57 protein-coding genes, 1 tRNA gene and 1 pseudogene (2 of these 59 cut by a window edge) are annotated in these 55,190 nt (G+C 69.2%); 23 read left to right on the top strand and 36 right to left on the bottom strand.

Translation table 11 applies throughout. The features are described 5' to 3' along the window. The 4 genes in view from F9C11_RS09330 to F9C11_RS09315 are tightly spaced (at most 38 nt apart) and all read right to left on the bottom strand, a layout consistent with a single transcriptional unit that may run on beyond the window. Positions 1-27, bottom strand: partial view of a hypothetical protein gene (locus F9C11_RS09330; protein ID WP_409184473.1) — the 5' end (the start) only. It extends 1,158 nt beyond the left edge of the window; only the first 27 of its 1,185 coding nucleotides appear in the window; its start codon is at positions 25-27; its stop codon lies off the left edge, out of view. 38 nt (positions 28-65) lie between these two features. After that, complete coding sequence (locus tag F9C11_RS09325) at positions 66-695, bottom strand: hypothetical protein (RefSeq protein WP_409184472.1); 630 nt, start codon at positions 693-695, stop codon at positions 66-68. After that, positions 695-1,150, bottom strand: coding sequence for a RidA family protein (locus F9C11_RS09320; protein WP_409184471.1), 456 nt, complete (start codon positions 1,148-1,150; stop codon positions 695-697). The genes F9C11_RS09325 and F9C11_RS09320 overlap by 1 nt, the downstream gene beginning before the upstream one ends. A gap of 10 nt (positions 1,151-1,160) precedes the next feature. Then, positions 1,161-1,322 carry a DUF4177 domain-containing protein gene (locus F9C11_RS09315; protein WP_020664158.1) on the bottom strand — a complete coding sequence of 54 codons (162 nt, stop codon included), beginning with the start codon at positions 1,320-1,322 and terminating at the stop codon, positions 1,161-1,163. A gap of 189 nt (positions 1,323-1,511) precedes the next feature. On the opposite strand from F9C11_RS09315, the gene F9C11_RS09310 reads away from it, so the two are divergent. From F9C11_RS09310 to F9C11_RS09300, 3 genes are read left to right on the top strand one after another with little or no spacing between them, the layout of a single operon-like run. Beyond that, entirely contained in the window at positions 1,512-1,760 is a 249-nt protein-coding gene (locus tag F9C11_RS09310; protein ID WP_409184470.1) for a hypothetical protein, read from the top strand. 22 nt (positions 1,761-1,782) lie between these two features. Beyond that, positions 1,783-2,787, top strand: a complete 1,005-nt coding sequence (locus F9C11_RS09305; RefSeq protein ID WP_409184469.1) for an ArsA-related P-loop ATPase — start codon at positions 1,783-1,785, stop codon at positions 2,785-2,787. Continuing rightward, complete coding sequence (locus tag F9C11_RS09300; protein ID WP_409184468.1) at positions 2,787-3,905, top strand: ArsA family ATPase; 1,119 nt, start codon at positions 2,787-2,789, stop codon at positions 3,903-3,905. The genes F9C11_RS09305 and F9C11_RS09300 overlap by 1 nt, the downstream gene beginning before the upstream one ends. A gap of 44 nt (positions 3,906-3,949) precedes the next feature. Here the strand turns inward: F9C11_RS09300 and F9C11_RS09295 are convergent, their stop codons facing one another. After that, on the bottom strand, positions 3,950-4,243 hold the full coding sequence (locus F9C11_RS09295; protein WP_020664154.1) for a WhiB family transcriptional regulator: 294 nt from the start codon (positions 4,241-4,243) through the stop codon (positions 3,950-3,952). 337 nt (positions 4,244-4,580) lie between these two features. On the opposite strand from F9C11_RS09295, the gene F9C11_RS09290 reads away from it, so the two are divergent. The 3 genes from F9C11_RS09290 (at position 4,581) to F9C11_RS09280 (ending at position 8,062) form a co-directional block, all read left to right on the top strand. After that, positions 4,581-6,731 (top strand): transglycosylase domain-containing protein, encoded by a 2,151-nt coding sequence (locus F9C11_RS09290; RefSeq protein WP_409184467.1) that lies wholly within the window; start codon positions 4,581-4,583, stop codon positions 6,729-6,731. Positions 6,732-6,978: 247 nt separating this feature from the next. Continuing rightward, positions 6,979-7,959 carry a metallophosphoesterase gene (locus F9C11_RS09285; protein ID WP_409184466.1) on the top strand — a complete coding sequence of 327 codons (981 nt, stop codon included), beginning with the start codon at positions 6,979-6,981 and terminating at the stop codon, positions 7,957-7,959. Positions 7,960-7,988: 29 nt separating this feature from the next. Further along, a tRNA-Pro gene (locus F9C11_RS09280) sits at positions 7,989-8,062 on the top strand. 233 nt (positions 8,063-8,295) lie between these two features. Here the strand turns inward: F9C11_RS09280 and F9C11_RS09275 are convergent. Then, on the bottom strand, positions 8,296-9,039 hold the full coding sequence (locus tag F9C11_RS09275; protein ID WP_409184465.1) for a methyltransferase domain-containing protein: 744 nt from the start codon (positions 9,037-9,039) through the stop codon (positions 8,296-8,298). A gap of 39 nt (positions 9,040-9,078) precedes the next feature. Between F9C11_RS09275 and F9C11_RS09270 the strand changes: the two genes are divergently transcribed. Then, positions 9,079-10,926: a prolyl oligopeptidase family serine peptidase gene (locus F9C11_RS09270; RefSeq protein WP_409184464.1), complete on the top strand. Its 1,848-nt coding sequence runs from the start codon at positions 9,079-9,081 to the stop codon at positions 10,924-10,926. 366 nt (positions 10,927-11,292) lie between these two features. On the opposite strand, the gene F9C11_RS09265 is transcribed toward F9C11_RS09270, so the two are convergent. The 5 genes from F9C11_RS09265 to F9C11_RS09245 form a co-directional block, all read right to left on the bottom strand. Next, positions 11,293-11,919 carry a TIGR03085 family metal-binding protein gene (locus tag F9C11_RS09265; RefSeq protein WP_409184463.1) on the bottom strand — a complete coding sequence of 209 codons (627 nt, stop codon included), beginning with the start codon at positions 11,917-11,919 and terminating at the stop codon, positions 11,293-11,295. A 64-nt stretch (positions 11,920-11,983) separates the two neighbouring features. Then, positions 11,984-13,375, bottom strand: coding sequence for a glutamate decarboxylase (locus tag F9C11_RS09260; protein ID WP_409184462.1), 1,392 nt, complete (start codon positions 13,373-13,375; stop codon positions 11,984-11,986). Between the two features lie 95 nt (positions 13,376-13,470). Next, entirely contained in the window at positions 13,471-13,947 is a 477-nt protein-coding gene (locus tag F9C11_RS09255; protein ID WP_009084503.1) for a Dps family protein, read from the bottom strand. Between the two features lie 26 nt (positions 13,948-13,973). Further along, positions 13,974-14,396 (bottom strand): organic hydroperoxide resistance protein, encoded by a 423-nt coding sequence (locus F9C11_RS09250; RefSeq protein WP_009084505.1) that lies wholly within the window; start codon positions 14,394-14,396, stop codon positions 13,974-13,976. Between the two features lie 131 nt (positions 14,397-14,527). Beyond that, the gene (locus tag F9C11_RS09245; protein ID WP_409184461.1) at positions 14,528-15,100 is read right to left on the bottom strand and encodes an NADPH-dependent FMN reductase; all 573 of its coding nucleotides are present in this window, start codon (positions 15,098-15,100) and stop codon (positions 14,528-14,530) included. 185 nt (positions 15,101-15,285) lie between these two features. Here F9C11_RS09245 and F9C11_RS09240 point away from each other — a divergent pair, with 185 nt between their 5' ends. Next, positions 15,286-16,338 carry an alpha/beta hydrolase gene (locus tag F9C11_RS09240; RefSeq protein ID WP_409184460.1) on the top strand — a complete coding sequence of 351 codons (1,053 nt, stop codon included), beginning with the start codon at positions 15,286-15,288 and terminating at the stop codon, positions 16,336-16,338. Positions 16,339-16,450: 112 nt separating this feature from the next. Here F9C11_RS09240 and F9C11_RS09235 read toward each other — a convergent pair whose 3' ends face one another. Continuing rightward, positions 16,451-16,972, bottom strand: coding sequence for a hypothetical protein (locus F9C11_RS09235; protein WP_409184459.1), 522 nt, complete (start codon positions 16,970-16,972; stop codon positions 16,451-16,453). 659 nt (positions 16,973-17,631) lie between these two features. Here F9C11_RS09235 and F9C11_RS09230 point away from each other — a divergent pair. Both F9C11_RS09230 and F9C11_RS09225 read left to right on the top strand, forming a co-directional pair. Then, on the top strand, positions 17,632-18,780 hold the full coding sequence (locus F9C11_RS09230) for an MFS transporter (RefSeq protein ID WP_409186855.1): 1,149 nt from the start codon (positions 17,632-17,634) through the stop codon (positions 18,778-18,780). Positions 18,781-18,985: 205 nt separating this feature from the next. Further along, positions 18,986-19,240, top strand: a pseudogene (locus F9C11_RS09225) (transposase); the annotation flags it as partial. A gap of 82 nt (positions 19,241-19,322) precedes the next feature. On the opposite strand, the gene F9C11_RS09220 reads toward F9C11_RS09225, so the two are convergent. Together F9C11_RS09220 and F9C11_RS09215 are read right to left on the bottom strand one after the other, a co-directional pair. After that, positions 19,323-19,700, bottom strand: a complete 378-nt coding sequence (locus F9C11_RS09220; protein ID WP_409184458.1) for a hypothetical protein — start codon at positions 19,698-19,700, stop codon at positions 19,323-19,325. A gap of 55 nt (positions 19,701-19,755) precedes the next feature. After that, complete coding sequence (locus F9C11_RS09215) at positions 19,756-20,946, bottom strand: RtcB family protein (protein ID WP_409184457.1); 1,191 nt, start codon at positions 20,944-20,946, stop codon at positions 19,756-19,758. A 176-nt stretch (positions 20,947-21,122) separates the two neighbouring features. Between F9C11_RS09215 and F9C11_RS09210 the strand changes: the two genes are divergently transcribed. The 3 genes from F9C11_RS09210 to F9C11_RS09200 are packed head-to-tail and all read left to right on the top strand — an operon-like array spanning position 21,123 to position 24,226. Further along, positions 21,123-22,586 carry a M48 family metallopeptidase gene (locus F9C11_RS09210; protein WP_409184456.1) on the top strand — a complete coding sequence of 488 codons (1,464 nt, stop codon included), beginning with the start codon at positions 21,123-21,125 and terminating at the stop codon, positions 22,584-22,586. After that, on the top strand, positions 22,574-23,674 hold the full coding sequence (locus tag F9C11_RS09205) for a DUF4034 domain-containing protein (RefSeq protein ID WP_409184455.1): 1,101 nt from the start codon (positions 22,574-22,576) through the stop codon (positions 23,672-23,674). Before F9C11_RS09210 ends, F9C11_RS09205 begins: the two co-directional genes overlap by 13 nt. A 57-nt stretch (positions 23,675-23,731) precedes the next feature. Further along, a complete protein-coding gene (locus F9C11_RS09200) occupies positions 23,732-24,226 on the top strand; it encodes a hypothetical protein (RefSeq protein WP_409184454.1) in 495 nt (164 codons plus the stop codon). Positions 24,227-24,272: 46 nt separating this feature from the next. Here the strand turns inward: F9C11_RS09200 and F9C11_RS09195 are convergent, their stop codons facing one another. Both F9C11_RS09195 and F9C11_RS09190 read right to left on the bottom strand, forming a co-directional pair. Further along, positions 24,273-25,313, bottom strand: a complete 1,041-nt coding sequence (locus tag F9C11_RS09195; RefSeq protein WP_409184453.1) for an aspartate-semialdehyde dehydrogenase — start codon at positions 25,311-25,313, stop codon at positions 24,273-24,275. Then, the gene (locus F9C11_RS09190) at positions 25,313-26,578 is read right to left on the bottom strand and encodes an aspartate kinase (protein WP_009084527.1); all 1,266 of its coding nucleotides are present in this window, start codon (positions 26,576-26,578) and stop codon (positions 25,313-25,315) included. Before F9C11_RS09190 ends, F9C11_RS09195 begins: the two co-directional genes overlap by 1 nt. A gap of 236 nt (positions 26,579-26,814) precedes the next feature. On the opposite strand from F9C11_RS09190, the gene F9C11_RS09185 reads away from it, so the two are divergent. Further along, a complete protein-coding gene (locus F9C11_RS09185) occupies positions 26,815-27,405 on the top strand; it encodes a nitroreductase family protein (RefSeq protein ID WP_409184452.1) in 591 nt (196 codons plus the stop codon). Between the two features lie 107 nt (positions 27,406-27,512). Beyond that, a complete protein-coding gene (locus F9C11_RS09180; RefSeq protein ID WP_409184451.1) occupies positions 27,513-28,172 on the top strand; it encodes a hypothetical protein in 660 nt (219 codons plus the stop codon). Between the two features lie 87 nt (positions 28,173-28,259). On the opposite strand, the gene F9C11_RS09175 is transcribed toward F9C11_RS09180, so the two are convergent. After that, positions 28,260-28,637, bottom strand: a complete 378-nt coding sequence (locus tag F9C11_RS09175; RefSeq protein ID WP_409184450.1) for a hypothetical protein — start codon at positions 28,635-28,637, stop codon at positions 28,260-28,262. A 245-nt stretch (positions 28,638-28,882) separates the two neighbouring features. Between F9C11_RS09175 and leuA the strand changes: the two genes are divergently transcribed. Then, positions 28,883-30,667 (top strand): 2-isopropylmalate synthase, encoded by a 1,785-nt coding sequence (leuA, locus tag F9C11_RS09170; protein WP_409184449.1) that lies wholly within the window; start codon positions 28,883-28,885, stop codon positions 30,665-30,667. 20 nt (positions 30,668-30,687) lie between these two features. After that, on the top strand, positions 30,688-31,659 hold the full coding sequence (locus F9C11_RS09165) for a helix-turn-helix transcriptional regulator (RefSeq protein ID WP_409184448.1): 972 nt from the start codon (positions 30,688-30,690) through the stop codon (positions 31,657-31,659). Here F9C11_RS09165 and F9C11_RS09160 read toward each other — a convergent pair. Together F9C11_RS09160 and F9C11_RS09155 are read right to left on the bottom strand one after the other, a co-directional pair. Next, positions 31,650-32,567, bottom strand: a complete 918-nt coding sequence (locus F9C11_RS09160) for an SDR family oxidoreductase (RefSeq protein ID WP_409184447.1) — start codon at positions 32,565-32,567, stop codon at positions 31,650-31,652. The genes F9C11_RS09165 and F9C11_RS09160 overlap by 10 nt on opposite strands. Before the next feature lie 94 nt (positions 32,568-32,661). After that, entirely contained in the window at positions 32,662-33,774 is a 1,113-nt protein-coding gene (locus F9C11_RS09155) for a serine hydrolase domain-containing protein (RefSeq protein WP_409184446.1), read from the bottom strand. A gap of 64 nt (positions 33,775-33,838) precedes the next feature. Here F9C11_RS09155 and F9C11_RS09150 point away from each other — a divergent pair, with 64 nt between their 5' ends. Then, positions 33,839-34,393: a TetR/AcrR family transcriptional regulator gene (locus F9C11_RS09150; protein WP_409184445.1), complete on the top strand. Its 555-nt coding sequence runs from the start codon at positions 33,839-33,841 to the stop codon at positions 34,391-34,393. Here F9C11_RS09150 and F9C11_RS09145 read toward each other — a convergent pair. Beyond that, the gene (locus tag F9C11_RS09145) at positions 34,390-35,295 is read right to left on the bottom strand and encodes a LysR family transcriptional regulator (protein WP_409184444.1); all 906 of its coding nucleotides are present in this window, start codon (positions 35,293-35,295) and stop codon (positions 34,390-34,392) included. The genes F9C11_RS09150 and F9C11_RS09145 overlap by 4 nt on opposite strands. 86 nt (positions 35,296-35,381) lie before the next feature. Between F9C11_RS09145 and F9C11_RS09140 the strand changes: the two genes are divergently transcribed. Further along, positions 35,382-36,281 (top strand): EamA family transporter, encoded by a 900-nt coding sequence (locus tag F9C11_RS09140; protein WP_409184443.1) that lies wholly within the window; start codon positions 35,382-35,384, stop codon positions 36,279-36,281. Between the two features lie 150 nt (positions 36,282-36,431). On the opposite strand, the gene F9C11_RS09135 is transcribed toward F9C11_RS09140, so the two are convergent. The 3 genes from F9C11_RS09135 to F9C11_RS09125 form a co-directional block, all read right to left on the bottom strand. Beyond that, complete coding sequence (locus F9C11_RS09135; RefSeq protein ID WP_409184442.1) at positions 36,432-37,085, bottom strand: DedA family protein; 654 nt, start codon at positions 37,083-37,085, stop codon at positions 36,432-36,434. Positions 37,086-37,194: 109 nt separating this feature from the next. Continuing rightward, positions 37,195-38,388 (bottom strand): RNA polymerase sigma factor, encoded by a 1,194-nt coding sequence (locus tag F9C11_RS09130; RefSeq protein WP_409184441.1) that lies wholly within the window; start codon positions 38,386-38,388, stop codon positions 37,195-37,197. Then, a complete protein-coding gene (locus F9C11_RS09125; RefSeq protein WP_409184440.1) occupies positions 38,385-38,765 on the bottom strand; it encodes a YciI family protein in 381 nt (126 codons plus the stop codon). Before F9C11_RS09125 ends, F9C11_RS09130 begins: the two co-directional genes overlap by 4 nt. A gap of 101 nt (positions 38,766-38,866) precedes the next feature. Here F9C11_RS09125 and F9C11_RS09120 point away from each other — a divergent pair, with 101 nt between their 5' ends. Beyond that, positions 38,867-39,289 carry a YybH family protein gene (locus F9C11_RS09120; RefSeq protein WP_409184439.1) on the top strand — a complete coding sequence of 141 codons (423 nt, stop codon included), beginning with the start codon at positions 38,867-38,869 and terminating at the stop codon, positions 39,287-39,289. 76 nt (positions 39,290-39,365) lie between these two features. Here F9C11_RS09120 and F9C11_RS09115 read toward each other — a convergent pair whose 3' ends face one another. The 11 genes from F9C11_RS09115 to F9C11_RS09065 all read right to left on the bottom strand — a co-directional run bounded on the left by F9C11_RS09115 (position 39,366) and on the right by F9C11_RS09065 (position 51,684). Further along, entirely contained in the window at positions 39,366-40,478 is a 1,113-nt protein-coding gene (locus F9C11_RS09115) for an ABC transporter ATP-binding protein (protein ID WP_409184438.1), read from the bottom strand. Then, complete coding sequence (locus F9C11_RS09110; RefSeq protein ID WP_409184437.1) at positions 40,475-41,470, bottom strand: ABC transporter ATP-binding protein; 996 nt, start codon at positions 41,468-41,470, stop codon at positions 40,475-40,477. Before F9C11_RS09110 ends, F9C11_RS09115 begins: the two co-directional genes overlap by 4 nt. A gap of 4 nt (positions 41,471-41,474) precedes the next feature. Beyond that, positions 41,475-42,410 carry an ABC transporter permease gene (locus F9C11_RS09105; protein ID WP_409184436.1) on the bottom strand — a complete coding sequence of 312 codons (936 nt, stop codon included), beginning with the start codon at positions 42,408-42,410 and terminating at the stop codon, positions 41,475-41,477. Beyond that, entirely contained in the window at positions 42,407-43,408 is a 1,002-nt protein-coding gene (locus tag F9C11_RS09100; protein WP_409184435.1) for an ABC transporter permease, read from the bottom strand. Before F9C11_RS09100 ends, F9C11_RS09105 begins: the two co-directional genes overlap by 4 nt. Positions 43,409-43,495: 87 nt before the next feature. Beyond that, entirely contained in the window at positions 43,496-45,172 is a 1,677-nt protein-coding gene (locus F9C11_RS09095) for an ABC transporter substrate-binding protein (protein ID WP_409184434.1), read from the bottom strand. Between the two features lie 427 nt (positions 45,173-45,599). Beyond that, positions 45,600-46,076 (bottom strand): uridine kinase, encoded by a 477-nt coding sequence (locus tag F9C11_RS09090; RefSeq protein WP_409184433.1) that lies wholly within the window; start codon positions 46,074-46,076, stop codon positions 45,600-45,602. Between the two features lie 44 nt (positions 46,077-46,120). Beyond that, positions 46,121-46,558 (bottom strand): DUF2304 domain-containing protein, encoded by a 438-nt coding sequence (locus F9C11_RS09085; RefSeq protein WP_409184432.1) that lies wholly within the window; start codon positions 46,556-46,558, stop codon positions 46,121-46,123. Between the two features lie 9 nt (positions 46,559-46,567). Beyond that, entirely contained in the window at positions 46,568-47,326 is a 759-nt protein-coding gene (locus F9C11_RS09080) for a glycosyltransferase family 2 protein (protein WP_409184431.1), read from the bottom strand. A 6-nt stretch (positions 47,327-47,332) separates the two neighbouring features. Beyond that, complete coding sequence (locus F9C11_RS09075; RefSeq protein ID WP_409184430.1) at positions 47,333-49,279, bottom strand: DUF6541 family protein; 1,947 nt, start codon at positions 49,277-49,279, stop codon at positions 47,333-47,335. Positions 49,280-49,363: 84 nt separating this feature from the next. Beyond that, positions 49,364-50,668 (bottom strand): hypothetical protein, encoded by a 1,305-nt coding sequence (locus F9C11_RS09070; RefSeq protein WP_409184429.1) that lies wholly within the window; start codon positions 50,666-50,668, stop codon positions 49,364-49,366. Beyond that, positions 50,665-51,684, bottom strand: a complete 1,020-nt coding sequence (locus tag F9C11_RS09065; protein WP_409184428.1) for a glycosyltransferase family 2 protein — start codon at positions 51,682-51,684, stop codon at positions 50,665-50,667. Before F9C11_RS09065 ends, F9C11_RS09070 begins: the two co-directional genes overlap by 4 nt. A 111-nt stretch (positions 51,685-51,795) precedes the next feature. Between F9C11_RS09065 and F9C11_RS09060 the strand changes: the two genes are divergently transcribed. After that, positions 51,796-52,893 carry a UDP-N-acetylglucosamine 2-epimerase gene (locus F9C11_RS09060; protein ID WP_409184427.1) on the top strand — a complete coding sequence of 366 codons (1,098 nt, stop codon included), beginning with the start codon at positions 51,796-51,798 and terminating at the stop codon, positions 52,891-52,893. 207 nt (positions 52,894-53,100) lie between these two features. Here F9C11_RS09060 and recR read toward each other — a convergent pair whose 3' ends face one another. Together recR and F9C11_RS09050 are read right to left on the bottom strand one after the other, a co-directional pair. After that, positions 53,101-53,697: a recombination mediator RecR gene (gene recR, locus F9C11_RS09055; protein ID WP_009084581.1), complete on the bottom strand. Its 597-nt coding sequence runs from the start codon at positions 53,695-53,697 to the stop codon at positions 53,101-53,103. A gap of 3 nt (positions 53,698-53,700) precedes the next feature. Then, complete coding sequence (locus F9C11_RS09050; RefSeq protein WP_009084583.1) at positions 53,701-54,057, bottom strand: YbaB/EbfC family nucleoid-associated protein; 357 nt, start codon at positions 54,055-54,057, stop codon at positions 53,701-53,703. A 103-nt stretch (positions 54,058-54,160) separates the two neighbouring features. Here F9C11_RS09050 and F9C11_RS09045 point away from each other — a divergent pair, with 103 nt between their 5' ends. Continuing rightward, positions 54,161-55,027, top strand: a complete 867-nt coding sequence (locus F9C11_RS09045; RefSeq protein ID WP_409184426.1) for an N-acetylmuramoyl-L-alanine amidase — start codon at positions 54,161-54,163, stop codon at positions 55,025-55,027. Between the two features lie 105 nt (positions 55,028-55,132). Then, positions 55,133-55,190 carry the start of a TIM-barrel domain-containing protein gene (locus tag F9C11_RS09040; protein ID WP_409184425.1) on the top strand. It continues 3,053 nt past the right edge of the window, so 58 of the gene's 3,111 nt are visible here — the first part of the coding sequence; it begins with the start codon at positions 55,133-55,135; its stop codon lies off the right edge, out of view.

The following is a 55,190-nucleotide window of genomic DNA, read 5'->3' as shown; positions in this document are numbered from 1 at the left end:
CATCGGGCCGTCGTGAACCTCCACCATGGCTCTGCTCCTCCCAGCTCGCCTGGCGGCAACGAGCGTTAAGCGGCGACAAGTCGATGACCGGCGCCCGCGGCGCCTACGCAGACCAGCTCGGACTCGGCGAGCGCGGCCCGGTGGTACCCGGGAAGGTCGAAGCGCGGCGGGATGACCTCGACGCTGGGTTCCTCGTCCCCCATGACCCGCAGCACCCGCTGCAGTTCACCGGTGAGCCGGGGCTGTCCCGCGGTCGCCGTCACCAGCAGGACTCGCTTCGCCCCGCTCTCACTGGCCGCACCGAGGCGCCGCCAGCTCTGCCGTACTTCCCCCACATCCGCGCGTCCACGCAACGTCGCGTGGAGCAAGACGGACACAGAGTCGACGGAGTTCACCCATTCGGGCGCACTCTGCGTGAATGTGTACCGGGTCTCGGTGACGTCGTCTACCCCCAGGGTGGAACTCACCTGGTGCCAGTCGGCGCCGTGCGGGATCAGACCGGCCACGAGCAGGCGGTACTCCGCCTGGTCCAAATCGATCCTGTGCTTGAGCAAAGACCTCGGCAGCGTCCGCGCGAGCGTCCCCATCGCGCCCTCGCCGAGCCAGTCGCGGAACCGCCACAGCAGCTGGTCGGGCAGGCGGCCGGCGAGCCGCAGCAGCAGTTCGTGCAGGGATTGCTCGATGTCGGGGTCCATCACTTCACCTCCACGATCAGTTCGACCTCCACCGGCGACGCGATCGGCAGCTCCGCGACGCCGACGGCCGACCTGGCGTGCACCCCGGCGTCGCCGAAGATCTCGCCGAGCAGCTCGGAGGCCCCGTTCACGACCGCGGGCTGGCCGGTGAAGCCCTCCGCGGAGGCGACGAAACCGACCACCTTGACAATCCGGACAACAGAGTCGATACCGACGAGGGCGTGCACCGCGGCCAGCGCGTTCAGCGTCGCGGTGCGGGCGTGGCCCTTGGCTTCCTCCGGGCTGACCTCGCCGCCGACCTTGCCGGTCGCGGCGAGCGTGCCGTCGACGAAGGGCAGCTGGCCGGAGGTGTAGACGTGCGAGCCGGTGCGCACGGCCGGCACGTACGCGGCCAGCGGTGCGGCGACTCCGGGCAGTTCGATGCCGAGCTCGGCGAGCCGGTCGCTCCAGGTCAACGCCGCCCCCTCAGCTCTTCGGCCGCTTCAGGTACGCGACGTGCTGTTCGCCGCTCGGGTTGGGCAGCACGGTCACCAGTTCCCAGCCGTCCTCGCCCCACTGGTCGAGAATCTGCTTCGTCGCGTGGATCAGCAGCGGGACGGTGGCGTACTCCCATTTGGTCGCACTCATGACTCGGGAGCGTAACCAAGCGGGCAAGGCCCCTCCGGACCGCCGCCGCCGAAAGCCCGTCACCCGTCCAGGGGACAGGCTCGCTGAGCCGGGTGAGTGTGGGTCAGGTCACATCCGATCGTAGGTCTCGTGCGCGGCGATCACGGTAAGAACCGCGTTCGCCACTCACGAGATCGCTAGCGTGGGCACGTGGAGACCTGGCGGATCGTCGCGACCGTGCTGCTCGCCGTGGCCGGGGTGCCGCTCGTGCTGGCCGTGATGGCCAAGACGCGGGACCGGGTGAACGATTCGGGCCAGGTGGCGATCTCCGGTGCGGTCACCCTCACCGCGCTGATCGTGGTGGCAGTGCTCACGCTGACCGTGCTGCCGCCCCTGGTGACCTGGATCGTCGTCGCGGCGGTCGCCGCTGCGGTCAGCGTCATGATGCTGGCCAGCTGAGCACCGGTTTAGTGTGGATGACGTGACCACACCCTCCGCCGGCTGGACCGACGAGCTCGCCAGGGCCCGGCTGCATTTCGTCACCGGCAAGGGCGGAACCGGCAAGACCACGCTCGCCGCGGCGCTGGGTCTCGCGCTCGCCGCGGGCGGCCGCCGGGTGCTCTTGATCGAGGTCGAGGGCCGCCAGGGCATCGCACAGCTCTTCGACACCGAACCGCTGCCGTACGCGGAACAGCGGATCGCGTCGGTCCCCGGCGGCGGCGAACTGCGCGCGCTGCACATCGACGTCGAAGCGGCGCTGCTCGAATACTTCGAGATGTTCTACAACCTCGGGTTCGCCGGGCGGACGCTGCGCCGGATGGGGGCGATCGAGTTCGCCACCACGCTCGCGCCGGGCCTTCGCGACGTCCTGCTCACCGGGAAGATCAAGGAATGCGTCGGGCGCACGGAATCCGACGGCCGGCACACCTACGACGCGGTCGTGGTCGACGCTCCGCCGACCGGGCGCGTGGTGAAGTTCCTCGACGTCACCAAGGCCCTCACCGACCTCGCCAAGACCGGCCCGATCCGCGGCCAGGCCGACGGCGTCGTCCGGCTGCTGCATTCCGGCGAGACCGCCGTGCACCTCACCACGCTGCTGGAGGAGATGCCGGTGCGCGAGACGGTCGAGGCGGTCGCCGAGCTGGACGGAGCCGATCTGCGTCCGGGCGCGGTGCTGGTGAACCGGGTCCGCCCGCCGCGGCTGCCCGCGCGTTCGGTGACCGCGGCCGCCGACGGCCGGGTGGACGCCGACCGGGTGCGCTCCGGTCTCGCTTCGGCCGGGCTGAACCTGCCGGAGGCGACGCTGGACGCGCTGGTGGAGGAAACCGTGGAGCACGCCGTCCGCGTCGCCGCCGAACAGCGGGCCCGCGAACAGCTCGCCGAGGCCGATCTGCCGACGCTGGAGCTGCCGGACCTCACCGATGGCGTCGACGTCGCCGCGCTCTACGAACTCGCCGAAACGCTGCAGGAACAGGGGGTGCGCTGATGCCCGCCGACTCGAAGCTCGACGTGGACGCCCTCCTCGACGACCCGGCCAGCCGCGTGATTGTGTGCTGCGGTTCCGGCGGCGTCGGCAAGACCACCACCGCCGCGGCGCTCGCGCTGCGCGCCGCCGAACGCGGCAGGCAGACCGTGGTGCTCACGATCGACCCGGCGCGCCGGCTCGCGCAGGCGCTCGGGCTGCGCGAACTGGGCAACCACCCGAAGCAGGTGCGGGTCGAGGGCTTCGAGCCCAAGGGCGAACTCTGGGCGATGATGCTCGACATGCGCCGCACGTTCGACGACATGGTGCGCGTGCACGCCGGCCCCGAGCGGGCCGAGCAGCTGCTGCAGAACCCCTTCTACCAGACCATTTCCACGTCGTTCTCCGGCACGCAGGAGTACATGGCGATGGAGAAGCTGGGCCAGCTCGCGGCGACCGACGAATGGGACCTGATCATCGTCGACACGCCGCCGAGCCGGTCCGCGCTCGACTTCCTGGACGCGCCGACCCGGCTGTCCACCGCGCTCGACGGCCGGATGATCCGGCTGCTCACCGGCCCGGCCAAAGCGGGCGGCTGGGGCCTGCGCAAGGTGGTCAGCGCCGGGTTCTCGATGTTCGCGAAGGCCGTCTCGACGATCATCGGCGGCCAGCTGCTCGCCGACGCGTCCGCGTTCATGCAGGCCTTCGACAGCATGTTCGGCGGCTTCCGCGAACGCGCGCGCAAGACCGCCGAGCTGCTGCGGTCGTCCGGCACGTCGTTCCTGGTGGTGGCCGCGCCGGAGCCGGACGCGCTGCGCGAGGCGTCCTACTTCGTGGAGCGGCTGGCCGGAGAGTCGATGCCGCTGGCCGGTTTGGTCGCCAACCGCACGCACCCGGTGCTCGCACCGCTGTCCGCGACCGAAGCGCTGACCGCCGCCGAGTCGGTACAGAACGCACCGCTCGCCGAGGCCGTGCTGCGGCTGCACGCGGACCGCGTCGCGCTCGCCGAACGAGAAAACCGCCTGCTGGCGCGCTTCACCCGCGCGCATCCGGAAGTGCCGCTGACCCGGGTGCCCGCGCTCGCCGGCGACGTGCACGACCTCGAAGGCCTGCGCGACATCGGAGCGAAGCTGACGTCGTGAGCGGCGATGCCGGTTCTCACCGGCATCGCCGCTCACGAGAAGACTCAGCCCGCCGCGGCGGCCAGCGCGTCCCGCTTGGCCGCTTCGAGCAGGTCAGTCCAGCTGGTCACGTCCGGACGACGGCGCAGCAGGGCGCGCCGCTCCCGTTCCGTCATCCCGCCCCAGACCCCGAAATTGATCCGGCCGTCGAGTGCCTCGGCGAGGCATTCGGTGCGGACCGGACACCCCATGCACACGGCTTTCGCCCGGTTCTGTTCGGCGCCTCGCACGAACAACCCGTCGGGATCAGCGTCCCGGCACGAGGCATCGACTCGCCAGCCAACCTGATTGGTTTGCATACCCCCAGCTCCCTCATCTGGTGTATGGCACCAGCGAAGGCGAAGCTCCCGCTCCCACCCCCGCGAGCGTTTCCCACTGCGCCGCACGTCGGTGACGGCACCTCCCCGGTGCCGCTGCCGCTGTCCGGACCAGCCAGGCTCCCACCCGGGCTGCTCCGTCTGTCGGCATCTACGTGAGACGTTGACGGACTGTAGGGTCCCTCGGTTCCCTCCGTCGAGACCTAGCATGCATTCCGTTACCTGAGGTCACGTCACGGGGTCCCGTTAATGATCGCTTTCCGGGGCGCGCGGGCGTGAGGTCACGAAGGCGACACGGGCCTTCAGTACCCTGGCTTTCGTGCGCAAAACGGATGGTCTTTTCAAGCTCCTCGGCCTGTGCCTGCTGGCAGGGGTGCTGGTCGCCGGGATCCTGTTCCCGGTGGTGGGCGCCGCGGGGGTCGTGTCCAACCAGGCGAGCGAGACGGTCGACAAGACGTCTTCCGACCTCGCCGACATCCCGCCGCCGCTGGTGACGACTGTCACCGACTCCGGCGGCAAGCCGATCGCGACGCTGTACGACCAGTACCGGATCCCGGTCCGCCCGGACCAGATCAACCCGGCGCTGAAGTGGGCGCTGCTGTCGGCCGAGGACAAGGCCTTCTACGAGCACCACGGGGTGAACTGGGGCCGGACGCTGCGCGCCGCCGTCTCCAACACCGCGGGCGGGGACACGCAGGGCGCCTCGACGATCACGCAGCAGTACGTGAAGAACTACCTGATCAACGTGGTCTACCGGAAGGACAAGAACGGGCAGGCGAAGGCGCAGGAGCAGTCGCTGTCGCGCAAGCTCAAGGAAGCCCGGATCGCGATCAACCTCGAGACGAAGCTCTCGAAGGACCAGATCCTCGCCGGCTACCTCAACATCGTCGAGTTCTCCCGGCAGATCTACGGGGTCGGAGCGGCCGCGCACGCCTACTTCAACACCACCCCGGAAAACCTGACCGTGCCGCAGGCGGCGCTGCTCGCCGGCATCGTGAACAACCCGATCGTGCTCGACCCGTGGAACCACCCGGACAAGGCCACGAAGCGGCGCAACCTGGTGCTCGACCGGATGGTCAGCAACCAGAAACTGGCGAAGGCGGACGCGGACAAGTTCAAGGCCGAACCGCTCGGCGTCGTGCCGGACACCCCGCAGAAGCCCGCGTCGAACTGCACCGGCGCGGGTCCGGAGAACGGCTTCTTCTGCCAGTACGTCGAGGACTATCTGCTCAAGTCCGGGATGACGAAGGACCAGCTGTACACCGGCGGCTACACGATCAAGACCACGCTGGACGAGAAGGCCAACCACGAGGCGAAGGTCTCGGCCGAAACCCAGGTGAGCAAAACCCAGAAAAACGTAGCGAACACGCTTTCGCTGATCCGGCCGGGCAAGGACCGGCACGAAGTGGTGGCGCTCGCGGCGAACCGGGACTACGGCATCGACGCCGACCAAGGGCAAACGACCTACGCACTCCCGTCCGGCGTGTTCAACACCGGCGGCGCGGGGTCGAGCTACAAGATCTTCACCACCGCGGCGGTGCTGAACCAGCACATCGCCGGGATCTACAGCAACATCCCGGTCGGCAGCAGCTACGTCTCGCACGTCTTCACCGGCAGCCAGCCGCACTGCCCGCCGACCGGCGCGCCGAACACTCGCTGGTACTGCGTGGGCAACGCCGGCAACAACTATCCCGAGTCCTCGACGCTGCAGACCGCGCTGGCGACCTCGCCGAACACCGCGTTCGTGGCGCTGGAGGACAAGCTCGGCAGCACCGCGCCGGCCATCGACATGGCGTCGAAGCTGGGCATGCGCGAGACGATGGCGAGCAACCCCGGTGGCGGAAAGGTCGACCCGAAGTCGACCGACCCGAACAAGAACCAGACCCAGGCGCAGGCCTACGGCCCCAAGGGCAACTACCCGGGCACGGGTGCGTTCACCCTCGGCTTCAGCCCGACGAGCGGACTGGAACTGGCGAACGTCGCCGCGACCATCCTGAGCGGCGGCAAATGGTGCCCGCCGACCCCGCTGGCGGCGGTGACCGACCGCGACGGCAAACCGGTGCCGATCAAGGAAGCCGCGTGCGAACAGGTCGTGCCGGAAGGCCTCGCGAACACCATGGCGGTCGGCATGAGCAAGGACGACCAGCCCGGCGGCACGTCCGCCGCCGCGGCCGGAGCGGTCGGCTGGAACCGTCCGCTGGTCGGCAAGACGGGTACGACGCAGAACAACGGCTCGGCGACGTTCGTCGCAGGCACACCGCAGATGGCCGGTGCGGCGATGGTGTTCCGTCCGGAGGGCGGCAGCGGCGGTCTTTGCTACAACGGCGTCGGCAACGTGACGACGTGCGGCACGGGCAACATGTTCGGCGGCAAGACACCCGCCCAGACCTGGTTCGGTGCGATGAAGAACATCATGGAGGGCCAGCCGGTCGTCCCGCTGCCGCCGGAGGATCCGGCGTACACGAGCTGAAACCGGTGAAAACGGGGCGGGAGACGCGATCTCCCGCCCCGTTTCGCTTGTCCCGTCACCCTTTGAGCGCTCAGCGCCACCAGCACAAAGAGAAATCCCATCGCCAGGCTCCGCATCCCCGTCGGACTGGTCCAATCCAATCCAACGACGCCCGGTGCGAGCTAGAGAATCCCGCTGAGACCTCCGCCCTACGCCATCCGGCACCGGCCACAGCGGGCGACCCGCTCGAACACGTATCCTCGAACACGTGAGCACGCTCGGTAACGCCAGTCCGTCCGGAAGCCCCGCGAAGCGGTTGGCCGCAGGGACCATCGCCCTCGGGGCCGCCACCCTCGGTTACGCCGTCGGCATCGAACGCCGCCGCTTCACCCTGCGGACCGCTGAACTGCCCGTCCTCGCGCCCGGCACCCCGCCGTTCACCATCCTGCACGTCTCCGACCTGCACATGCTCCCCGGCCACCAGGCCAAACAGCGCTGGGTCGCCGCGCTCGACGAGCTCGACCCCGACCTCGTCGTCAACACCGGCGACAACCTCTCCCACCGCACCGCGGTCCCCTCCGTGCTCCGCGCGCTCGGGCCGCTGCTCGACCGGCCCGGGCTGTTCGTCTTCGGCAGCAACGACTACTACGCGCCGAAACCCAAAAACCCCGCGCGCTACCTCATGCCCCGCGGCAAAAAGAAGCGCATCCACGGCACCCAGCTCCCCTGGCGCGACCTCCGCGCCGCCTTCGTCGAACACGGCTGGGTCGACCTCACCCACGTCCGCCGCACCATCGACGTCGGCGGCCGCGCCGTCTTCGCCGCCGGCGTCGACGACCCCCACCTCCACCGCGACCGCTACTCCGACATCGCCGGACCCGCCGACACCACCGCGGCCGTCCGCCTCGGCGTCACCCACTCCCCCGAACCACGCGTCCTCGACACCTTCGCCACCGACGGCTACGACCTCGTCCTCGCCGGCCACACCCACGGCGGGCAACTCCGCATCCCCGGCTACGGCGCCATCATCACCAACTGCGAACTCGACCGCAGCCGCGCCCGCGGCGCCTCCCGCTGGGGAGCCCGCATGTGGCTCCACGTCTCCGCCGGACTCGGCACCTCCCCCTACGCCCCCGCCCGCTTCGCCTGCCCGCCGGAAGCCAGCCTGTTAACGCTGGTCCCGCGCGGATCCGGGCCCGCGAACCCCCGCAAACCAGCCCCGCGCAAAGCCGCGAAACCCGTCCGCTAGACTTACTCCCGACCCGCTAAGCAGTACCTCGGGGTGTGGCGCAGCTTGGTAGCGTGCCTCGTTCGGGTCGAGGAGGTCGTGGGTTCAAATCCCGCCACCCCGACTGGTGAGTGAGGGCTCTTCGTCTGCAAAAAGCGCAGACGGGGGGCCCTCACTTCGTTGTTTCCTCTGGGGGTCGGACCCCCAGGCCCCCGCCAGGGGGCGTTGCCCCCTGGACCCCCGAAGGTGCATCGGCTGCGGTTGGTGGGTGGGTCTAGGGGCCGAAGGTGCATCGGCTGCGGTTGGTGGGTGGGTTCTAGAGGCCGAAGGTGCATCGGCTGCGGTTGGGTAGCTCGGTTAGTGGGTTGCGGTTAGTTCTTGCCAGCATTGGTGGAAGTCGCCTATTGCTGCGGACTTTGTCCAGGACCAGGCTGAGCGGGCTGCTGAGGTTAGTTGGTCTTGGTCTTTGGTTTGGGGGTTCGCCAGGGCTGCGGCCAGGCGGGACTCTACGTAGAGCGCCAGGGCTCGGTACGAGAGGTCTTCTCGGTAGCGGGTGCGTTCTGTGATGTTCGTGAAGCCCGCGGCGGCCAGTTTTGTGGCGATGGTGCGGCCCGAGAAAGGGTCGCCGCCGTGGTGGCGGCGTAGCAGGTAGTGGCCGCGCAGGGCGGCGTCTACGTTTGCGGTTCTTGGGCGGATTTTCGCTCTGCTCCAGTCCGAGGTGGAGATTGCCAGGTGGCCGCCTGGGCGGAGGACTCTGCGGATTTCCGCCAGAGCTGCCGCGGGGTTTGTCAGGTGTTCGAAGAGGGCGTGGGAGAAGACGACGTCTATTGAGGCTGTTTTTAGGGGGAGGGCGTATGCGGTTGCGTTGATGTAGTCCACTGTGGACGGCATGGGGAGCAGGGCGTGGTGGATGTCTATGCCGATGACGTGGCAGGACGGGGCCAGGGTGGCGGTGATGGAGCCTTGGCCGCAGCCTAGATCCAGGACTTTCGCGCCTGGCGTGAAGAGCGGTTGGGCGAACGCGGCGCGGTCACTCGCTGTGCGCGTGTTCATCATTGACAGCGCGTCTTCGGCATAGCCCGGCGCGTAACCCTCCAGCACCCCGCACAGAGTACGGGTGAGAGGTGGCAGGATCGAGGGGTGAGCACGCAGTCAGGCAACCAAAATCCGCCCGCGGTGGTCCCGGACCGCCTGTTCGACGACCCCGAAGCCGAAAAGCGCTGGCTGGCGCGGTTCCACGCGCCGCGCATCTCGGTGCCCGAATGGGCCCGCGACGCGCCTGACGCCAACGTGTACGTCTCCAACGCCAGCGGCGTCTGGGAGGTTTACGCGTGGGACCGGGCCACCGACAGTCACCGGCGCGTCACCAACCGGCCCAACGGCACCCTGCAGGCCACGCTCTCGCCCGACGGAACAGCCATCTGGTGGTTCGACGACACCGACGGCGACGAGTTCGGGTCCTGGCGCAGCCAGCCGTTCGACGGAGACAGCTCGGCCGCCCGCAAAGCACTGCCCGACATCCACGACGGATACCCGGCCGGACTGGAAATCGGCCATCGGGTCATCGCGGCCGGCGTTTCGACCGACGACGGCAGCGAACTGTTCGCGAAAATCGACGGCGAAACCTCGCGGTTTTATCAGCACGCGGACGACGCGGGCATCGCGTCCATGTCGCGCGACGAAAGCCTGCTCGCCATTTCCCATTCCGAGCACGGCGATTCCCGGCACCCGGCGTTGCGCGTGCTGTCCACCGACGGGTTCGGCACCGTCGCGGAGAAGTGGGACGGCGAAGGAAAAGGCTTGCAGGCGCTGGAGTTCTCGCCGCTGCCGGGCGACCAGCGCCTGCTGGTCCTGCACGAACGCCGCGGCCGCGAGGAACTGCTGATCTGGGACGTGCAGGCGGACACCGAAACCGAACTGCGGATCGATCTGCCCGGCGAGGTCGCCGCGGACTGGTACCCGGACGCGCGCGCCTTGCTCGTCGTGCACTTCCACCAGGCCCGCAGTTCGTTGTACCGCTACGACCTCGACACCGGCGAACTGTCCGCTGTGGACACTCCGGCCGGCCGGATCGGCGGCGCGGGCGTGCGTCCGGACGGGACCATCGAGTACTCGTGGTCCAGCGCCGCGGAACCCGCCGCGGTCCGCGCCCGCACGACGGACGGCACGGATTCGGTGCTGCTTACGCCGCCGGGCGAGCGCGCGCCGGGTTCGGCTCCGGTCACCGACGCGTTCGTGGAGGGGGTCGGCGGCCGGATCCACGCACTGGTTTCCCGGCCCGAGAACGCCCCCGAAGGCCCGCTGCCCACGGTGTTCTCGCTGCACGGCGGCCCGCACGCGGCCGACGAGGACCGGTTCTCCGCCTACCGCGCGACCTGGCTGGACGCCGGATTCGCCGTGGTCGAGGTGAACTACCGCGGCTCCACCGGCTACGGCTCGGCGTGGCGGGACGCCATCGAGGGCCGCCCGGGTCTCACCGAACTGGAAGACGTCGCGGCGGTCCACGACTGGGCTGTCGAAAGTGGACTGTCCGATAAGGACAAGTGCGTCGTGAACGGCGCTTCCTGGGGCGGCTACCTGACCCTGCTGGCACTGGGCACCCAGCCAACGCGCTGGGCGGCCGGGATCGCGGGCGTGCCGGTGGCCGACTACGTGGCCGCGTACGAGGACGAGATGGAACAGCTGCGCTCGTTCGACCGCGCCCTGTTCGGCGGTTCCCCGGAGGACGTGCCCGCGGTGTATCGCGAGTGCTCGCCGCTGACGTACGTGGACGCGGTAGCCGCTCCGGTGCTGATCCTGGCCGGCGACAACGATCCCCGCTGCCCGATCCGGCAGATCGAGAACTACCTGGAGCGCCTCGCCAAACGCGACGCGCCCCACGAGTTCTACCGCTACGACGCGGGGCACGGCTCGCTGGTGATCGCGGAGACGATCAAGCAGACGTCGATCGAGGTGTACTTCGCCTTGCGGGCGCTGGGAATGCGTTGAGGGTTCGGGCCGTCCAGGTCTTCCTGGACGGCCCGGCCTTTCGGAACCACCACAGCGGGACCGTTGAGCCGCTCGGGTGCCGCCGGTTCTCTCGCGCTTGACGACGTGTATCTCACTGACGCATGTTCGATGCAGGTGAAACTGACGCAAGTGCTGCAAATCAACACGCTGGCCGCTCAACTCCATCGCAACTCTACGAAACTGCGCCGACGTCCGACCGCATCCAGTACCTCGAGGGCAGAGAAGGTCGCGGTGACTGTTCGGCCGTGTTCTGCTCGCGACCTCTGAGGGCCTCCGCTCACCCCGATGGAGCGACATCAGCGGACGACTTAGCTAGTAGCCATGCCCGCGCCGCGCAGACCTGGTCTACAGCCCGCGCTTAGCACCCTTCAACCGCGCCACCGCGGCCTCCTCACCCTCAAAAGACACCTGCACCGCGTCCCGGCCGAACACGAACAGCAGCAGTTCCACCGGCGCGCCCACCACGGTCACCACCGGGGCCCCGGACTTCACCGACGCCGACTGGCCATCCGGAGTCCGCAGCACCACCCCGACCGGCGACTTGCGCAGGTTCAGCTTCGCCGTCCGCGTCGCCAGCCGCCACGCTGCTCCGTCTCGGGAAGGGTCTGCCGGGCGCGGGGTCCAATCCGGTTGTGCCCGGCGGACGTCCTCGTGGTGCACCAGGAACTCAGCGCTGTTCGTCGCCTCGTCCACCGGGCCGAAGGACGTCGGCCAAAAGCGGGACGGGCCGCGGCGCACCTGGGCGACCAGGTCGTCCCATGGGCGCGCCGCCACCCCGTCCTGCACCTTCTGCGTGTGCCCGGCGAGCGCGGGCACCACGATTCCGGGCATCGCGTCCGGCCGGTGCTCCCGCACGACCAAATGCGCGGCCAGATCCCGCGTCTGCCAGCCCTCGCACAGCGTCGGGGCGTCCGGGCCGAGCTGCTCGAAGAGGTCGCTCAGCGCTTGGCGTTCATCCTTGGCAAGGCCCATGCACAGAGACAGTACTGCGCTCCGTTGAGGGCGGCGGAGGGGAGGAAGGCGGAGTACTCGTCGGTTAGTGGTGGAAGCCGGTCGAGGTGGCGGGGTCGTGCTGCGGGGACGGCTGGCGGTTCAGTTCCGGCAGTATCCGCTTCAGGTCGGCGAGCAGCAGGTCGGCGAGGTCGTGGGTGAAGCCGTTGCGGACGACGACGCGCAGCACCGCCAGGTCCGTTCGGTTGTCCGGGAACGTGTACGCGGGCACCAGCCAGCCGCGTTCGCGGAGGCGGCGGGAAACGTCGAAGACGTCGAACGCGGTGACGTCCGAACGGGTGGTGAAGGCGAACACCGGCAACTGGTCGCCGCGGGTGAGCAGTTCGAACGGCTCCAGCTTCGAGATTTCTTCGGCCAGGTACATCGCGACATCGCGCGAAGCTTGTTGCACCGCACGGAAACCTTCGCGACCCAGCCGGACGAACGTGTAGTACTGCGCGGCGACTTCCGAGCCGGGGCGGGAGAAGTTCAGCGCGAAGGTCGGCATATCGCCGCCGAGGTAGTTGACGTTGAACACCAGTTCCTCGGGCAGCGCCGCCTTGTCGCGCCAGACCACCCAGCCGACGCCGGGGTACACCAGGCCGTATTTGTGCCCGGAAGTGTTGATCGACGCGACGCGCGGCAGCCGGAAATCCCACTCCAGGTCCTCGTCGAGGAACGGGGCGATCATCGCTCCGGACGCGCCGTCGACGTGCACCGGGATGTCCCAGCCGGTCCGCTCCTGCAGCGCGTCGAGGGCGGCGGCGACCTCCGCGACCGGCTCGTAGCTGCCGTCGAACGTCGACCCGAGGATCGCGACGACGCCGATGGTGTTCTCGTCGCAGAGCTTCACCGCTTCTTCGGCGGACAGGTGGTACCGGTCGCCCTCCATCGGCACCAGGCGCGGTTCGACTTCCCAGTATTCGCAGAATTTTTCCCAGCACACCTGGACGTTGATGCCCATCACCAGGTTCGGCTTCCCGGTGCGGCCGAGCTTCGCCCAGCGCCGCTTCAACGCCATTCCGGCCAGCATGCAGGCCTCGGACGACCCGGTCGTCGAACAGCCCATGATGTTCGCGGGGTCCGGCGCGTGCCACAGATCGGCGAGGATGTTGACGCAGCGCCGCTCGAGTTCCGCGGTCTGCGGGTACTCGTCCTTGTCGATCATGTTCTTGTCGACGCATTCGGCCATCAGCTCGCGTGCCTGCGGCTCCATCCACGTCGTGACGAACGTGGCGAGGTTGAGCCGCGCGTTGCCGTCGAGCATCAGCTCGTCGCGCACCAGCTGCAGCGCGGTGTCCGGCGGCAGCGAATCGTCCCGCAGCCGATCGCGCGGCATCGTGAAGCCCGCGGCGAGCGCCGGATTGCTCCCGGCGTACAACGGATTCGTGCCCGTCTTCCGGTCTGCCCGATCTTGTTTCCCCTGATGCAGCACCATGTCAGCGAACCTACTGCCGGGCGCACCCGGCGACCACCGGATGACAAGAAAGCCGCCCGCGCGAAGGCGGGCGGCTTTTCTTCCGGCGAGCTCGGTCAGGCCTGCTGCGCCTGCCACATCCAGTGCGCCTCTTCCAGCGCGCGGGTGATCTCTATGAGCAGATCCTGCGTCACGAGGTCGCTCTTGTCGGTCTCGTCGATGCGCTTGCGGAGCCGCTCGATCAGGGCCGCGAGGGTGTCCACGATCGCGGCGATGGTCGATTCGACGGACTGCCAGTTGTCCGGGTACTCCGGCGCGCCGGAAGTCGCCACGACGGTCTTCGCCTTGCCGTTGGGCGAAATCCCGATCGCGGCGGCGCGCTCGGCCACCTCGTCGACGTACTGCCGCGCGGTCGACACCAGCTCGTCCAGCTGCAGGTGCGCGCTGCGGAAGTTCTGGCCCACCACGTTCCAGTGCGCCTGCTTCGCGATCAGCGACAGGTCGATCAGGTCGGCCAGCGTCGCCTGCAGCGCGTTGCCGGTGATTTCCTTGTCCGCGTCGGAAAGCGGGCTCTTGATGGGGGAAGTGGTCATCTCGGGTGTCCCTCCTCGGTCTTGGCTCAGACGGTGGTGGTCAGCTCCACCTCGATGTTGCCGCGGGTCGCGTTGGAGTACGGGCAGACCTGGTGCGCCTGCTCGACCAGCTGGTCGGCGTCGGCCTTCGCCAAACCGGGCAGCGAAACGTCGAGCCGCACGCCGAGCTGGAATCCGACGTCCTTCTTGAAGACGCTGACCGAACCGGTCACCGTCGCGGCCGGCAGCGCGACCTTCGCCTGCCGGGCCACCGCTTGCAGCGCGCTCAGGAAGCACGCGGAGTACCCCGCGGCGAACAACTGCTCCGGGTTGGTTTTGTCGCCGCCGGGACCGCCCATCTCCTTGGGGATCGCCAGCGACTCGTCCAGCACGCCGTCCGAAGACGTCACGTCGCCGTTGCGGCCTTCTCCTCGAGCGGTCGCGACGGCGGTGTAGATCGGCTCGGCCATGCGTGTTACCTCCTCATCGGACGCCTCCGGAGTCAGCGTCTCAATGAGTTCAACGCTCCGCATCCGCGGAACAGTGCCCCGGCATGGCAGTCATCACCCCGGGAATAACCGGGATTCGAGGAGGCGAAACCTCAGTGTGCGCGAAGCAACGCGTGCTCCGCGACCTGCTCCCCGATGAGCCGCAGCGTGCGGACGCTCTTCTCGTCGGAAGCGCCGCCCGCCTCGTCGAATTTCGTCTCGGCGGAGTTGATCGAACCACCCAACGGGGTGGACCAGCCGCGCAGCGCGTGCGTGATCGTGCGGAGCTGTTCGAGCGTGGTGACCGCGGCCTGCCAGCCGTACGCGACGGCGGCGAGCCCCACCGCGCGGCCGTCGAGGTAGGGGCGGGTGTCCTCGCGGAGGTCTTCGACGTAGTCCAGTGCATTCTTGACCAGCCCGGACAGCCCGCCGTGGTAGCCGGGCGAGACGACGATGAGCCCGTCGGCCTGGCGGATGCCCTCGATGAGCTTCCGCGCGCGTTCGTCCCGCTCCGGAATGGCGGTGTCGTAGAACGGCAGGACCAGCTCGGGGCCAGGGATCAGCTCGGTCACGACGCCGCGCTCTTCGGCGGCGGCGAGCGCGATGCGCAGCGCGCGCTCGGATTGCGAGCCCTCTCGCAGCGAGCCGCCGATACCCAGCACCTTGACCGTTTTCGCTGAAGTCACGTCCGACCTTCCTCCCCACCACCACCCTCAACGGAGTGGCTGTGCCACGCTGGCTCGTTTCGAGGCTAACCCCTCTACTTAACTGGAGGACCAGGATCTGAGACGGAGGCCTGGGTCACACACCGGCTGGACCAACGTACCTACTGGCAAGTAACCTCGGCTCATCCGGCGTTCGAGGAGGAACGATGGCCATTCCGCCGCAGATCCGTGCCCAGGCTGCCGCCGCGCAGTTGTTGTTCTGGCTGCCCCGGCCAGTGCGCAGGCTGATCGCCGGCGCGCCGCTGCGGCTGGACGGCCAGGAGCTCGCCCTCGACGCCCAGTTGCTGCTGAAGCTGCAGAAGCTCTCCGGGGCTTCGCTGGTCAACGGGTCGGTCGAGCGGTCCCGCGCGCTGCTGGAAGCGAGCCAGCACCTGGTCAACGGCAAGCGGATCAACCCGGTCGCGACCCGCGACGTCGCCATCCCCTCCGGCGACGCGTCCCTCGACGCCACCCTCTACACCCCGGCCGGACTGCCGGAACCGTCGCCGCTCCTGGTGTTCTTCCACGGCGGCGGCTGGGTCATCGGCAGCCGGGCGACCCACGACAACGCCGCGCGCTACCTCGCGAAGCACGCCGGGGTCCGGGTGCTGTCGGTGGAGTACCGGCTCGCGCCGGAAAGCCCGTTCCCCGGACCGGTGGAAGACGCGCTCGCGGCGTTCGACTACGCGTACGCCAAGGCGGCCGACCTCGGCGCGGACCCGGAACGGATCGCGGTCGGCGGCGACAGCGCGGGCGGCAACCTGTCCGCCGTCGTCGCACTGGAGGCGACCCGGCGCGGCGGCCCGGCCCCGGCGTTCCAGCTGCTGATCTACCCGGCGGTCGACTTCACCACGCGCCGCCGGTCCCGCGAACTGTTCGGCGAAGACCTCTTCCTCACCGACGAGGCGATGGTGTGGTTCGAGGGCCATTACGCGCCGGAGGGCGTCGACAAGGCCGACCCGCGGATGTCGCCGCTGCTCGCGTCTGACCACAGTGGACTCCCGCCCGCCTACATCGTCACCGCGGGCTTCGACCCGCTGCGCGACGAAGGCGAGGCGTACGCGGAAAAACTCCGTGCCGCGGGGGTTCCGGTGGCGCTCAGCCGGCAGGCCGACCTGATCCACGGGTTCCTCAACTTCGCCGGGGTCGGGACGCGGTTCCGGGAAGCGATCGCGGAAATGGCCGGCGCGCTGCGGGTGGGGCTCGCCAAGCGCTCGTGAGTGTTCATCCCGGTGAGAACCGGGATCGCCGCTCACGAGCCCGGACATGGAACGGAGCCTGGCGCGGCCGACCGCACCAGGCTCCGGGCCTTCCCCCTCCCCTCCGGACCGATCAGGAACCGGGCACCGGCACCGGCACCGGAAGCGGCGGCACCGGCACCCCGCCGAGCAGACCGCCCAGCAGGCTGGTCACCGCCGCGAGCAGGCCCTTGACCAGGTCGCTCACCGCCTTCAGCGGTCCGGGCAGGTCCGGCAGCGGCGGGATCGGCAGCGGCGGGATCTGCCGCGGCGTCGCCGTCGGGTCGGCCAGCAGCCGGTTGGACTCGTCCGCGCGGACCTTCGCCGCCGACGAGAGCTGCTGGGTTTCGGATTGGACCTGGTAGCGCTTGCCCGCCGCGATGTCGGCGAGCACCGGGCTGAGCCGCGTGAGGTCCGCCCTCGTCTTGGCGACATCGCCGGCGTACGCCACCTTGGTCAGGTCGTCGCGCATCTGCAGCACCTGCGCGGCGACGGCTTGAGTGGCCGAGGAGCCCTTGCCTCCCGCCGGGCTCGCGGCGGCCATCCCCGAAGTGCCGACGGCCAGCAGACTGGCCGCGGCGACCACAGCGACGATCCGCCCGATCTTGCCTTTCATTCTTTACCTCCCTGGCCTCTGGGACCTGCCGGGTAAATCGATACCCGCCGTGTCGGCCCAGCACCAGCCGATCACCGGATAGGGAGTTTTTCTAACCCTTACGTGCCGAATCCAAGAATCGGGAACCGGCCCGCAATTGATTAACGTGGACGGCTTGCGCGTCCCCCGACGATCACGGACCGCCGAGCTGAATCTGACTCTTCGTAGCCGAATTGCCCGAACGGCGGAATCGCTCACTCACACAGGCGTAGTTCGTGATCGATTACCTTCGTCACCCCGTCGGGACGCGTGATCTCGCTCGTCCGACCGTGGTGGGTCCCCCACGCACGCACCGCCGCCCGCATTCGGGTCCGCTCCCCTTTTCCCGGGCCCGACCGAAGAACTCCAAGGTCGGCGCGGAAATATGAAAAACTGTTCGCACCGGGGCGGCGAAATTCTTTTCCACGTCGCCGGCGAAGTTATCACCCAGGTCGCGCTCGCCTTTTCCGGGGCCGCCGAACGCCTGCGCGACACCCGGCCGGGTGCGCGGGTGCCGCTCAGCGGGTGTGACGAAAAGAAGTTGCACGCTCGTACCAACTCTTGCTCTCATGGGGTACGTGCCTTTTCAGCCTTATCGCCGTGTCCTGAGCGTCCCCGGAGTTCGCCCGTCGATGGCGCTGATGTTCTTCGCACGCGTGCCCATGACGATGACCGGCGTGACGCTGACGCTGTACGTCGTCAGCGGTCTCGGCCGGGGCTACGGCGCGGCGGGCGTCGTCGGCGCGGCCGTCACGCTGGGGATGGCACTCGGCGCGCCGGTGATCGGGCGCACCATCGACCGGTACGGCCTGCGCCCGGTGGTCGCGGTGTGCGGGGTGTCGTCCACCGCGTTCTGGTTCGCGGCCCCGCATCTTTCCTACGCGGCGCTGGTGGTGTGCGCGCTGCCGGCCGGCGTGCTGTCGGTGCCCGCGGGCTCGCTGGCACGGCAGATCCTGGCCGCGCTCGTGCCCGCCGAACAGCGCCGCGCGGCGTATTCGCTGGACACGATCCTGGTCGAGGCGTCGTTCATGATCGGCCCGGCGGCCGGGATCGCGGCGATCTCCTCGCTGTCGGCGACGCTGACGCTGAGCGGCATCGGCGCCATCTTCGGCGTCACCGCGCTGCTGATCTTCCTGCTCAACCCGCCGATCCGGAACGAGGACGAACTGGCCCCGGCCGGCACCGCGCGGCCGCCGCTGCGGACCTGGCTGACCGGACGGCTGCTGGCGACCCTGCTGATCGCCGCCGGAACGCTGTTCTGCCTGGTCGGCACCGAGGTCGCGACGCTGGCCGCGCTGCGCTCGCACGGCGACGTCGGCTGGACCGGCCTGGTCATCGCGGTGATGTGCGCGGCGTCGATGCTCGGCGGCATCGTGCACGGCGCGGTGCGGAAGTCGCTGCCGCAGGGACTGCTGATGCTGCTGCTGGCGCTGCTGGTGATCCCGGTCGGGCTCGCGACGAAGCCGTGGTGGCTGCTGATGCTCCTGCTGATCCCGACGAACCTGCTCTGCGCCCCGACGCTCGCCGCCACCACGGAATCGGTGAGCGAACTCGCGCCGCCCGCGGTCCGGGGCGAGGCGATGGGCCTGCAGGACGCGTCGACGCGGCTCGGGCTGGCCGCGGGAAGCCCGGTGGTCGGCTTCGCGATCGACCATTCGAGCCCGGCGTGGGGTTTCGCGGCGGCGGGATTCGGCGGGCTGGCGCTGGCGGCACTGGGACTGGTGTGGTCGCTGCGCCGAAGCTCGGTGCGAGTGCCTTCGCTGGCGGCCGCGGTGCGGGCTCGCCGCTGAGCTGCCCCGGTTGGGCTGGCGCGTGGTCCATGAGGGGAACCCTGAGGGGGTGTTGTGGAACCTGGTGGTCGGTTCGGTGTGTCGGCTGTGGTAGCGGTGTGTCGATGGTGATCATCCGGTCGGGTGTGTGTTTGTCCGCGTAAGCCGGACTCATCCGGGCCTGGGCGGGGGTGCACGACGTGCTGCGCGGCCGGGTCCGCGAACCGACGCGGGGAAACGGGTGCGGGGCCGCGAACGGCATGTCCTGGTCGACACGCTCGGGCTGCTGCTTGCCGTGGCCGTGGGCGCGGCGTCGGTGCAGGACCGTCCCGGAATCCACCGGATCCTGACCGGGATCCGACGGGCCTTTCCCCGGCTCCGGCCGAGGTGGGTCGACGGCGGCTACGTCAACTCCGAAGACGCCACTCTCGCCGACGAACCCATCGAACCCCACGGCATCGAAACCGAAGCAGCCCGCAGAAGACACCAACGACTAACCACCCAGGTTCCCCAACACCCTCTCGGGGTTCCCCTCACGGACGTTTGCGTCAGTCGGGTGAAGATCAGGTGCAGGCTTTGCGCAGCCCGTCGAGTTTCTCCAGGTTCCGCTTGGTCCACCGGGCAATCACCCCGGCGTCCTCGAGGTGCTCCTTCTGCACCTGGACGTACGAGTCGGCCATGCCGAGCAGGGCGTTCTTGACGTCCTCTTCCTTGACGTTGGCCGCCAGCTCGCGCAGCCGCCGTTCCTTGTCCTGCGCGCGGGCCTTGAGCTTTTCGCCGTCCACCAACGGGTTCAGATCGGCCAGCCCCAGCGCTTCGGTGCACGTGGAGACCTTGTCGACCGCGGAATTCGTCTGATTGACCGCCGAATCGACCTGGTCGCATCCGGCCAGCAGCGCTCCGGCCGCCAGCAAGGCGGCCGCCACCCCCCAGCTCTTCATGGCTTCAGGGTAGCGGTCCCGCGGGCTTCTCGGAACGATTCGCCCGCGGGAGGCCTCATCCCTTCACGCACACGACCTGCTTGAGGTGGGCGACCACCTCGACCAGGTCGGTCTGTGCCTGGATCACCGTCTCGATGTCCTTGTACGCGGCCGGGATCTCGTCCACGACCCCGGTGTCCTTCCGGCATTCCACGCCCTCGGTCTGCGCGGCGAGGTCGGCCGCGGTGAAGGTCTTGCGGGCCTTCGTCCGCGACATCCGCCGTCCGGCGCCGTGCGACGCGGATTCGAACGACGCGGTGTTGCCCAGTCCGCGCACGATGTACGAACCCGTTCCCATGCTGCCCGGAATGATCCCGAGGTCGCCGGAGCCGGCCCGGATCGCGCCCTTGCGGGTGACGAGCAGGTCGACGCCGTCGTAGGTTTCCTCGGCGACATAGTTGTGGTGGCACGAAATCGCGTCGTCGAAACTCGTTCCCGGAACGACTTCCGCGACCGCGAGTTTCACCAGCGCGATCATCGTCGCCCGGTTCCGCGCCGCGTAGTCCTGCGCCCAGAACAGGTCGCGCCGGTACGCCCGCATTTCCGGCGTGTCCGCGACGAACACCGACAGGTCGGGGTCCGGCAGATCCTTGTTGTGCGGGAGCTTCCGCGCGATCGCCATGTGCCGCTCAGCGAGTTCCTTGCCGATGTTGCGCGAACCCGAATGCAGCATCAGCCAGACCCGTCCCTCGTCGGCTCCGCCCTGTTCGAGGCAGACCTCGATGAAGTGGTTGCCGCCGCCGAGGCTGCCGATCTGCCGCGCCGCCCGGTCATGCAGGCCCTGGACGCCTTCGTGCAGGTCACCGAACGACTTCCAGAATGTGTCCCACCCACCGACACCGTGCACCTTCGCGGTGTTGACCGGCGTCTTGTGCAGCCCGAACCCGACCGGCACCGCCGCCTCGATCCGCTTGCGCAGCTTGCCGAGGTCGTCCGGGAGGTCGCTCGCGGTGAGCGAGGTCCGCACCGCGCTCATCCCGCAGCCGATGTCGACGCCGACCGCGGCCGGCGAGACCGCGTCGCGCATCGCGATGACGCTGCCGACCGTCGCGCCCTTGCCGTAGTGAACGTCGGGCATCACCGCGACGCCGTGCACCCAAGGCAGGTTGGCGACGTTGCGCAGTTGGCGCATCGCTTGGTCTTCGACCGACGCGGGATCTGCCCACATCCGGATCGGAACCCGCTCGCCGTCCACCGCCGTGTACATGACTTTCCTTTCCCAGACCGGTGTTTGCCCAGTCAGCATCCGGCACCGAGGCGCTCGCGACAACGGGTTTTCCGGATCCGCGGCAGGAGTGAAACGAAAACGGCACTGGCTTCGATATCGGGCTCGGACGACCGGTTCGCCCAGGGTGCCGGTCTTGGGGAGGATTCCGTTTTTCGATGAAGAACTCGTCGCGGGCGTTGCTCGCTGTCTTGCTGCTGGCCGGTTTCCCGGTGCTGATGCTCGTTGTCGCCGGACTGCTGATCTGGCTGGAAATCGCCGCGTTCCAGCACAGTCCGTTCTCCGCGGGGCGGCTTGGCATCTTCGTGGTTCCGGTGCTGTATGTGCTGTTCAGCGCCCTGCTGACGTTCGAGCGGACCCGCGACGACGACGTGGGCGTGCCTGTCACACCTGAGGAACAGCCCGAACTGTGGGCGACCGTCCGCGAACTCGCCAGCGAGGTGGGCACCCGGGCACCGGATGAGATTTACCTGATTCCCCAGGCCAACGCGGCGGTGTACGAGGACACGCACTGGCTGGGGTTGCGCGTGCGGCGGCGCCAGATGTTGATCGGCGCGCAGCTTCTCGCCGGGACGCGAGTCAGCCAGCTTCGCGCCATTCTCGGGCACGAACTGGGCCACTTCAGCAACCGCCACACCCGGTTCGCCAGCGCGACCTACCGCGGACGGCAGACGATCGGGCGCGTCCTGAATGGACTCCACCGGTCGGCCTGGTTGCTGCGACCGGTCTTCAGCGCGTACGCCGCGATGTACTTCCGGGTCTCGATGCGCGTGAACCGGGAACGGGAACTCGCCGCTGACATCGATTCCGCTCGGGTCGCGGGCACCGCGGCCGCGACCACCGCGTTGCGCGAGGCCGAAGTGCTCGACACGGCGTGGTGGCTCTTCCTGAACGAGTACGCGTCGATCGCCTGGGCCGCCGGCTATCTGCCAGAGCGGATGACCGAGGGCTACCAGCTGCTGCTCGCCGACGGGAAACGCACGGAGGAGTTCGCTTCCCTGCGGGAAAATCCGCCCTCGGAGCCAGAATCGAAGTACGACAGCCACCCGCCGACCTCCGAGCGGATCGCGCTGCTGGAAGCCGCTCCGGCCATCCCCGTGCCGCCCGGCGGCGAGCGGCCGGCGACGGATCTTCTCCGTAATGCAATGACGCTGCTCGACGCGGTACTGGCGACTGGCTTCACGGAAGAAGCGTCCTCGAAGAAGAAGCTCGATTGGGCCAGCCTGATCGACGTCGGAATGCGCAACTTGAATCAGGTCGAGGCACTGAGGATTCTCCGCAGCCGCGGCCTCGACGATCTGCTTGACCTGCTCGATGCCGGACGACTTGAGGACATCGCCGATCCCACCGCGCCACCGGAGGCCAAGGCGCGGGCGAAGCGCGAGCTTTACCGTCCGCAAGTCCACAGTCGACTGTCCATTGTGCTGCACGCGGAGCTCGCCAAAGCCGGTGCGGCGCACTGGGAACTGTCTTGGTCTGGACCAGCGAAGCTGGTGCTGGCCGAACCGTATGCCACCGAACTAGATCCCGCGCTCGACGCGGCGATCGACGGGGACACCGCTCCGCTCCGCGCGTTGCTCACCCCGGCCAATTCCGGAGAGGAAACCCCTTGCTGCGACTGATCAAGCTCTACACCGTTCCGCGCTACCGCCGGATGATGAAGGGCATCGCGAAAGACGCCAAGAAGCGCGGTTTGAGCACTTCCGACTACATGCGCACGCTCGGCAGCAAGGAGCTGGCCCGCTATCTCATCCCGCCGATCAAGCCGATGGACGTCGAACGGTTCGGCCTGCCGCCGGACGCCAAGCTCACCAAGAAGCCGCTGCTGCCGGAGCCGGTCCGGGCCGCCAAAATCGCGCATGCCGCCGGGGACTGGCAGCCGGGCGCTGATCTGCTCGCCGAAATCGGGCCGGACTGGGACCGGCGCAGCGCGATCGTGAGCCTTCTCGGCGAGGTCGCGGCCGACGACGACACCGCGCTGAAGTCCTGGCGCGCGGCCCGGCCCAACGACGCGGACGCCGCTGCGGTACACGCCGACGCGCTCATCAATGTGGCTTGGCAGATCCGCAGCGCGCGAGGGGCGAAGTACGTCAGCGCGGAGCAATTCGCGGGATTCCAGCGCGTGCTCGGCGAGGCCGACGAAGCGAGCCAGACCGCCGCTGAACTCGCTCCCGACGACCCGACGCCGTGGGCGATCCGGTGCATGATCGCGATGGGCCGGCAGTACGGGCACGAGGAATTCCGCGCGGTGTGGAACGGCGTGCTGGCGCGCGATCCGTTGCACGTCCACGCGCACGCGCGCGCCCTGCAGTACTGGTGCGGCAAGTGGTTCGGCAGCAACGAGCTGATGTGGGCATTCGCCGAGGAGGGCGCGGCGAAGCATCCGAAACTGGCGTTTCTGCCACTTGCCGCGGCGTTCGAGGCGTCTATCGCGGACGTCAAGAACGCGTGGCGGGACAAGCGCGTCGAAGCCGCTCTCGATCGGTTGCTGCCGTGGCTCGACGGCGAAGGCCGGGACGCGCCGGACACACCGAACAGCCGGGCCTACGCGGCCCGCGCGCTCGTGGAACTCCGGCGCGGCCCCGAGGCGGTGGAGCAATTCCGCCACCTCGGCCGGAGCGCGTCCGGTCGAGTGTGGTCGTACAGCGGCTACGGAGCCATCCACGAATTCCGGACGCACCGCAACCAGGCCTGCCGGCTCGCCCGGTAGCGGGGACCGGTCCCGAGCAGCCAGTGGTCTCCTGGCCCGGTTCCCGAGCTCGAGGTGGTGTCCGAGGTGTACCCGTCCAGCCCTGACCAGCCGATGCCCGCGTCCGGTGCGAACGCGGAGCAGGAGGTGCGGCGAGGAATCCGGTCGATGCGCTTGGCGGTCGGCGGCCAGGCCGGGCTCTGCCTGGCTCTCACGGCGTTCACCGGATTCCTGCTCGGGCTCGGCGGTACCACGAGCGCCGTGGCCTTGCCGGTGACGTTCCTGGCGATCGACTCGGCGCTGATCATCGCACTGGCGGTGTGCGCCGTGCTGCTGGGCAGGCGGCGGCGCAAGGTCGTGCTCGCGCTCATCTGGCTGGAGTGCGGGTTCGCCGCGATCCTGCTGCTCGGCTCGATCCTGTCGCTGGCCACGAGTTCCGGGTCCGGAGGCGCGCCGGTCGGGCTGGTCGCGTGGGCTTTCCTGATGCAGGCCGCGCTGCGGCCGCTGCAGAAGCCGGAGGTCCGGGCCGCGTTCGGGCTGAAACCGATCAAGCCGCGACAGAAGAAGAAGTGAAAACTGCCCGGCCCCTCGGACGAGGGACCGGGCAGTTTCGCCAGCCTCAGCGGTTCTGCGCCACCAGTTCGGCGATCTGCACGGTGTTCAGCGCCGCCCCCTTGCGGAGGTTGTCGGCGGAGACGAACAGCGCCAGTCCGCGGCCGTCCGGGACGCCCGGGTCGGTGCGGATGCGGCCGACCAGGCTCGGGTCGATGCCCGCGGCCTGCAGCGGCGTCGGCACGTCCGCCAGCTGCACGCCCGGCGCGTTCGACAGCAGCTCCGTCGCCCGTTCGACCGACAGCGGCCGCTCGAACTCGACGTTCACCGACAGCGAGTGCCCGGTGAACACCGGGACCCGGACGCACGTGCCGGACACCAGCAGGTCCGGGATGCCCAGGATCTTCCGGCTTTCGTTGCGCAGCTTCTGTTCCTCGTCGGTCTCGAACGTTCCGTCGTCCACAATGGACCCAGCCATCGGGAGGACGTTGAACGCGATCGGCGCGACGTACTTGGCCGGGGCCGGGAATTCGACCGCCGAACCGTCGTGCGTGAGCGAGGCCGCGCGCGACGCGACCGCGTTCACCTGCGCGGCCAGCTCGTCGACGCCGGCCAGGCCGCTGCCGGACACTGCCTGGTACGTGCTCGCGATGATCCGCACCAGACCGGCTTCGTCGTGCAGCGGCTTGAGCACCGGCATCGCGGCCATGGTGGTGCAGTTGGGGTTCGCGATGATCCCCTTCCGCACCTCCTTGATCGCTTCCGGGTTGACCTCGCTGACGATCAGCGGCACGTCCGGGTCGCGGCGGAACGCCGACGAGTTGTCGACCACGATCGCGCCCGCCTCGGCGAACCGCGGCGCGTGCTCGCGCGAGGTCGCGCCGCCCGCGGAGAACAGCGCGATGTCCAAACCGGACAGATCAGCGGTCGCGGTGTCCTCGACCGTGATTTCCTCGCCGCGCCACGGCAACGTGCGCCCCGCCGAACGGGCCGAAGCGAAGTACCGGATCTGCTCGACCGGGAAATTCCGCTCGTCGAGCAGCTTGCGCATCACTGCGCCGACCTGGCCGGTCGCCCCGACCACGCCGACGCGAAGACCCTGCGCCATCAGCGACCACTCCCCGCGTAGACGACGGCTTCCTCGTCGCCGCCGAGTTCGAACGCCTCGTGGATCGCGCGCACGGCCTCGTCCAGCTGTGCGTCGCGGATCAGCACCGAAATGCGGATCTCCGAGGTGTTGATGATTTCGATGTTCACGCCCGCGTTGGCCAGCGCCTCGCAGAACGTCGCGGTGACGCCCGGGTGCGAGCGCATCCCGGCGCCGACGAGCGAGACCTTGCCGACGTGGTCGTCGTACAGGACCGACTCGAAGCCGATCTCCGCCTTGATCTTCTCGAGTTCCTTGACCGCCTTGGCCCCGTTGGCCTTCGAAAGCGTGAAGGTGATGTCGGTGCGGCCAGAGGACGTGCTGGACACGTTCTGCAGCACCATGTCGATGTCGATCTCGGCGTCGGCGACGACCCGGAAGATCCGGCCCGCGGCGCCGGCGTGGTCCGGCACGCCGGTCACGGTGATCTTCGCTTCCGAGCGGTCGTGTGCCACACCGGTGATCAGCGCTTGTTCCACGGGGATCTCCTCGATCGATCCGGCCACCGTGGTGCCCGGCTTGTCGCTGTAGGAAGAACGGACTCGGATCGGCACGCCGTAGCGGCGCGCGTACTCGACCGAACGCAGGTGCAGGATCTTCGACCCGCTCGCCGCGAGCTCCAGCATCTCCTCGTACGGGATGGTGTCGAGCTTTTTGGCGTCCGGCACGATCCGCGGGTCGGCCGAATACACACCGTCCACATCGGAATAGATCTCGCAGACGTCCGCGTTCAGCGCGGCGGCGAGCGCCACCGCGGTGGTGTCGGAACCGCCGCGGCCGAGCGTCGTGATGTCCTTGGTGTCCTGTGCCACGCCTTGGAAACCGGCCACCAGCGCGACGTAACCCTGCTCGAGCGCCTCGGTGACGCGGCTCGGAGTGACGTCGATGATGCGCGCGTTGCCGTGCACCGACGTGGTGACCACGCCCGCCTGGGAACCGGTGAACGACCAGGCCTGCGCACCCTGCGCGGAAATGGCCATCGCGACCAGCGAATTCGAGATGCGCTCGCCCGCGGTGAGCAGCATGTCCATTTCCCGCTCCGGCGGCGCCGGGTTCACCTGCTGCGCCAGATCGAGCAGCTCATCAGTGGTGTCGCCCATCGCCGAGCACACGACGACCACGTCGTTGCCCGCCTTCTTGGTCGCGACGATCCGTTCTGCCACGCGCTTGATCCGGTCGGCACTTTCCAGCGACGATCCGCCGTACTTCTGGACCACGAGGGCCACGCCCGAACCTCCTTGACGGGCCGGGGCGTACTCCTTGGAGGGCACCGAGGAGCGCCCACGGCCCTTCATTTGGGGAAGAGCCTACCGGCGCGAACGGCGCTCGCCACCCCATCGAGTGGTCCGCCACGGCCGCTCCGGAGGGTTTGGAAGTAAATTTTCCTTAACGCCAGGGGAAAGCTCGAAGCCCTTCCGCCGGAGTGACGGAGAGCACTCCCCGGCCGTACTACGTTCGCCGCATGCGCAAACCAGCCGAGACGAGCGTCCCCGTCGCGCCGGCCATCGCCGAGCGCTGGAGCCCCCGGGCCTACGACGAGACCGCCGAAATCACCGCCGCCCAGCTGACCGCGTTGCTCGAAGCCGCCAGGTGGGCGCCGTCTTTCGGCAATACCCAGCCGGCGCGCTACCTCGTCGGCCGCCGAGGCGATCCGGTGTTCCCGCGCATCCTCGCCACGCTGAACTCGGGGAACCAGGCGTGGGCGTTCCGGGCGAGTGCGCTGCTGATCGGCGTGACGGTCACCACGAACGAGAAGGGCGAGGTGCCCTACACCGACTACGGGCTGGGCCTCGCGACCGAGAACCTCGTGCTGCAGGCGGTCGAGCTTGGCCTGATCGCGCACCAGATGGCCGGCTTCTCGCCGGACGCGGTCCGCGCCGAGTTCAGCTTGCCGGAGGCCGCGGTGGCCCGCGTGGCGATCGCCGTCGGATCGCCCGCCGCCCCGTCCGTGCTCGAGGATCCACGCCGGATCGAACGCGAACTGGCCCCTCGGCAACGACTGCCGCTCGCGGAGTTCGCGTTCGGCGACCGATGGGGCTCACCCGCACTGTGACCGGTTCGTAATCCTTCGAGGGAACCGGCATCTCGCCCATGAGGTCTGATGGACACCAAACCGGTCAGACCAATGAATCGGTGGGATATCCCTCAAGGAGTGACGAGATGCGTACTGGCCTGCCGGTTTTGACGGCGATTTCCGCTGCGACCTTGGCGCTTGCCCTGTCCGGGTGCTCCAGCAAGGACGACAAGCTGCCGGACCCGCCGATCGCGCCGCCGGCCACTTCCTCGGCGAGCGCGCCCTCGTCAAGCGCCGCGCCCGCTGGCGAGTCCGTCTCGGCCCCCTACACGAAGCAGGGCACGAAACTGAAGGTCGGCGAGAAGGCCGTGGTGCCGTTCAAGTCGAAGAACAACACCGGCGCGCTCGGGGTGACGGTGACCGGCATCGACAAGGGCGTCGAGGCGGATCTGGCCCCGTTGAAGCTGGGCGACCGGGCCAAGGGGATGACGCCGTACTACATCCAGGTCAAGGTCACGAACGAGACCGGCACGGACTTCGCGTACGCCTCGCTGGGCCTGATGAACGGCCTGCTCGCGGACGGCACCAAGGGCCCGCACGTGACGGTGATCGGCAAGTTCGAGAAGTGCGACAGCGAGAACGGGGGCAAGACGTTCACCACGAAGGGGGCGTCGTTCACCAGCTGCGTGCTGGCACTGGCTCCGGCGGGCGCGGAGGTGAAGGGGGCCAGCTACAGCGCTAGCACGTATCGGGACCTGGCCCCGGAGACCGACTACGGCAAGGAAGCGGTGACCTGGCAGTCCTGAGGACGGGACGCCGGTCGGCGAGCGAATTCAGGGAAGCGGCTGTTTCCTTGGATTCGCTCGCACCGCAAAGCCGCGGGCCGCGACCGGTCAGGCGCCCGCGCCGCCGACCCGGCGGATGATCTTCGCCAGGATCCCCGACACGACGAGCCAGAACACCGCCGCGATGCCGTAGTTCACCAGCACCCGCAGCTTGGCGTCGCTCGGGGTGAACAGGTCCTTGAAGCCGAGCGACAGGCCGTCGGCCCAACCGCGGACGAACGAGACGATGCCGTTGCCCTGGTTGGCCTCGCCGATGACGAAAATCACGTGCAGCACCAGTACCGCGGCGAACAGTAGCCCGGCCCAGCGCACGAGGGACGCGACGAAAGACACCGCGCGTTCCCGAACGCGCCGCCAGTCCACCGGGGTGCGCTGGGGACGCGCCTTCGCCTCGGTTTCCTGTGCTTGCTCCGCGTGCTCGCCCATGCCGGGCAGTCTGGCACGTCGTTTCGCGGGCCGCTACCCGCTAGTAACAGGGATCAGCCACCCGACGTAACAGTTCGATCGCGGCGGGCGGCTTTCCTTTCGGCGCGTCGGGTGGTTACAGTGACCCCGTGGCGCGTGAACTCCTGCTTCGCTGCCGCGACGGGGCCTGATCTGACCGGCTCCTCGTCGCGGGGCTTTGTGGTGCCGGTCGTCCGCACCGATTCCCTTCAGGAGATTTTCCCGCGATGAGCACCGACCCCCGCACCACCAACTCCCGTCTGCGCAAGCCCTCTCGTCCCGCGCCCGCCGGACAGCCCTCGTGGAACCCGCAGCGCGGCACGTCCATGCCGGTCCACCGCTACCGCCCCTGGTACGACGTCGTCGAGAACATCGACCTGCCCGACCGCACCTGGCCGGACAAGCGCATCGAGCGCGCGCCGCTGTGGTGCGCGGTAGACCTGCGCGACGGCAACCAGGCGCTGATCGACCCGATGTCGCCCGCGCGCAAGCGCAAGTTCTTCGACCTGCTGGTCCGCATGGGCTACAAGGAGATCGAGGTCGGCTTCCCGGCCGCGTCGCAGACCGACTTCGACTTCGTGCGCGAGATCATCGAAGAGGGCGCGATCCCCGACGACGTGCACATCCAGGTGCTGACCCAGTGCCGTCCCGAGCTGATCGAGCGCACCTTCCAGGCGCTCGAGGGCGCGCCGAGGGCGATCGTCCACATTTACAACTCGACCTCGATCCTGCAGCGCCGCGTGGTGTTCCGCGAGGAGCGCGAGGGCATCAAGAAGATCGCCACCTCGGCCGCGGAAATGGTCGTCGAGCTGGCGGCGAAGCAGCCGGACACCGACTTCCGCTTCCAGTACTCGCCCGAGTCCTACACCGGCACCGAGCTGTCCTACGCGCTCGAGGTGTGCAACGCGGTCACCGAGATCTGGCAGCCGACGCCGGAGAAGCCGGTCATCCTGAACCTGCCGGCGACCGTCGAGATGGCCACCCCGAACGTGTACGCCGACTCGATCGAGTGGATGTCGCGCAACCTGGAGCGCCGCGATTCGGTGATCCTGTCGCTGCACCCGCACAACGACCGCGGCACCGGCATCGCCGCCGCCGAACTGGGATACCAGGCGGGCGCGGACCGGATCGAGGGCTGCCTGTTCGGCAACGGCGAGCGCACCGGCAACGTGGACCTGGTCGCGCTGGGCATGAACCTCTACAGCCAGGGCATCGACCCGCAGATCGACTTCTCGGACATGGACGAGATCAAGCGGACCGTCGAGTACTGCAACCAGCTGCCCGTTCCGGAACGCTCCCCGTGGGGCGGCGACCTGGTGTTCACCGCCTTCTCCGGCAGCCACCAGGACGCGATCAACAAGGGTCTCGACGCGATGAAGGACGCCGCCGACAAGAAGGGCGTCCCGGTCGACGAGCACCCGTGGGAGGTCCCGTACCTGCCGATCGACCCGAAGGACGTCGGCCGCACCTACGAGGCCGTGATCCGGGTGAACTCGCAGTCCGGCAAGGGCGGCGTCGCCTACATCATGAAGGCCGAGCACCAGCTCGACCTGCCGCGCCGGCTGCAGATCGAGTTCTCGAAGGTCATCCAGGCCTACACCGACTCCGAGGGCGGCGAGGTCGACCCGGCCACCATGTGGCGCGCGTTCTCGGCGGAGTACCTGGAGTCGAAGACGCCGCTGGAGCTGATCAAGCAGCGCGTCACCGACAACGGCGGCGGCGAGTACGACCTCGAGGCCACGGTGAAGGTCGAGGGCGACGAGCACGAGATCACCGGCCGCGGCAACGGGCCGATCGCCGCGTTCTTCGACGCACTGTCCACTGTGGGCTATGACCTGCGGCTCCTGGACTACAGCGAGCACACCCTGAGCCCGGGCGACGATTCGCGCGCAGCGTCCTACATCGAATGCGCGATTTCCGACCGCGTGTTCTGGGGCATCGGCATCGACCCGTCGATCGTCACCGCTTCGCTGCGCGCGGTGGTAAGCGCGGTCAACCGGGCCAACCGCTGATCCGAGCTTGATCCAGCCTGATGCGAGCCGAGCGCTTGGTCGCGCTTCTCTTCACGCTGCACCGCAAACGCGCGGGCACGGTCGGGGAACTGGCCAGTGAATTGGGCGTGACCGAGCGGACGCTGCGGCGGGATCTCGCCGCGTTGCGCGAAGCCGGCGTGCCGCTCTGGAGCGAACCAGGGCGGCACGGCGGCATCCGGCTCGTGGACGGCTGGCGTTCGCGGCTCGACGGCCTCACCTCGCGGGAGGCCGTCGCGCTGCTGGCCCTCGACGTACCAGACGCGCTGGCCGGACTCGGCCTCGGCAACGCGGTGGCCGCGGCGCACGCGAAAGTGTCCGCGAGCATGCCCGCTCAGCTGCAGGAACAGGCCCGGACGGTCGCCGGGCGATTTCATCTCGACGCCTCGGCCTGGTTCAGCTCGCCAGACGACGCGGCCGCGCTGCCCGCGGTCGCGAAGGCGGTGTGGACCCAGCAACGGCTCGACGTGCGTTATCGGCGACGCGACAAGGTCACCCGGCGGACGCTCGATCCGCTGGGTCTCGTGCTGAAGGCCGGGGTGTGGTATCTGGTGGCGCGGGTCGACGCTGACCTGCGGACGTACCGCGTCTCCCGGTTGGAAGGGGTGGCCGAAACCGGCGAAACCTTTGCACGGCCGGAAGAATTCTCGCTCGCCGATTGGTGGCGGGCGTCGTCGGCGAAGTTCGAAAAGATGCCGTTGCCGCTGAAGGTGACCGCACGGCTGGACCGCTCCGCGACGGGCGCACTGCGGCGGGTTTTCGGGCCGGAGCACGTGAACGAGGTCTTGGTGTCCCTCGGCCCGCCCGACGACGACGGGTGGGCCGAGGCCGAGTTCGCCATGGAAGGCGAGAAAGTCGCTGTCGGACAGCTGGTTTCCCTCGGCCCCGGCGTCGAAGTGCTGACCCCGCCGGAGGTGCGGGCCGCGGTCGCGGAGTTCGGTCAGGCGCTTGCTGAGCGCAACCGTCAGCGGTAACCGGTGGCGTCGGCGGGCTTTCCGGGTTCCTGGACCTCCTCGATGTACCGCCACGCATCTGGGCGGCTGCCGTCCACGTCGTCGATTTCGTAGACCTTCGCCAGTTGCCCGCTGGAAACCGTCTGGCCGGTCCAGCGGTGCCGGTCCGGGTCGGCGGCCAGTGCGACGACCGTGCGGCCGGAGAAGGCCGGCGACTCCGAGATCACGAAATGCGGCTCGCGAACGGTCGCGTCGCGCCAGTTTTCCTCGGTCACTTCGAAGATCTCCAGCATCGCTTCCGAACGCAGCCAGCCCGGCGTGAACGCGATCGCGGTGCACTCGTGCACCTTCAGCTCCGCCGCTTCGCCGACGGCCAGGACGTTGATCGCCGCCTTGGCCAGGTAGTACGGCAGCGACGTGCCCTCGCGATACTTCCGGTTGTACTCGGCGGTGCCGTCGGTCAGCTCGATCACCAGCCCGCCCGGACGGCGGATCACCAGCGGAAACAGGTGGTGGCTGGTGATCAGGTGGGCGTCGAGGGACAGCCGCATCATCCGCAGGCTGGCCTCCAGCGAGTGCTCCCAGACCGGTTTGCCCCACTCCAGGTAGCGGTCGCCGCCCCAGATGCCGTCGACCAGGATGTCGAGCCCGCCGTGCTCGGCGTCGATCCGCTGGGCGAGCGCGGCGACCTCGTCGCTCACCAGGTGGTCGACCCGCAGCGCGGTGCCCTTGCCGCCCGCGGCTTCGATCCGTTCCAGAGTGTCCTCAATGGTCTCCGGACGGTCCACTTCGGACCGTCCGGCCCGCGTCGTGCGACCGGTGACGTACACGTACGCCCCGGCCCGGCCCAGCTCGACCGCGATCGCCCGGCTCGCCCCGCGCGTGCCGCCCGCCACGAGCGCGACCTTGCCGGCCAGTTCCCCGCTCATCTCGTTCGTCCTCTTTTCTCTCGGTGGACCACCAGCGTGCGGGCAAACCCTGACACCCTCTGTCCGGGTTCTCGAGAAATCCGCGTTCCGGCGATCACCCCCGGGCTTCGACGGCACGCACCGCCGAGTACAGCGCCTTGATCAGCGGCTCGTTCTCCGGAGCGGCCGCGGCCGGGAACGGGACGCGGCGACGGGTGTAGCCGTAGGCGATGCCGTTGCGCGGATCGGCGAACGCCTGCTGGCCGCCCGCGCCGCTGTGTCCGAAACTGCCCTGGCCCAGCTCCGGATAACGCTCGCTCGTGACGTGGAAGCCGACCCCGAACGCTTTGTGCTCGCGCAGCACCACGTCGTGCCCGATGGACTGGATCTGCGCGAACTCGGCGGCGGTTTCCGGTTTCAGCAGCGGCGATTCGCCGTCCAGCGGGCTGATCGCCGCCGCGTACATCCGGGCCAGGCCGCGGGCGGAAGCGACACCGCCGAACGACGCCGAGCCGAGCCGCCGGACTTCCGGGAGGTTCGGCAGTTCCCACACCTCCGGACTGCCGGGACGATGCCGGTTGAAGGCGATCCCGGACAGGCTGTTCGCCGCGGGCAACGGGAGCTGCCGTTCGGGTGTCCGCACCATGGGCTGCGTGCTCACGAACCGCGGCTCCAGTTCGGCGGGGAGGCCGAGGTAGAAGTCCACCGCGTACGGATCGCGGACCCGGTCGGCGAACTGTTCCTGGATCGTGCGGCCGGTTGCCCGCCGCACGACCTCGCCGCTGAGCGCACCGATCACCAGTGCGTGGTACCCGAAAGCACTGCCTGGCCGCCAAAACGGGCGTTGCCGCGCCAATCGTTCGGCGACGATCCGGTCATCGGCGAGTTCCTCGCGGGAGAAGCCTTCGTCCGAGCCGACCAGGCCGGCTCGGTGCGCCAGGAGGTCCCGCAGGGTGACGTCGGCGGGGAACTCCGGCCAGTAATGGCGCACCCGCTGGTCAAGGTCCAGCACGCCGTCCTGGACCAGCAACGCGACGACCAGGTGTGCCGCGCCCTTCGTCGCGGAGTAGGCGCCGAGCAGGGAATCCCCGTCGACGCCGGTCCACAGATCGACTACCCGCTCACCGCGGTGGTACACGACCAGCTGGGCGGCTCCGTCCGCGACTGCCGCGAACGTGTCCCGCACCTGTTCGAAACCGGGCCGCACGGTGCCCTCGATGTCTGCCATGCCCCGACTGTACGCCCATTAGTAACCATTGGTCACTAACCTGTTCTCGGTAGAGTCCCGAGCCATGACCCGACCGCGGCCCGGCCGCCCCGCACAGCTCGATCGCGAGCGGATCGTCGACGCGGCGTTGTCCGCCGGAAACCTCGACACGTTGACCATGCGCGAACTGGCGGCGCGGCTGGGCGTGACGCACGGCGCGCTTTATCGCTGGGTGGCCAACCGGGACGCGCTGTTCGATCTGGTCAGCGAGGTGGTGCTGGAGCGGGTGCTTCCGGCGGAGGGACCGCCGCGCCGGTCCTGGCGGCCGTGGCTCGCGAAGGTCGCGTGGGCAATGCACGACCAGTTCCTCGCGGTTCCCGGTTACGCGACCCGCTTGTCCCGGCCGCATCGGCATAACCCGGAGTCGTTCGGCCGCCTGCGCGGTCAGGTGGTCACGGCGTTCACCAATGCCGGTGTGCCGCCGGAACTGGCCGAACAGAGCTGGTACATCTTCATCACGTGCACGGTGAGCTGGCTTGCCGTGCGGGAAAACCCGCTCGATCTCGGCCCCGGCGCACCGCGGTTCGACCTGTTCCTCGACACCCTGCTGCGAGGTCTGCCCGCCCGGGAACCCGCCTAGGTGGTCAGCGCGGCCACTTCGGCGCGCATCTCGTCGATCACCGTCGCGACAGCGGGGCGGTTCGCGGCACCCGTGCGGCACACCACTTCCACCAGCCGCGCCGCGCGGATTCCGGCCAGCGGGCGGCCGACCAGGCCGCTGCCCCGCCGGGTGTCCATTGTGTACCGGGGCATCAGCGCGATCCCGTGCCCGGCCGCGACGAGTCGTTCGGTGATGCGGAAATCGTTGATGCGCTGGACGATCTGCGGCCGCACCCCGGTGCGCACGGTCAGCGAGCGCAGGACGTCGTCCACCGGGAAGCCGTGGTCCACCGAGATCCAGCGTTCGTCCGCGAGGTCGGCCAGGCCGACGCGGCGGTTGCGGGCGAGGCGGTGGCCGACCGGGAGGGCGACGTCCAGCGGTTCGCGCAACAGGGGGACGACGTCCAGGCGTTCGGTGTCGAATTCGGGCGCGTGCTCGTCGCGGTGGGCGACGACGACGTCGTAGTCGGCGACCAGGCCGGGGACCTGCGGCGGGACCATGTCGACGTCGCGGACGTCCACCTCGAGGTTCTCGTGCGCTTCGATGCGCCGCAGCAGTCCGGGCAGGAGCATCAGCCCGGCGGATTGGAAGATCGCGATCCGCACGCGTCCGCGCGGGGCGCTGCGGTAGGTGTCCAGCTCCGCTTCGGCTCGGTCCAGCGCGGCCAGCACGTCGTCGGCGCGGGCGACCAGCGCGCGGCCCGCGTCGGTGAGCCGCAGGCCGCGGCCGGCCGGCTCGGTGAGCGCGATGCCGACCTCCGCCTGCAGCGCGCGCAACTGCTGTGAGATCGCCGACGGCGTGCAGTGCAGCGCCCGAGCGGCGGCGGTGACGCTGCCTCGATCGGCGAATTCGCGCAGCGTGCGGAGCCTGCCCAAGTCCATTGGCGAAGTGTATGTGAAGCTGTGCTACACAGTCAGTGCAGTATTTCTCGCTGGTGCTTCAAGGTTCGCCTAGGCAAGCTTGGGGCATGGCCATCCGGGACCGTTTGCTCGCTGTGTTCGTCGCCGTCTTGTGGGGCCTGAATTTCATTGCGATCCACGCCACTCTCGGCCAGTTCCCGCCGATGTTCGCGGGCGCGCTGCGGTTTCTGCTGATCGCGATTCCGACGGTGTTCCTCGTGCCGCGGCCGCGCGTGAAGCTGCGCTACCTGCTGGGTTACGGGCTCGGGTTCGGCACCGGGCAGTTCGCGTTCCTGTTCGTCGCGATGCACCTGGGCATGCCGACCGGGCTCGCGTCGCTGGTGCTGCAGGCGTCCGCGCCGTTCACCGTGCTGCTGGGCGCGGTGCTGCTGCGGGAACGCGTCTCCGGACGGCAGCTCGCCGGAATCCTGCTCGCGGTGGCGGGCATGACGGCGATCGCCTGGCAGCAGTCCGCCCACGCCGCGCTGGTGCCGGTGCTGCTGACCTTGCTGGCCGCGCTGAGCTGGGCGATCGGCAACCTGAGCATGCGCCGCGCGGAGCCGGACAATCCGCTGCATCTGACGCTGTGGATGTCCGTGGTGCCGCCGCTGCCGATGCTGGCGCTGTCGAGCATCTTCGAGGGCCCCGGCGCCGCCTGGCACTCGCTGACGACGCTCGGCACGAAGACCGGCCTGATCGGCGTCGCGGGGCTGGCGTACGTGGTGCTCTTCGGAACGGTCCTCGGTTCCGGCATCTGGACGACGCTGATGCGCCGCAACCCGGCGGGCGTGGTCGCGCCGTTCTCGCTGCTGGTGCCGGTGGTGGGGCTGACCGCGTCGTTCTTCATCCTCGGCGAGGTGCCGACAGCACTGACCCTGGTCGCCGCGGCGGTGGTGATCGGCGGAGTGCTGCTGGGCTCGCTGCGGCGGAAGCCGGTGGTGACGCCGGAGGAACTGCAGCCCGTGTGAGGGTTACCGGCGCAGCAGTTCGGGTCGGTACGCCGCCAGCGTCCCCGGGTCGCCTCTGCTTGCGCAGGCCGCCCGGGGCATCGCTTATTTCCGGGCCCGGCAGCAGAAAACCCCGGCAAGTCCGAAGACCTGCCGGGGCGATCAGTCGCCTCAGGCGACCGCGTCGTTTTTCTCCTCCGCCGACGTGGCCGAGGAAGCCGTCGCGTTGCGGGCCATGCGCTTCTTCAGCACCAGCGTCACCACCACGCCGATCACCAGCGCCGCTCCCAGGCCTGCCCACTGGAAGCCCTTCAGCCACTTGTCCGCGACCACGCCCAGGTAGTAGATCAGCGCCGTCGTTCCGCCCGCCCAGACGATGCCGCCCAGTGCGTTCGCGATCAGGAAGCGCGGGTAGTGCATGTTGAGCGATCCGGCGAGCGGGCCGGCCAGGATGCGCAGCACCGCGACGAACCGGCCGAAGAACACCGCCCACATGCCGCGTTTGTGGAACATTCTTTCCGCGCTCGCGATGTGGTCCGGGCCGAAATGTTTGGGGAACTTCCGGCCCGCCCAGGCGAACAGCCGTTTGCCGCCCTTTTTGCCGATCAGGTATCCGATGCTGTCGCCGATGATCGCGCCCGCCGACGCCAGCACGCCGATCCACAGCGGGTTCAGCCCGCTGTGCGACGAGGCCAGCAGCGCCGCGCTCACCAGCACGATTTCCCCCGGCAGCGGGATGCCCAGGCTTTCGACCATCACCACCAAGCCCACCAGCAGGTAGACCGAGAGCGGAGGAATCGCCTCCAGCACGTGGTCGATGTTCACTGCCAACCCCCTTGTGATTCGTGCCCGGTCTCCGCAGGGTACCCAGCCGAAGCGCATTCTCGCGTCCGCCTGGAGTCGGGGGTGGGGTCCGTCTTCCGGCAGGGGTATTTCAGGGTTTTTCCGACATAACACGCAAAGCACGCGATTCGAAATACGCCCGTTCCGGAAGGCTCAAGGTGCGCTGGGCGGCGCGGACGTAACAGTCGTGGGCGCCTCGCGGGTCGCCGGACAGTTCCAGCAGGTGTGCGCGGACCACGTCGGCCCGGTAGTGGTCGGGTTCGGCCGCGTCCAGTTCGGCGAGAGCGACCGCCGGGCCTTCGACGCGGGCGAGCGCGACCAGGCGGTTCAGCGCGACCATCGGGCCGGGTGCGACCTGCTGAAGGAGGTCGTACAGCAGCAGGATCTGCGGCCAGTCGGTGGCGTCGGCGGTCGGGGCTTCGTCGTGCACGGCGGCGATCGCGGCCTGCAGCTGGTACGGGCCGACCGGGGTGGTCGCCAGCGCGTGTTCGATGAGCGCGCTGCCCTCGGCGATCGCGGACGCGTCCCAGAGCGAGCGGTCCTGTTCGGCCAGCGGCACCGGGACGCCGTCGCGGCCGGTGCGGGCCGGACGGCGGGCGTCGGTGAGCAGCAGGAGGGCGAGCAATCCGGCGACCTCGCCGTCGGCGGGCAGCAGGGCGTGCAGTTGCCGGGCGAGCCGGATGGCCTCGGCGGTCAGTTCGACGCGGTGCACCTCGCTGCCGGAGCTGGCGGTGTGTCCTTCGGTGAACACCAGGTACAGCACCTGCAATACCGAAGCGACGCGTTCCGGCAGCTCGTCCTTCGGCGGCAGGACGAAATCCGCACCGCGCAGTTTCTGTTTCGCGCGGCTGATCCGCTGGCCGATCGTCGGCTCCGGGACCAGATACGCCCGCGCGATCTCCGCAGTGGTCAGGCCGCCGACGGCACGCAAGGTGAGCGCCACTTGCGACGGCCGGGTCAACGCGGGATGGCAGCAGAGCAACAGCAGGGTGAGGGTGTCGTCCTGCTGCGGCACGAGTTCGAACGACGGCGGTTCCAGCGCGGCCACCGTCTCCTCCCGACGGATGCGCGCGGCTTCACTGCGCCACATCTCGATCCGCCGGCGCGAGGCCGTCGTGATGAGCCAGGCCTTCGGGTTGTCCGGCACCCCGTCCTTCGGCCACTGCACCGCCGCGGCGAGCAGGGCCTCCTGCACGGCGTCCTCGCATTTGCCGAAGTCGCCGTAGCGGCGCACGAGCGCGGTCAGTACCTGCGGGATGAGGTCGCGCAGGAGGCCGTCGATCACAGCTCGAAGTCCACGTCGCCGGTCAGTCCCATCACCGGCCGCACCTCGATCGTGGCGAACGGCGCCTCCGGGATCCGCGCGGCGATCTCCAGCGCGCGAGCCTCGGAATCGCATTCGAGCAGGTAGAACCCGGCGAGCTGTTCCTTGATCTCGGCGAACGGGCCGTCGGTGGTGCTCACGCCGTCCGCGGTGACGCGCACCTGCTTCGTCAGCTCCGGCGCGGCCAGCCGTTCGGACCCGATCCGCTCGCCGGTGCCCGCCAGCTCGTCGTGGAACCGCTGGTAGGCCCGCAGGCCCTCGGCCTTCTGCTCGTCGCTCATCCCCGCCCAGGCCGCGCGCGACGCCGGGTTGCCGTAGATCAGGACCAGATACTTCATCGGGAGCCTCCTCGAAAAGTTCTTCCACCCCTGATGTCGAAGCCGGGCGGACGGCTTCGACGTCCCGGACGTCCACCGCATCCGGAAAAGGAGAACACAGAATGTCCGAAAACGAGATCCGCGACCTGCTGGCCGAGCGCACCGCCGCGATGCACGAGAAGGACCCGCAGCGGGTCGTCGCGAGCTACACCGAGAAGGCGGTCAAGTTCGATCTCGCGCCGCCGCTGCGCAGCACCGGCGCTTCCGCGGAATCCGTCGCGCAGTGGCTCAGCACCTTCGACGGGCCGGTTTCCTACACGTACCACGACGAGGAAATCACCGTGTCCGGCGAACTGGCGGTGGTGGCCGCGCTGGCGAAGCTGACCGCGACGCCGCGAGGCCTGAGCGAACCGTTCACCCTCTGGTTCCGCACGACGTTGGCGTTGCGGCACAAGGAAAACGGCTGGCTGGTTGAGCACGAGCACAATTCGACGCCGTTCCACATGGACGGTTCGTTCCGTGCCGCTGTGGATCTTCAGCCCTGAGACTGGGAACCCGGCCGCGGGGCCAGGGACAGGTGAAGGCCCCCACCTGTAAAAGGCAGGGGCCTTCACCGGGCGATCAGAGAATCTCAGCCGCCGACCCGACGTCCGGCGGGCCGAGGTCCGGGTTCAGTGCGCTGGCGTCGACCAATTCCACGTCGACCTTGTGCGGCTGGATCCGTCCGTCGCGGATGTCCTCCGCGTAGTGGCAGGCCACCCGGTGTCCGGTGCCGATCTCGCGCAGCTGCGGGCGATCGGTGGTGCACAGGCTTTCCTGCTTCCACGGGCACCGCGTGTGGAAGCGGCAGCCCGACGGCGGATTGGCCGGCGACGGGAGGTCCCCGGCGAGCAGGATCTGCTCACGGCTGTCCTCCACCACCGGGTCCGGCACCGGGATCGCCGACAGCAGCGCCTTCGTGTACGGGTGCAGCGGGTTCTGGTACAGCTCCTCCGACGTCGTCTCCTCGACCAGCGCGCCGAGGTACATCACGCCGATCCGGTCGGAGATGTGCCGGACCACCGCGAGGTCGTGCGCGATCACCACGTAGGTGAGCCCCAGCTCGTCCTGCAGATCCTCCAGCAGGTTCACCACCTGCGCCTGCACCGAAACGTCCAGCGCGGACACCGGTTCGTCGGCGACGATCAGGTCCGGCTCCACCGACAGCGCCCGCGCGATGCCGATGCGCTGGCGCTGCCCGCCGGAGAACTCGTGCGGGTACTTCCGCAGCGAGGTCTCCGGGAGGCCGACCGCGTTCAGCAGCTCGCGCAGCCGTTTCGCGGTGGACTCCTTGTCCTTGTCCAGCCCGTGCGCGCGCATGCCCTCGACGAGAATCGACTCGACCGACTGGCGCGGGTCCAGGCTCGACATCGGGTCCTGGAACACCATCTGCATCCGCCGCCGCGCCTTGCGCAGCTGCTCGCCCTTGAGCTGGGCGACGTCGGTGCCGTCGAACACGACCTTGCCGCCGGTCGGCTCGTTGAGCCGCAGGATCGCGCGGCCGAGCGTCGACTTGCCGCAGCCGGATTCGCCGACCAGGCCGTAGGTTTCGCCGCGGCGGATCGACAGGTCGACCCCGTCCACCGCGAACACGTGCCCCACCGTGCGGTCCACGACGATGCCGCGCTTGATCGGGAAGTGCACCTTGAGGTCGGTGACCTCGAGCAGCACCTCGTCGGTGTTCGCCACCGTCATCGGGTTCCTCCTCCTGCCGCCACGGCGGGTCGCACCGGGTTGTGGCAGCGCAGCAAGCCGTTCCGGTCGGGAACGAGGTCCGGCGAATGCTCCAGGCAGGCCTGGATCGCGTTCGGGCAGCGCGGCGCGAACGCGCAGCCGCCGTCCCACGGGATGTTGTCGGCCACCGAACCGCGGATCGGCACCAGCTTCTCGCCGCGGCCCTCGTCGAGCCGCGGGATCGAGGCCAGCAGGCCGTGCGTGTACGGATGCCGCGGCTGCGCGAACAGCGAATGCCGCGCCTGGCGCTCCACGATCCGGCCGCCGTAGAGCACGTTGACCTCGTCGCAGAGCCCGGCGACGACGCCGAGGTCGTGCGTGATCATCACCAGCGCGGTTCCGGTGTCCTGCACCAGTTCCCGCAGCAGCGCGAGAATCTGCGCCTGGATCGTCACGTCGAGCGCGGTGGTCGGCTCGTCCGCGATGAGCAGCCGGGGACGGCACGCCAGCGCGATCGCGATCAGCGCACGCTGGCGCATCCCGCCGGAAAGCTGGTGCGGGTACTCGGAAAGCCGTCGCGTCGGGTCGGGGATGCCGACCTTGTCGAGCAGTTCCGCCGCTTCGATCCGCGCCTTCTTGCGCGGCATGTCGCGGTGGCGCTCCAGCACCTCGGTGATCTGCAGCCCGATCGGGATGACCGGGTTCAGCGAGGACAGCGGATCCTGGAACACCATGCCGAGATCGCGGCCGCGCCGGTCGCGCATTTCGCGGTCGGACAGGGACAGCAGGTCGGTGCCCTCGAAGCGCACCGCACCGCTGACGGTGTTGCCGCGCTTGGCGAGCAGCCGCATGATCGCGAGCGACGTCACCGACTTGCCGCAGCCGGACTCGCCGACCAGCCCGACCGTCTGGCCGGGTTCGACGTCGAAACTCACGCCGTCGACCGCGGTGAACGGACGCTCTCCGCGGCGCTGGAACACGACCTTCAGGTCGCGGACTTCGAGAAGTGCCACGGGGTCACCGCCGGTTCTTCGGGTCGAGGGCTTCGCGGAGGGACTCGCCGAGCAGCGTGAACCCGAGCGCCACCACGATGATCGCGATCGCCGGGTAGTAGGCCAGCTCGGGCCGGATGTCGAGGAAGTGCTGGGAAGCGTTGCCCAGCATCAGTCCCCATTCCGCGCGGGTCGGGTCCGGGTCGCCGAGGCCGAGGAACGACAGCGCCGCGGCTTCCAGGATCGCGGTCGCCAGGGTCAGCGTCGCCTGCACGATCACCGGGCCGAGCGAGTTCGGCAGCATGTGCCGGAACACGATCGTCGTCCGCTTCACGCCGAGCGACGTCGCCGCCAGCACGTGGTCCGCCTCGCGCTGGGCGAGCATCGAACCGCGCAGCAGCCGGGCGAAAATCGGCACGCCGATGATCGACACCGCGATGATCACCGTCCACTGGCTCGGCTTCGCGAACAGCGCCGCGATCGAAATCGCCAGCAGCAGCGAGGGAAACGCCAGCAGCACGTCGACCAGTCGCATGAGGACGGTGTCGACCCAGCCGCCGAACGCGCCGGCGAGCCCGCCGATGACCGCGCCGAGGAGCACGCCGATCACCGTGGCGAGCACGCCGACCAGCAGCGTCTGCTGCGCGCCGATCAGCAGCCGGGACAGGAAGTCGCGGCCGAAATCGTCGACGCCGAGCGGGAAACCGGGCTGGGCGCCCGGGATGATGCCCCGGCCGAGGACGACCTTGTCCTGCAGATACCGGACCTGCGGGTCCTTCGGCGCGAGCAGCGGCGCGAAAATCGCCAGCAGCAGGAACAGCAGGGTGATCACGCCGCCGACGATCGCCACCGGGCTGCGCAGCATCCGGCGCAGCGCCTCGGCGCCGAGGCTCCGCCCGCCCGCCGACGCCGCGGCGAGCTTGTCGATCGGTTCTTTCTTCTTGTTCAGCAGAGTGTTCACCGCACACGCACCCTCGGGTCGATGAGCCCGTAGGAAATGTCCACGAGCATGTTCACGAGCACGTAGACCAGTGCCCCGAGAAGCAGCAGTGCCTGCAGCCGCGGGTAGTCCCGCTTGTCGATCCCTTCGGCGAGAAGGAATCCGAGGCCGCGGAAGTTGAACACTCGCTCGGTCAGCACGGCGCCGCCGAGCAGCGCGCCGGTCTGCAGGCCGATCGTGGTGATCACCGGAAGCAGCCCGTTGCGCAGCACGTGCCGCTGGCGGACCACGGACTGGGTGAGGCCCTTCGAGTTCGCGGTGCGGATGAAGTCCTCATTGAACACGTCGAGCACCGACGCGCGGGTGATCCGGGTGATCACCGCGAGCGGAATGGTGGCGAGCGCGAGCGCGGGAAGAATGAGGTGCTTGATCGCGTCCCACACCGCGTCCCATTCGCCGGTCATCATTCCGTCGAGAATGGCGAAATGCGTGACCACGGTGGCGTTGATGCCGGGAGCCTGCCTGCCCTGCGATGGCAGGCCGAGCGGCGTGGACAGCAGGTCCTGCATCATGTAGCCGAGGAAGAAGATCGGCACCGCGACGCCGACCAGCGTCAGCACGATGATGACGTTGTCGACGATCTGGCCGCGGAACCGGGCGGCGAGATAGCCGAACGAAATGCCGAACAGCACCGCGATGAGCATCGCCGTGATGCCCAGTTCGATGGTGGCCGGGAGGAACGTGCCGATCTCCGACATCACCGAACGGGACGACACCAGCGAATTGCCGAAATCGCCGGTGATCGCGCGACCGAGGAATTTGAAGTACTGCACGAAAATCGGCTGGTCGAGGCCGAGTACGTGATTCAGGTTCGCCAGTTTTTCCGGAGTCGCCTTGTCCCCGAGCAGTGCGGACGCGGGTCCGCCGGGGAGTGAGCGCAACCACGCGAACACCAGGATGGACAGGATGAGCAGCGTCGGGATCGCTTGTAGCAGCCGACGCACGAGGAAACGGAGCACGAGTAGTCCTTTGTGTACAGCCCGGGAACGAGGCCAAGGGCAGGCGCGGTAGCACCTGCCCTTGGCCTGGCTGCTCAGTGGAGCACGTCAGCCGATCGTGACGTTGTAGAAGCGTTCGTCGGTGAGCGGGCTGGCCACCACGCCCTTGATCTTCGGACCGACCACGATCGCCGGCGTCGGGTAGGCGATCGGAATGGCGGGCAGGTAGTCCATGATCTTCTTGTTGGCTTCCTGGTACGCCTTGGTGTGCGCGTCGCCTGCCGGCGCGGCGTCCGCGTCGGCGAGCGCCTTGAACAGATCCGCGTTGTCGAAGCCGAATTCCGGCTTCGGGCGGCCGAAGAAGGTGCCGACGAAGTTGCCCGCGTCGTTGTAGTCACCGGTCCAGCCGAGCAGGTGGATGTCCTGCTTCCCGGCCTGCTGCACGTCGTCCTTGTACCCGCCGTTCCACGACTCGGCGACCGGCTGCACGTTGATGCCGATGGCCTTCAGGTCCTCGGAGATCGCGGTGTAGGTGTCGGCCGGGTTCGGCATGTAGGGCCGGGTGACCTCGGTCGGGTAGTAGAACTTCAGCGTCATGCCCTCGGCGCCGGCGTCCTTCAGCATCTGCTTGGCGCGGTTCGGGTCGTACGGGTACTTCGCGACGTCGTCGGTGTACCCGGAGATCGCCTTCGGCACGAACTCGGTCGCGACCTCGGAACCCTCGGCCAGCTTCGAGCGCACGAACTGCTCGCGGTTGATGCCGTAGGCGAGCGCCTTGCGGACCTCGTCCTTCTTGAGCAGCGGGTTGTTCTTCTGGTTGATGCCCAGGTAGAGCACGTTGAACGACGGGCGGATCAGCACCTGCTCGCCGTCGTTGCGCAGCAGCCCGTAGTCGGCGGGGGCCGGGAAGTCGTAGCCGTTGATGTCGCCGGCCTTGAGCGCCTGCTTGCGGGCGTTCTCGTCCGGGATCACCTTGAACACGAGCTTGTCCAGCTTGGCGGGCTGCGGCATCGTGCTGGTGTCGTTGCGCACCAAGGTGATCTGGCCGTTGCCCTGGTCCCAGCCGTCGAACTTGAACGGGCCGGTGCCGGTCGGGTGCTTGTAGCCGTACTCCGGATACGTGATCGACGTGCCGGAGCCGGTGACCTTGTCCGCGTTGTACTTCTGCAGCGCGGTGGGGCTCTGCATGGCGAACGACGGCAGCGTGAACGCGGCCGGGAAGGCGCCCTTCGCGCGGGTCAGGTTCAGGACCGCGGTGTGGTCGTCCTTCGCCTCGCAGCTCTTGTAGACCGGCTGGCCCTTGGTGGTGCCCTCGTTGTGCGCGAAGCCCTCGAAGACGTCGCCGTAGTAGATCATCTGGCTCTGGGCGGTGGCGCCCTTCATGTTGTACCAGCGATCGAAGTTGAAGCAGACCGCCTTGGCGTCGAACGCGGTGCCGTCGCTGAACTTCACGCCCTGCTTGAGGTCGAAGGTCCAGGTCTTGCCGTCGTTGCTCGGCGTCCACTTCGTGGCGAGCGAAGGCTCCAGCTCGGCGGTGCCCGCCTTGTTCTGGATCAGCGTGTCCAGCATCTGCCGGGTGATCCGGAACGTCTCGCCCTCGTCGTTGAAGATCGGGTCGAACGTCTTCGGGTTGCCGGTGTTGCCGAAGACCATGGTGCCCCCGGACCCGCCGCCTCCGGCCTCGTCGCGCTTCGATTCCGCACACGCGGACAGCGAGACTGCGAGCGCGCCCGCCAGCCCGATCAGAGCTGCCCGGCGTGTTCGGGTCAGCCGCAATTGCTGCATCTGGCACCCCTTGGGAATGTTCGGTCTCTCGAAATTCACCGTCGGCGGTCAGTTCGGGAAGACCAGTGCGATCGGTGTGTTCGGTGACACTAGCGGCAACTCGGCCTCCGCTTAAGCACGTGAGGTTACGATCGCGCTACGTAAGCCCCAAATAGACCGCAACATGTCAGCAAATGTGCGCGCTGCGTAGCGAAATCTGCCGGTTTAGTACGTTGAGTGGCGGTTTGCTCACCCGGTTGGCCTAACGGTCCGGGTTGTCCGTTCCGGGTGCCGTGGATGTTCCGGAACCCCTCCGGGTGGCGCTCGAAGCTGCCCGCGAAGGCCACTTAAAGCGCCCGAATGTACTCGAGTTCGCCGCGCTCGCGCATTCGCACAATAGCCGTCTTTCGGCTGCCGCAAACCGATGTCGAGCCGGGCTTCCGGTTGTTCAGACCAGCTGGTCGGCGGCCTCGCGCGTGCCGTCGACGGCGAACCAGCCGCGTTCGAACAACTGCCAGCGGCGCAGTTCGGCCCGCGCCGCCTCGCCGTCCCGGGCGACCGCTCTGGACAACCGTTCGGCCTCGGTGCCGCCCTCGATCCAGCACAGCCGCGACAGCCGGGACCGCACCGCCCGGCGTCCGCTCGAGACGCCTTCCAGCACCAGCACCTCGGGAACCTCGACGCGCACCAGCTCGCCGGGCCGCGGGGCGCCGGAGGTCCAGTCCATCCGGCGATACTCGCCGGGCCTGCCCTGTGCCAGCGGCGCCAGCACGCCGTCCTCCAGCCGCGGCCACCACGCGACGGGATCGTCCCAGGTGGCGAAGGCGTCCGTGCTGACCAGCGCGGCACGCGTGCCGAGAGCTTCGACCGTCTCGGCGGCGAGCGTGGACTTCCCGGCCCCGGACGGACCGTCGATGGCGAGCACCCGGACGCCGCCGAGCCGGGGCGGAGCGGCGAACAGCGCGGAGATCAGCGAACGCGTGCCGGGCTCGCTTCGGGCAGGCCGTCCACGCTGTCCGGCGCGGACGTGCGCTTCTCCAGCTCGGCGATGCGCGCTTCGAGCGCGCGCTGGGTGTCCTCGAGTTCGCAGCGCAGCAACGCGGTCTCCTCGACCGCGGTCCGCACCTCTTCCTCCAGGTGCCCGACCTCGGTCGAAAGCTGCAGCGCGACCAGCGCGAGAACCACTCCGGCCAGGAAGAAGACGAAGTTCGACGGGGTCGCGACCCCGGTCAGGTGCGCCAGGAACTCCGCGACCGGCGGGACCACCGCGAGCACCACCACGCCGATGGCCACCACGAGCCAGATGCCGGCGTACTTCTCGCGCAGCTTGCGCCGCCGCATCATCTCGACGACGACGAGCAGCACCAGAGCCGCGATGACGATGCTCAGTACCTGCCAGCCTGCCATGGAGCCTCCCTACGCCGCGTCGGACGAGTCAACGGACGGACGGCGGCGCACCAGCGCGAGCAGCAGGGCGAGCCCCGCCCGGCCCAGGTACACCGCGGACTTCACCGGCGAATGGCTCGGCTTGCCGCCCGCCCGTTCGCGCATGACCACCGGGGTCTCCCGGATGGACAGCTTCGCCCGGATCGCCATCACCAGCGCCTCGACCGTGTCGCCGAGGTACTCGGCCGGGTAGTAGCCGGCGAACAGGCGGATCGCGCGCGGGCCCATCGCCTTGAACCCGGAGGTGACGTCGGTGAGCTTGCTGCCGGACAGCCGGGTGAACACCAGCGACAGCACGACCATCGCGTACTTGCGCGGCCCGACCGCGCGGTAGGAGCCCTTGCCGGCGAACCGGGAGCCGATCGCGATGTCCGCGCCCTCGTCGAGCAGCTGCAGCAGGGCGCCGACCTCTTCCGGGTCGTGCTGGCCGTCGGCGTCGACCTGGACGACGGCGTCGTAGCCGCGCGCGGCGGCGTAGCGGAACCCGGTGCGCATCGCGCCGCCCACGCCGAGGTTCACCGACAGCCGGGCCACCCGGACGCCGGAGGCTCGGGCGAGTTCGGCGGTGCGGTCGGTCGAACCGTCGTCGACCACCAGCACGTCCGCGCTCGGCAGCGTCTGCTTGACCTGGCCGAGCACCGCGGAAATGCTGTCCTGCTCATTGAGCGCGGGCATCACGATGAGCACGCGTCGAGTGCTCACGGATGTGCTGGACACGGCAGCCACCATAACCGCTCACTGACCGTTCGCCGTGGTAGGGCCGGTCACGCCGGACTGTCCGGCGATCTCGTAGATCGTCGCGCCCTCGTTGCGGAACACCACGCGGAACTCCGGCCCGGGCCGCACCCGCGCCACGCCGGCGGACTCGATCGCGTCCTCGGTGGCCTTCCCCTTGCCCTGGATGAGATAGCGCACCCGCAGGTCGGTGAGGTCCGCGCGGACCTGCCGGTACTTGTCGATGTCGTTGACCCAGGCGCTCAGGTAGGCGGCCTTGGTGTTGGCCTGGGCGCCGTAGAAAGTCCACTCGACCGGCTGAACTCCGGCCAGCGCGTACATCCACGCGGAACCGTCGGCCCGGTTGTTCATCACCCGCTCGCCCGGCACGGTGTGCTGGCTGAGCCAGGCGTAGGCGGCTTCCTCGGCCTTGGACACCGTCGGCCCGTCCTGGTAGGTGACGGCGAGCCGGGACGCGTTGCGGCCGAGGTAGCCGCCTTTGCTCAGGCCGCCGCAGACCAGCCCGAGCAGGACGACCGCGACCACGCCGAGCGTGGCCGGGGCGAGCTTGACCCGCGGCTGCGCCTTCCGCACGAACCAGGCGGCTCCGGTGTGCGCGAACTCTCCGAACGCGACCGCCCCCGCCAATGGGATCAGCGCGGCGATCCGCCAGTGGTCGTTGTAGAAGAGGCTGGTCAGGGTCTGCATGATCGGCGAGTTGATGGACACCGTCAGCATGAACAGGCCGCCGAACACGACGTACGCGCCGACCAGCCACAGCATCCGCCGGTGCCGCACCAGCAGGACGAGCCCGACGAACGCGGGCACGCCAATCCACCACTGCGGGAAGTCCGACATCGGCGAGAAAGTGATCGTCTGGCCGAAACCGCCGGCGAGCGTGGTCTCCGGCGCCCAGTACGCGCTCGTCACCCCGCCCGCGTTGTACAGCGAGGGCAGCACCAGCGGCACGCCGAGCACGATCGCGAGCCCGCCGGTCGCGATCAGCGAGGGCAGGCTGCGCCGCCATTCGATCTTCTCGAAACGGCAGAGAACGGCGAGCAGAATAAGCAGGAAATAAACGACGACCACGAACACGACACTGGTGTGCAGACCGCACAACCCCGCCACGCCGACGCCGATCGCGACCGGGCCGGCGATGCCGTTCGGCTTCAGCAAATAACGGCCGAGCGCGAGCATCGCCGGAACCAATGCGACACCGGCCACATAGGGCCACAACGGACCGCGCCACAACGAGTCGTACGGGAAAGCGCTGAACCACGTGCTCACCGCGGCCGCGGCGGCGGCGCCGAGCGCGGGCATGCCCCAGACCCGGCACAGCGCGGCGACCCCGAACGGCACGGTGAAAATCACCGCCAGCGCGGCCAGGTTCAGCGTGGGCATCATGGTCAGCCCGCCCTTGCCGAAAACCAGCGCGAGCAAGGCGTGATACGTGTCCGGGTAGAAGTAGTCGGTCTGGTTCGGCAGGTTGGCGATCGTGCCCACCGTCGAGGGCCGGGCGTCGCCGTGTTCGGCGATCCAGCGGACCAGGTTGCCGTGGAACGGCGCGTCCCAGCCCTGCTGGACGCTGGTGATCCCGTTGGTGCCGCGCAAAAAGGTGACCGCGCCCACGCCCAGCGCGACGACGACGCCCGCCGCCAGCACGAGGTGGTCGCGCAGTGGCAGCTTCTCCAGGTCCTCGCCCGTCCAGTCCGGGTGCCTGCGGGCACGCAGCCGCTGCGCCGCGAACGCCAGCGCGGCTCCGACGACGACGAGCACCAGCGTCCACAGCGCGACGTTGAGCAGCGACCAGCGGATGCCGAGGCCGCCCAGCACCGGGACGCCGAGCGCGACGATCCCGAACGTCAGCAGCGGGGCCGCCGCGGCGAGCGTCCACCCGCGCAACCGGATGGCCGCTCCGAAGACGAGCCCAGGCACCCAGAATGCAAGCAGCACCAGAAGAACGTTCATCGAATTCGAATCCAAACCTGATCGGCTTTCGCCATCCGAAGCGCACCGGGAAACCGGCAGCCCGGAACTCACACTACTGCGACGCTAAGAACACGCTTCACCCGTGTCGGAGGTTCCTTCCGCGGACGAATTAGCGAGCACGAATACCAGCACGACGGCGAGCCCGGCCATCGGCGCGACGGCGAGGGAAACGACGGCGCGCAGCACGGTGTCGCCCGGAATGGCGAGCAGCAGCGCCGAAGCGGTGACCGCGACCACCGCCCAGGTGATCAGCACGCGGTTGGCCTGGGCGCGCGCCACCAGCACGGCGGTGAGCAACTGCATCGGCACCAGCAGCACCGAGGACCACACGAGCCCGGCGACCGCCCAGCCGTCCACCTGGTAGGCGGCTCCGTAGACGAGTTCCACCGCCCACGGGCCGATCAGCATGCCGACCAGCGCGCCGAGCGCGGCCAGCGCGAGCGCGGCGAAGGTGCCCAGCAGCAACACGCGGCGCAACCGGCTCCTGCCGTCCGCGGTGGCGGAGAGCCGCACCACGAACGGCACGGCGAGCGACTGCACCGGCGCGACCAGCGTCAGCGGCAGCCGGGCGATGACCAGCGCGGCGAACACCGCGCCGAGCTTGTCCCGGTCGCCGCCAGGGGCGAGCAGGCCGACCAGCGCCGGGTAACCGGTGATGACGGTCGCGGTGAGGGCCGCGCCGAGCAGCAGCATGAGCATCCGGCGGCTGGTGACCGCCCAGCCGTCGCCGTCCGCCCGGACGTCCAGCAGCCGCCACGCCTGGCGGACGAACAGCAGCCAGGCGAACGAGCCCGCCGCGACCGCCAGCGCCAGCGGAACCAGCCGGTAGGCGGTGGCGAGCACCAGCAGGCCCAGCACCAGCACGCGGACCGCGGGTTCGGCGACGATCAGCCCGGCGAAGTGCTTGACCTGGTGCTGGCCGATCAGCAGGCCGCGGACGCCGAACTGGCAGGCGAACGCGATCCCGCCGGCCACCACCACCAGCGCGAGTTCCCCGCTGCCGTGGAAGAGCCGGTCGTTGACCGGCGGGATGAGCAGCGCCAGCCCGAACGCCGCCGCGGCCGCCGCCGAGACGGCCACCGCGCGCAGCGCGCCGCGGCCGGCCACGCCGCCGGTCAGCGCGGCCGTCGCGGACTGCCGCGAAAGCTCCTGCTCCAGCGGGGACAACGCGCTGCCGAGGCCCATCAGCAGGCCCCAGAACGTGAGGAAGGTGGCGTACTGGTCCGGGGGCAGCAGCCGCGCGCAGGCGACGGTGAGGACGTAGCCGAGGAGGATCGCCACGAGCAGCGAACCGCCGAGCTTGCCCGCGGTGCGATGGGTGTCCCGGACGACCCCGTTGGCCGCCGCGCCGGTGTCCGCCACGCTCATCGGCGCCGCAGCCGGGCGCGCAGGGCGAGGGACAGACCGCGGAACACGCCCGAGCCGAACCCGGCCGCGAACACCGGCAGCAAGGTGCCGACCGCGCGCGCCTCGGCCGTGCTGGCCCCGCACTTCTTGACCGCCGCGGCGGCCGCCGCCGACCCGGCGATCCCGAGCGCGGCGGCCGTTTTCGGCTTCTTCACCGCCAGCCCGGCTCCGGCCGCGCCGACCGCGAGCGCGCCGAACAGCGCGGTGCGCGCCGGACCGGGCGAACCGAGGTAGGAATCCACGTACGTGGTGCCGCGGAAGAACGACTGCGCCCAGAACTTCTTGAGCGAATCGCGGCCGTGGTAGGTCCCGGCGAACTCCGGGGACAGGTGAATGCGCGCGCGTTCGGCGATCCAGCGCAGCATGCGGGTGTCGTCGCTGGCGAACCGGACGTCGTCGAACAGCGATTCGAAAGCGGCGACGGAGCCCTCGAGCAGATCGCGGCGGGCGCAGAAAAATCCGGTGCCCTTCGGGTAGAGATCGAATTCCTCGATGCCGAACGACGTCAGCTTCGGATCCGCGAAGTACCTGCGCCACGAGAATGCGACCAGTCCGGCCATGAAACCGGCGTAGGGATTGTGCTCGGACGCGACGTTGATGTGGCCGTTCCAGGCGGTGCGTTCGGGGTGGGCGCTCAGCTGGTCGCGCAGGAAACCGAGGCTGCCGACGTCCACGAGCACGCGGCTGTCCAGCAGCAGCAGCCATTCGCCGGACGCCTTCGCCATTCCGGCCCGGCGGGCCTCGAACCGGCCGCTGTTGGCCTGGCTCAGCACGGTGATGCCGTGCTCGTCGCGCAGCCGGGCGAGCCGGGCGGGGGTGTCGTCGGTGCTCCCGTCGTCCACGACAAGGATTTCCACCGGCCACCGCGCCGCCTCGGCCGAGGCGATCAACGCGCCGACGCTGCGATCGATCCAGTCTTGTTCGTTGTAGACCGGAATCACGACGCTGAGCGACGGGAGGGGCGGATTCGCACTCACCCCGGCGAGGCTACCCTGTACCGGCCGGGACAGCGTGCGCAGCATCCTGACCCGCGGCGTTGACCTGCTGTTTACCCGGCTGCGGCCGGTACGGAGATTGGGTAATCCACGGTGATTTCGTTCATTGTCGGCACCACCGCGGAACTGATCAAAATCGCGCCGGTGTTCCACCGCGTCGCCGAGCGCGGGGCGAAACCGGAGATCTGGTTCACCGCGCAGCACGTGGACGAGGTCGCGGACGTGCTCTCGGATCTGAAGCTGCCGGAACCCGCGCTGTGGTTCGTGCCGCGGGACCGGGCGCACAACCTCGAATCGCCGGCGCAGGTGCCCGGCTGGGCCGCGCAGGTGCTGCGCACCGCGTGGAGCCGCCGCGCCGAACTCCGCGCCCGGCTGTCCTCGGACGGCCGCCCGCCGCTGGTGCTGGTGCACGGCGACACGTTCACCACGCCGTACGGGGCGTTGCTCGGCAAGAAGATCCTGAAGGCCCGCGTCGGGCACATCGAGGCGGGCACGCGGTCGGGCAGCATCCTGTCGCCGCTGCCGGAGGAGCTGAACCGCAAAATCGCCGGGAAGCTGGTGGACATCCACTTCTCGCCGAGCGAGCGCGAGGTGCACAACCTGCGGGGCGCCCGCGGCATCGTGGTGAACACCGAGGCGAACACGGCGATCGACTCGATGCGCCAGGTCGTGGACCAGCCGCTGGACGCGCCGAACCTGCCGGAGAAGTTCGGCTTGGCGACGCTGCACCGGTTCGAACTGGTGTCGCGCGCCGACAAATACCGCGAGGTACTGGAAATCCTGCGCGAGCAGAGCCGCGAGATGCCGATCCTGTACATGGCCGGCGCGCCCGAGCGGGAGAAGATCCGGGCGCTGGGCCTGGACAATCTGTTCGACGACAAGTTCATCGCGCAGCCGAAGATGCGGTATTTGAAGTTCTTGCCGCTGGTCGCGCGAGCCGAGTACGTGGTCACGGACTCCGGCGGGCTGCAGGAGGAATGCGGTTACCTCGGCCTGCCGTGCGCGGTCCACCGAGCCCGCACCGAACGGCACGTGGGCCTCGGCGAGAACGTCGTCCTGACCGAGATGCGCGGCGACCGGCTGCGGGAATTCCTGGCCACGTACCAGAACCGGCGCGGAGAGTCCTGGATGGACAAATACCATCCGTCGGACATCGTGGTGAACTCGCTGGCACAGCTGGGCTACTGCTGACCGGAGAGCAGCGTTAGGCGCGGCCGTCGGCGCGAAAAGGTGGAAGTCAGTCGCCGAACTCGGGGCTGCCACAGAGAAAACCGACCCGAACGCGGGATCGCGTCGGCGTCTGACGGAGCTGCGTGCACGGCCCCCGGGCCGGGTGCGCAGCTCCGTCAGACGCCGACTTGAAGGCGATCCCGCCGCGCCGACGAAGTCGGCGCCAAATTACAGCGCACGTCTTCCGGACAACGCGCGTCCCAGCGTCAGTTCGTCCGCGAACTCCAGGTCCCCGCCCATCGGCAACCCGGACGCCAGTCGCGTCACCGACAGGCCCGGGAAGTCGCGCAGCATGCGCACCAGGTAGGTCGCCGTCGCCTCGCCCTCGGTGTTCGGGTCCGTCGCGATGATGATCTCCTTGACGTCCGCCTCGCCGATGCGCTGCAGCAGCTGCCGCATCCGCAACTGCTCCGGCCCGATCCCGGACAACGGGTCCAGCGCACCGCCCAGTACGTGGTAGCGGCCCTTGAACTCGCGGGTCCGCTCGACCGCCAGCACGTCCTTCGGCTCCTCGACCACGCAGATCACCGTGAGGTCGCGGCGTTCGTCGCGGCAGATGCGGCACGTTTCCTGTTCCGACACGTTGCCGCAGATCTCGCAGAACTGCACGCCTTCCTTGACCTTGCCCAGCACGTCCTGCAGCCGCGCGATGTCCGCGGGGTCGGCGGCCAGCAGGTGGAACGCGATGCGCTGGGCACTCTTCGGACCGACGCCGGGCAGCCGGCCCAGTTCGTCGATCAGGTCCTGGACGACACCCTCGTACAAGTGTCAGCCGCCGAAGCCGAGGCTGCCGAGGTCCGGCATGCCGCCGCCGAGGCCGCCTGCCAGCGGGCCCAGCTTCTGCTCGGTGAGCTTCTGCGCGCTCGCCGACGCGTCGCGCACCGCGGCGACCACCAGGTCGGCCAGGGTTTCGACGTCGTCCGGGTCGACCACCTTCGGGTCGATGACGAGGCTCTTCAGCTGGCTGTCGCCGGACACCGTCGCGGTGACCAGCCCGCCGCCCGCGGTGCCGGTGACCTCGGTGCTGGCGAGTTCCTCCTGGGCCTCCACCAGCTTCTGCTGCATCTGCTGGGCCTGCTGCATGATCTGCGACAGGTCGAAGCCGCCGCCGCCGGGTTGCACCATGATCGCACTCGGTCCTTCCGCGTTTGGGTGTTCCTCTCCAGCCTAGCCGCGAGCCCGGCGCGTCCGTCCTGGCGGCACGCGTGTGCTGTGGCACCGTGGTCTCGTGCGAGCGAAGACTCTCCCGCTGCTGACCGGCCTGGTGCTGCTCACGGCGTGTTCCGGCGGCGGCGAGACGCCTCCCTCACCGGCCGCCGCGCCGACGTCGGCGGCCCAGGCGACCCCGGCGTCCCCGGCTCCGAGCCCGTCGTCGTCCAGCCCGGCCCCGCCGTCCTCGTCTTCGATCCCGCCCTCGACGTCCGCGGCGCCTCCGGTCGGCTCGGGCAAGGTCGTGGTCCTCGATCCCGGCCACAACGGCGGCAACGCCTCGCATCCCGCCGAGATCAACCGGAAGGTGCCCGCCGGGCGCGGCCAGACGAAGCCGTGCAACACCACCGGCACGTCGACCAACGCCGGGTACCCGGAGCACGCGTTCACTTTCGCGGTCGCGCGGGAGGTCGGGAACGCGTTGGCGGCCAAGGGAATCAAGGTCGTCTACACCCGGCAGAACGACTCCGGCGTCGGCCCGTGCGTCGACGAGCGCGCGCAGCTCGGCAACGACGCGAACGCCGACGCCGTGGTCTCGATCCACGCCGACGGCTCCACTTCGCCGACCGCGCACGGCTTCCACGTCGCGTACTCGGCACCGCCGTTGAACGCGGCGCAGGGCGAACCGTCGCTGAAACTCGCGCGCACCCTGCGCGACGGAATCCGCGACGACGGCTTCGCCACCTCCACATACATCGGCTCGGCGGGCCTTTCGCCGCGGAATGATCTGGCCGGGCTCAACCTGTCGACCCGGCCGGCCGTGCTCGTCGAATGCGGCAACATGCGCAACGCCGACGAGGCGAGCCAGATGTCGTCCGCGGCGGGCCGGGCGCACTACGCGCAAGCCATCGCGAAGGCGATCGAGGCGTACCTCGCCGGCTCCTGACGCAGGGAGCCGAAAGGGCTACTGAGCGGACAGAACACCGGACACCGTCTTCTCCCTTGATCGGTCCCGACTTACCGTCGCTGGGGACCTGTCGAGGAGGCGCCGGTGGCCACATCACTCCGAGGACGACTGGTACGGCTGCTCGCCGTGGCAGCCATGGCGA

It is taken from the genome of Amycolatopsis sp. VS8301801F10 (genome assembly GCF_046195355.1).
Taxonomy (GTDB): Bacteria; Actinomycetota; Actinomycetes; order Mycobacteriales; family Pseudonocardiaceae; genus Amycolatopsis.
Note: the sequence above shows the minus strand (reverse complement) of the source record. Positions and strands in the feature narration are given on the sequence as shown.

Excerpts from the sequence above, each read along its gene's own strand:
- F9C11_RS09315 (WP_020664158.1), bottom strand. The coding sequence starts at position 1,322 with ATGAGTGCGACCAAATGGGAGTACGCCACCGTCCCGCTGCTGATCCAC.
- F9C11_RS09160 (WP_409184447.1), bottom strand. The coding sequence starts at position 32,567 with ATGAGCGGGGAACTGGCCGGCAAGGTCGCGCTCGTGGCGGGCGGCACG.
- leuA (WP_409184449.1), top strand. The coding sequence starts at position 28,883 with ATGAGCACCGACCCCCGCACCACCAACTCCCGTCTGCGCAAGCCCTCT.
- F9C11_RS09180 (WP_409184451.1), top strand. The coding sequence starts at position 27,513 with ATGCGTACTGGCCTGCCGGTTTTGACGGCGATTTCCGCTGCGACCTTG.
- F9C11_RS09115 (WP_409184438.1), bottom strand. The coding sequence starts at position 40,478 with ATGACGGTGGCGAACACCGACGAGGTGCTGCTCGAGGTCACCGACCTC.
- F9C11_RS09085 (WP_409184432.1), bottom strand. The coding sequence starts at position 46,558 with ATGGCAGGCTGGCAGGTACTGAGCATCGTCATCGCGGCTCTGGTGCTG.
- F9C11_RS09300 (WP_409184468.1), top strand. The coding sequence starts at position 2,787 with ATGCCCGCCGACTCGAAGCTCGACGTGGACGCCCTCCTCGACGACCCG.
- F9C11_RS09140 (WP_409184443.1), top strand. The coding sequence starts at position 35,382 with ATGGCCATCCGGGACCGTTTGCTCGCTGTGTTCGTCGCCGTCTTGTGG.
- F9C11_RS09185 (WP_409184452.1), top strand. The coding sequence starts at position 26,815 with ATGCGCAAACCAGCCGAGACGAGCGTCCCCGTCGCGCCGGCCATCGCC.
- F9C11_RS09120 (WP_409184439.1), top strand. The coding sequence starts at position 38,867 with ATGTCCGAAAACGAGATCCGCGACCTGCTGGCCGAGCGCACCGCCGCG.
- F9C11_RS09215 (WP_409184457.1), bottom strand. The coding sequence starts at position 20,946 with ATGTACACGGCGGTGGACGGCGAGCGGGTTCCGATCCGGATGTGGGCA.
- F9C11_RS09050 (WP_009084583.1), bottom strand. The coding sequence starts at position 54,057 with ATGGTGCAACCCGGCGGCGGCGGCTTCGACCTGTCGCAGATCATGCAG.
- F9C11_RS09075 (WP_409184430.1), bottom strand. The coding sequence starts at position 49,279 with ATGAACGTTCTTCTGGTGCTGCTTGCATTCTGGGTGCCTGGGCTCGTC.
- F9C11_RS09260 (WP_409184462.1), bottom strand. The coding sequence starts at position 13,375 with ATGGTGCTGCATCAGGGGAAACAAGATCGGGCAGACCGGAAGACGGGC.
- F9C11_RS09125 (WP_409184440.1), bottom strand. The coding sequence starts at position 38,765 with ATGAAGTATCTGGTCCTGATCTACGGCAACCCGGCGTCGCGCGCGGCC.
- F9C11_RS09230 (WP_409186855.1), top strand. The coding sequence starts at position 17,632 with ATGTTCTTCGCACGCGTGCCCATGACGATGACCGGCGTGACGCTGACG.
- F9C11_RS09240 (WP_409184460.1), top strand. The coding sequence starts at position 15,286 with ATGGCCATTCCGCCGCAGATCCGTGCCCAGGCTGCCGCCGCGCAGTTG.
- F9C11_RS09295 (WP_020664154.1), bottom strand. The coding sequence starts at position 4,243 with ATGCAAACCAATCAGGTTGGCTGGCGAGTCGATGCCTCGTGCCGGGAC.
- F9C11_RS09155 (WP_409184446.1), bottom strand. The coding sequence starts at position 33,774 with ATGGCAGACATCGAGGGCACCGTGCGGCCCGGTTTCGAACAGGTGCGG.
- F9C11_RS09175 (WP_409184450.1), bottom strand. The coding sequence starts at position 28,637 with ATGGGCGAGCACGCGGAGCAAGCACAGGAAACCGAGGCGAAGGCGCGT.
- F9C11_RS09150 (WP_409184445.1), top strand. The coding sequence starts at position 33,839 with ATGACCCGACCGCGGCCCGGCCGCCCCGCACAGCTCGATCGCGAGCGG.
- F9C11_RS09195 (WP_409184453.1), bottom strand. The coding sequence starts at position 25,313 with ATGGCGCAGGGTCTTCGCGTCGGCGTGGTCGGGGCGACCGGCCAGGTC.
- F9C11_RS09165 (WP_409184448.1), top strand. The coding sequence starts at position 30,688 with ATGCGAGCCGAGCGCTTGGTCGCGCTTCTCTTCACGCTGCACCGCAAA.
- F9C11_RS09070 (WP_409184429.1), bottom strand. The coding sequence starts at position 50,668 with ATGAGCGTGGCGGACACCGGCGCGGCGGCCAACGGGGTCGTCCGGGAC.
- F9C11_RS09220 (WP_409184458.1), bottom strand. The coding sequence starts at position 19,700 with ATGAAGAGCTGGGGGGTGGCGGCCGCCTTGCTGGCGGCCGGAGCGCTG.
- F9C11_RS09325 (WP_409184472.1), bottom strand. The coding sequence starts at position 695 with ATGGACCCCGACATCGAGCAATCCCTGCACGAACTGCTGCTGCGGCTC.
- F9C11_RS09095 (WP_409184434.1), bottom strand. The coding sequence starts at position 45,172 with ATGCAGCAATTGCGGCTGACCCGAACACGCCGGGCAGCTCTGATCGGG.
- F9C11_RS09255 (WP_009084503.1), bottom strand. The coding sequence starts at position 13,947 with ATGACCACTTCCCCCATCAAGAGCCCGCTTTCCGACGCGGACAAGGAA.
- F9C11_RS09145 (WP_409184444.1), bottom strand. The coding sequence starts at position 35,295 with ATGGACTTGGGCAGGCTCCGCACGCTGCGCGAATTCGCCGATCGAGGC.
- F9C11_RS09265 (WP_409184463.1), bottom strand. The coding sequence starts at position 11,919 with ATGGGCCTTGCCAAGGATGAACGCCAAGCGCTGAGCGACCTCTTCGAG.
- F9C11_RS09080 (WP_409184431.1), bottom strand. The coding sequence starts at position 47,326 with ATGGTGGCTGCCGTGTCCAGCACATCCGTGAGCACTCGACGCGTGCTC.
- F9C11_RS09250 (WP_009084505.1), bottom strand. The coding sequence starts at position 14,396 with ATGGCCGAGCCGATCTACACCGCCGTCGCGACCGCTCGAGGAGAAGGC.
- F9C11_RS09235 (WP_409184459.1), bottom strand. The coding sequence starts at position 16,972 with ATGAAAGGCAAGATCGGGCGGATCGTCGCTGTGGTCGCCGCGGCCAGT.
- F9C11_RS09210 (WP_409184456.1), top strand. The coding sequence starts at position 21,123 with ATGAAGAACTCGTCGCGGGCGTTGCTCGCTGTCTTGCTGCTGGCCGGT.